Here is a 57,671-nt window from a genome sequence, read left to right on the forward strand (position 1 = left end):
TGTGCGCACCATGGACCAGCTCGACAGCTTGCTCGACCGCCTCAACGCCTATGCCGAAACCAACACGGCCATCGTCAAGAAAACCCCGGTAAAACGCCGTTTGCCGCCTCTCGCCGATTAGTGATTTTGCGTCATTAAAGCAGTGACGCAATCGCTATTCTGTCATCACTGGCCGATCTTTATGCTGGGCTCCACTCAATGGAAACCACAGGTATAAAGCTCATGTATGTGATTACGGGTATTACCGGCAAAGTCGGCGGCGCACTCGCGCGTAACCTCATCAAAGCTGGCCAGCCGGTGCGCGCGGTGATTCGCGATGCGGGCAAAGCAGCTTTTTGGGCCGATCAAGGTTGCGAAGTAGTGTTTGCGCAGATGGACGACGCACAGGCATTAACCGAAGCGTTCATGGGCGCAACCGGCGTGTTTATCCTGCCGCCTCCCGGGTTTGATCCGCAGCCGGGTTTTCCCGAAGCCCGTGCGGTGATTGCCGCAGTCAGCCAGGCGTTGCAGGCAGCTGCGCCGAACAAGGTGCTGTGCCTCTCGACCATCGGCGCCCAGGCTACTGAGGTCAACTTGCTGACCCAGCGTACCCTGATGGAACAGGCCCTGAGCGCACTGGACATTCCGGTGACCTTCCTGCGTCCCGCGTGGTTTATGGAAAATGCGGCGTACGACCTGATTACTGCGCGGGAAACCGGCGTGATCCACAGCTTTCTGCAACCTCTGGACAAGTCGGTGCCGATGATCGCCACGGCGGATATCGGCACCCTCGCCGCGCAGTTGCTGCAACAGGCGTGGGCCGGCCATCAGGTGGTTGAACTGGAAGGCCAGTGGGTCAGCCCCAACGACATCGCCCAAGGCTTGTCACAGGTGCTCGGCCGCGACGTGCACGCTGAAGGGGTGGCGCGTGACACCTGGGAAGCCTTGTTGCGCGCCCAGGGCGCTCAGAACCCTCTGCCACGTATGCGCATGGTCGATGGATTCAATGAAGGCTGGATCTGTTTTGAGCATGAGCAGGTGCTTAAGGGGGAAACATCGTTGCTGACCGTACTGCGCGAGCTGGTGGATAACACCCACTGAGTATTGCAAACAGGCTTCCCGTGGCGAGCAGGCTTGCCCTGCGTTGGGCTGCGCAGCAGCCCTAAAACAGTCACCGCGTATTTCCAGGTGTATTGCATCGTCAGATGCAGGGGCCGCTTCGCGCCCCAACGCAGGGCAAGCCTGCTCGCCACAACACGCCAATTCAACACAGGGGGATGGGGGTAGAAATATCGGGACACGCAAGTCTCCCGGGCTGGGCCAATTGCGCTGCTAGCGTCAAAGTCTCTTATTCATGCAAGGAACAACGGCGTGTCTCCTCAACCCAACTCCCATCTGTTACGTCGTGGCCGCTATTCAGAAACCGGTCGTGCTTATTTGGTCACTGCCGTGGTACATCAGCGTCTGCCCTTGTTTCGGGATTTCCAGCTAGGCCGTTTGTTGGTCGCAGAATTTAAACGAACTCACGAAGCGGGCCAGGTCAACTCACTGGCGTGGGTGGTGATGCCGGATCATTTTCATTGGTTGTTCGACCTGAACAACTCAACTCTGCGCGATGTGATGCGCCAGACCAAGTCGCGCAGCACACTCAGCATCAATCGAGCCCGAGGCAGTCGAGAAAGATTCTGGCAGCGTGGTTACCATGACCGCGCCGTTCGAGCCGATGAAGATGTTCTGAAAATGGCCCGCTATATCATTGCTAACCCGCTAAGAGCCGGGCTGGTGGAACACATTGGCGATTATCCGTTATGGGATGCGGCCTGGTTATAAAAAGCTTACTGGATGCACCGACCTGTTCTAGCAAACAGGCTCCCTGTGGCGAGCAGGCTTGTTGTGGCGAGCAGGCTTGCCCTGCGTTGGGCTGCGTAGCAGCCCCAAAACAGTCACCGCGTATTTCCAGGTGTATTGCATCGTCAGGTATAGGGGCCGCTTCGCGCCCCAGCGCAGGGCAAGCCTGCTCGCCACAAGAGCTGTGTTCGTCGTGTTAGTCGTGCAACGCTTTTGCAGCAGTCAGCAAGCCTTGGAATTTGCAGTATCGGGCCTTCAGCGTCATTTGTTGCCGGGTATCCGGGATGTAGCGCATTTTCACCCTCATCCCTGCCGCCAACAGGTCTATGCCAATCGCCATAAACCCCAGCTTCGCCGCCCCCACAGACGCGCTCAATTCACTGCCGTGCAGCGTGAAGATCTCCCGCTGGAGGATATTGGCCAGCAACTGCGCCCAATACGCACTCCGTGCCCCGCCGCCGACCAAGGCGCAGGCGGTCACGTCGGCACCGGTCGATTGCACCGCACGCAGCGCATCGAGCAAGCCGAAACCTACGCCTTCCATCACCGCATAACCGAGCATCGCCGGGGTGCAGTCATGCCCCAGGTTCATAAACCCACCGCGCAATAACGGGTCGTTGTGCGGCGTGCGTTCACCGGCCAGGTACGGCAGAAACAACGGCGTCGACAGCGGCACCGGCTGCTCGATGGGCAACTGCGCCTGCACCTGATCCAGTAATGTTTGTTCATCCGGCTGGCCGGTCAAGCGCGTCACCCAGCGCAAGCAACTGGCCCCGGCGAGCATGGCGCCCATGGTGTACCAGCGGTTGGGCAAGGCGTGGCAGAAGCTGTGCACGGCACTGGCCGGGTTGCCGGCGGCGTGGTCGGTGATGGCGACGATGGCCGCGCTGGTGCCCAAGGTAATAAAGCCGTCACCGGCATTGACCGCACCGATGCCGACCGCCGCCACCGGGTTATCGCCACCACCACCGGCAATCACCACCTCGGGCGACAGGCCCAACCCGCTTACATTCAGTACACCGCTCGCCGCACCGCCTTCCACCAGCCGGGGCATGTGGGCCAGCGTCAGGCCGGTGGCGTGGAGCATCGGCGCAAACCATTCACGCTGCGCGACGTCCAGCCACAGGGTGCCGGCGGCATCCGACATATCGCTGATGCGCTCGCCTGTCAGGCGTAACCGCAGGTAATCCTTGGGCGACAGCACACACTCAATCGCCTTGAATACCTCGGGTTCATGCTGTTGCAGCCACAGCAGTTTGGGCGCCGTCAGCCCGGCCATTGGCAGGCTGCCGGTGGTTTCGGCAAACCCGCTGCCCAGTTGCGTGGCCTGGGCCACTGCGCGCGCGTCATCCCACAGGATGGCCGGGTACAGCACGCGATCATCGTTGCCCAGCAATACCGCGCCATGCATCTGCCCGGACAGGCCGATGCACGCCACACGGGCAAACGCCGCATGCTCGCGCAGCTGCGCCAGCGCTTGCAAACAGGCTTGCCACCAGTCTTCGGGGGCCTGTTCGGACCAGCCGCTGTGGCGCCGTGAAACGCCAAGTCGCACACCGACGTGGGCCAGCACGCTGCCGTCGACGTCCATCAAAATCGCCTTGAGCTCTGAAGTGCCGAGGTCAATGCCGAGGGAAACAGGGTTGCGCATACGTCAGTTATTCCACTTCAATACAGCCACAGGAGTCACGCCGTTGCAGGCTCGGCGCTAGGCGCACGCTTTGGGTGGGTGCGCCGGGCGTGGCCATGCGTTGCAGCAGCATATGCACCGCGCGGGCGCCCAGTTCCTTGACCGGCTGGGCGATCAGGGTCAGGCGTGGCACGAAGAAGTCCGCCCAGTCAAAATCATCAAAGCCCACCAGGGCCATCTGGCCTGGCACCTCGATGCGCGCGTCACGCAGAGCGTGCATGGCGCCCAGCGTCATCAGGTTATTGCCGGCCATGATTGCCGTGGGTGGCACCGGTAACGCCAACAACTGCGCGGTTGCTTGTCGCGCAGGCGCGCTGTTGGAACCACCGTTGACCAGTAACTGTGGGTCGAACACCAGCCCCGCTGCTTGTAAAGCCGCACGGTAACCGGCCACGCGTTCATCGGTAGTGCTCAGCCCTTCGCGCCCGGCAATAAAGCCGATGCGCCGGTGCCCATGTTCAATCAAGTGTGCGACCAGCGCCTGGGTGGACTGGGTGTTCTCCACCCCAACCTGATCAAACTGCTCGCTCATCATGCGGTCCACCAGCACCGTCGGCATCTCGTTGGCCTGCAGATATTCCAACGCGCTGGAGCCGGTCGACGGCGCCAATAAAATCCCGTCGACCCGCCGGTGATGCAGCGCCGTGACCACCCGCAATTCCTGCTCCGGGTCGTCGTGCGGGTCGGCAAACAGCATCATGTAGCCGTGGCGCACGCACTCGGTTTCAATCGCTTGCACGGTTTCGCTGAAGTAATGGTTGGACAGCGCCGAGATCGCCACGCCAATGGTATTGGTGCTCGAACGCGCCAGCGAGCGCGCCAGGGTATTGGGGATATAGCCCAACGCCTGGATCGCACGCTGCACCGCCTGCACCGTGGCCGGGCTGACCTTGCGGGTGCCGTTCAACACGTGGGACACGGTCGAGGTGGACACCCCGGCCCGGCTTGCCACGTCATCCATGGTGACCACAACGCTTTCCCCTTTAACTCAATGTTTACTCGACCAGCCGCTGTACGTCGCAACGTTGTCGCGGGTGATCAGTTTTGGCGTGAGCAGGGTAACCGCTTCGGCCGGGGCTTTGTCATTGAGAATGTCATTGCCGACGTTGACGGCAGTCTGGGCCATGGCCCAAGGGTCCTGGCTGGCAGAGGCCTGGATTTGGGTGTCGGTCTTCAGCGCGTTTTCGATATCCGGCGCACCGTCCACCGAAGTAATAATGATGCCGCTGCGCTTGAGCTGTTTGGCCGCCAGGTCGCTGCCGATGGCTTGTGGGTCATTGATCGCGAACAAGCCGTCGATTTTCGGGAAACGCGTGAGGTAACCCTGCATCACATTCAAGCCACCTTCGCGTGAGCCTTTGCCGTCCTGGTCATCGGACAGCACCTTGATGTCCGGTGCACCGGCCAATGCCGCTTTGCAGCCTTTGACGCGGTCGGTCACGGCGGTCACTTGCGGGCCGTTCTGGATAATCACATTGCCCTTGCCCGCCAGCTTGTCCACCAGGAACTGGCAGGCCAACTTGCCGGCTTCGACGTTGTCAGTTTGTACCGTGGCGTTTACGCCTTTGGCGTCCACATCCACCGCCACTACCACAATGCCGGCATCCCTGGCTTTCTTGATGGCCGAGGCCATGGCCGATGGGTCGACGGCATTAAGCAGGATCAGGTCAACCTTGGATGAGATGAAGTTGTCGATCTGGGAAAACTGCTTGCTCAAGTCATAGTCGGCCGACACCGAGGTGACCTTCACAGCAGGGTTCAGCTCTTTGGCCCGCGCAGTGGCGCCGTCGGCCAGGGTCACGAAATACGGGTTGCCGAGCGAGCCCATGCTGATGCCCAGGGCTTTGAGTTCGCGGGCTTCGACGCCATGGGACAGCAGGGCAGCCAAGGCCATAACGGGAAAGATACGTTTGAAGTTCATACCGGTCTCTCTTGTGATTATTGTTGAGGTGAATCAGGTTCGTGCGCCGGACTGGCGATAGCGATCCAGCGCTACCGCGCCGATGATCACGATGCCCTTGATGATGTACTGCCAGATATCCGATACCCCCAGCAGCACCAGGCCGTTGGTGAGTACCGCGATAATCAGTGCGCCGATCAGCGTGCCGCCGATAGTGCCCACGCCGCCGGTAAAACTGGTGCCACCCAGGATCACCGCCGCAATCGCATCCAGCTCATAGGATTGCCCCAGTTGCAGGCCGTTGGCGGCGAACAGCCGCGAGGCGCTCATCACGGCGCCAAGCCCAGCCAGCGCGCCGGACATGGCATACACAAACAGCAGCACTTTCCACACCTTGATGCCCGACAGCCGCGCCGCCTCCGGGTTGCCGCCCACCGAATAGATCTGCACGCCCATCACGGTGCGGCGCAATATGAACCAGGACAGCAGCACCACAGCCACGGCGATGATCACCAGCCACGGCACGCCGAGCACGGAGTCGTTGCCAATAAACGCAAACGGCAGGTCGGGGTTGAACACGGTCTTGTCATCGGCCAATAAACGCGCCAGGCCACGCATGGCGGTCAGCGCACCCAGGGTGACGATAAACGGCGGCAGCCGCATGAAAGCGATCAGCCCGCCGTTGACCAAGCCCAGCAACAGGCCAAAACCAATGCCCGCCGCAATCCCGAACATGCCGAACTGCGGCGACATCGATGCCTGCAAGGCCACCACTGCAGACGCCGCCAGAATCGCGCCCACCGACAGGTCAATACCCGCCGTCAGGATCACAAAGGTCATGCCCGCCGCCAACACCACATTCACCGAGGCTTGCTGGGTGATGATCGACAGGTTCTGCACCGTGAGGAAGTTTTCGCTGGCCAGGGCAAAGCCCACCAGCAGCAAGACCAGCACGGGCAGCATGCCGACGGTGCGCATCAGCTCACGCACGCGTTCGGCCTTGCCGGTTGTTGCAATCATTGAATCAGCCATGGGCAGCCACCTGATCGCCACCAGTGGCGAGGTCGATAATTCGTTCCTGGGAAATGACGTGGCCCGAAGCCCCGCCGACTTCGGCCACTAACTGGCCTTCGCGCATGATCAGCACGCGGTCGCAGGTGCCGATGATTTCCGGCAGCTCGCTGGAGATCACCACAATGCCCACACCGGCCAGCGCCAGTTGATTGATGATGCGGTAGATCTCGGATTTGGAGCCGATGTCCACGCCGCGAGTCGGCTCGTCGAGGATCAGCACATGCGGCTTGACCTCCAGCAGCCGCGCCAACAGCACCTTTTGTTGATTGCCGCCGGACAGTGCGCCGACATTGACCTTGCCCGACGCCACGCGAATCGACAGTGACTTGATCGCATCATTGGCACGTTGCGCCGCGTGCCCACGGTCCAGCACGCCACCGGCATGCGCATCCGGCACACAGGCGCACACGTTGATGTTGTCGGCCACGCTCATGTCCAGGAACAGGCCTTGAGCCTTGCGGTCTTCGGTGAGGTAGACGACACCTGCGCGAATCGCATCCGCCGGGTTTCGCAGGTGGGTGACGGTCTTGCCGACCACTTCCAGGGTGCCGCAGGTGCGCGGGTCGGCGCCGAAGATCAGCCGTGCCAGTTCCGTGCGCCCTGCCCCGACCAGCCCGGCAATGCCCAGCACTTCACCGGCATGCAGGTCAAAACTGCACTGGCGCACGCGTTTTCCGTCGGCCATGTCGCGCACACGCATCACCACATTGCCGGGGTTGTACGCGGCGTGTTCCTTTTTGTAGAAGCCTGACAGATCGCGGCCGACCATCATCTTCACCAGCACTTCGGCCGACAGCGCATCGCGGGTCAGTTCGCCGATGTACTGGCCGTCGCGCAGCACCGACACCCGGTCCGACAGCTCGTAGATCTCGGCCATGCGGTGGCTGATATAGATGATCGCCAGACCCTGGCTGCGCAGTTGTTTGATCAAGGCAAACAGGCGGTCAGTTTCGCGCGATGACAGCGGCGTGGTCGGCTCGTCCATCACCAGAATGCGTGCGTGGGCATGCAGGGCGCGGGCGATTTCAACCAATTGGCGCTCGGCAATCGACAGGTTGCTGACGGGCGTGGCGGGTTTGAACTCGGCGCCCAGGCGTTGCAACACTTCGATGCAACCTTCCTGCATACCTTTGCGGTCGATGGTCCAGCCACGCCGCAGTTCGCGGCCCAGGTAGATGTTCTCGGCCACGCTGAGGTTTGGGCACAGGCTCAGTTCCTGGTAGATCACGGCGATGCCGAGGGTCTTGGCTGTGGCGGGGTCGAAGGTGGCGACGGGCTGGCCGTCGATGCGGATTTCGCCGCCGGGGTCGGCCTGGTAAGCGCCGGAAAGGATTTTCATCAAGGTTGACTTACCGGCGCCGTTCTCACCCATCAAGGCGTGGATTTCACCGGGGTAAACCTTCAGGCCGACATTCTTGAGCACGCGCAAACCATTAAAGGTTTTGCTGATGCCCTGCATCTCAAGCAAGGGTTCAAGGCTCATGGATGAGCTCCTGGATTTATTATTTTTGTAATCGAGTGTTGCCGACTCTATGCCAGATGCATTTCCGTACGCAAGCGCTTGCGCGTGCATTTTTTTGTTTGATTAAACGTTTCATCAAGCGCAAAACGAAGAAATTCGCCCTGCGCGCCCGAAAATGATTACCCGATCACGCCGACGCTCCACGCCCACATTTGACCGGGTCGAGCCAATAGCCTTCAGCCACGCTCACGCGGGATCAGGCTCTGCAGTTGCGTGGCCAGGAAGTTGGCATCGAAGGCAAAGGTGTCCGGGTCTTTCAAACCATTGGTTTTCTTCCACAGCCAATCGTTTTTATCGGCCGGCAACACCAGCGACACACTGCCGTGCCGAGCAGCGGTAAGGCCCATCACCGACACCGATATCAAACCACCGGCCCCCATCACTTCCGGGACAAACTCCACGGGCTTGCCGGTGATATGCACGGTGAGTTTTTCGGTCTTGAAGGTCGAACTCTCGGCCGGCAGGCCCGGGCCGCTGGCGACGTAGGCTTCACGCTGAACCTCGAGCAAACCAACGCGCTTGACCGGCTCCAGCCACTGTTCGACCTGCCCGAACAACTCACCGAGCTTTTGTGCCCAGCGCGCTGACTGCAGGTCAAATTGCTGTTTTTTATGCGCTTCGCTGTCGGCGTAATGACGAAGCATCTCGCCCAGTTGCTGTACATCGTCCATTGCCATTTTCCTTGGGTTAACCAGGTTGCGAGCGGTGATCATGGCAGATGCGGCGGCTGACCGTTTGATTAACGCCTGCGCAACTGCACCGGTGATTTCGCCGGCAACTGCGTATGACTAATCCGTGGCCTGTGGGTAAGGTGAGGCAACATTTCTGTTCCGGAGCATCGCATGCGCACCATCGGCCTTATCGGCGGCATGAGCTGGGAGTCCAGCGCCGAGTATTACCGCATCATCAACCAGCGCGTGCGCGACCAGCTCGGGCCGCTGCGCTCGGCGCAACTGTTGATGTACAGCGTGGACTTCGGTCCGGTGGAACAAGCCCAGCACGCCGGGCGCTGGGATGACACCGCGCTGATCCTCGAAGACGCCGCGCGCCGCCTGCAAGCGGGTGGCGCCGACTGTGTGGTGCTGTGTACCAACACCATGCATTTGGTGGCGCCGCGTATCGAGGCGGCGGTGTCGATTCCGTTCCTGCATATTGCCGATGCGGCGGGAGCGGCAGCGGTCGAAGCAGGCACCCTGACGGTCGGCCTGCTGGGCACCGCGTTCACCATGGAACAGGACTTTCTCAAGGCCCGCCTGGCCGCACAGGGCTTGACCGTACTTGTGCCCCACGCGCACGAGCGCGAGGCCGTGCACCGGATCATTTATGAGGAGTTGTGTGTCGGGGTGATCAGCGAGGCTTCGCGCCAGGTTTATCAACGCGTGATCGAGTCATTGGCGGCACAGGGTGCCCAGGCGATCATTCTTGGCTGTACGGAAATCGGCCTGCTGATCAAGCCACAACACAGCCACCTGCCGTTGCTGGACACCACCGAGCTGCATGCGCAGGCTGCGGTGGCGTTTGCACTGGCGGATTAGGCCGATTGGCGCAGGCGCGCCATGCTGACGGTGTCGACAAACTTGCCATCACGCAAAGCGTAATCGCGCAACAGGCCTTCGACTTCGAAGCCGAACTTTCGGTACAGGCCTTGCGCGGCTTGATTGTCGGCGTACACCGTGAGTTCCACGCGGTGCAGGTTCATCCAGTTATCCGCCACGTCCAGCGCGGCCGCCAACAACCTGGAACCCACACCCTTGCCCTGCCAGGCCGTGGCCACGCCCATGCCGAACGAGCCGACATGGCTGCGCCGCACCCGCAGGGTCTGCTCCAGGCCAAGCTGGCCGATGACCTCGCCGCCATGCACCGCCACCAGCTGTAGCCGCCGCTCATTATCCAACGCCAGCTTGTTGCGCCAGGCCTCCACCGATTGGTAAGGCATTTGCAGCACCTGACGGCACACGGCCGGTTCGTTATAGAGCGCAGCGACGCCTTCGAGGTGGGCTTCGGTAAAGCGCTGGATCACGATATGGGGTTCAGGTGTGTGCATTGCGTTTCATCCTATGAAAGACAAGTGGCCGGCCAGTGTAGGGGCCGAGGCTGCATGCTGGCTAGGGTGGGAGCCGGGCTTGCCCGCGATGCAGGCAACTCGGTCGGTCTGTTACGCCGAGTTACGCGGTCAAAATGTGGGAGCTGGCTTGTTAACTGCGCTGGCTGAACGCTGTGCGCCATACCCGCGCTATGTCCACCGCGCGCTCGCGCAACAGACGCGGCGCCTCGCTGCACGCCTGTTCCAGGCTCATTGGGCCTGATGGCAAGGCGAAGGCGGCGTCCACACCATGGGCGTACATTTGCTCATAGCCTTCGCCCAAGGTGCCGGCAATCACGATGACCGGTACGCCATGACGTTGAGCAATCCGTGCCACACCAAAAGGTGTTTTGCCGCGCAAGGTCTGGGCGTCGAAGCGGCCTTCGCCAGTGATGACCAGGTCCGCACCACGCACGGCCGAGTCCAGGCCGACCAGCTCGGCGACCACCTCCACGCCCGCACGAAACTGTGCGCCGAGAAAGGCCTTGGCGGCAAACCCCAAACCGCCTGCCGCGCCGCTGCCCGGTTCATCGCGCACGTCTTTGGGCAGCACTTGGGCGCAGTGATCGGCAAAGTGCCCAAGCGCCGCGTCAAGCTGTTCGACTTGCTGTGGGTTGGCGCCTTTTTGTGGGCCGAAAATGGCAGAGGCGCCCTGCGGCCCGCACAGTGGATTGTTGACGTCGGCCGCGATTTCAAAACGCACCTGGGCCAAACGTGGGTCCAGGTGTTCCAGGCTGATCCGCGCCAGGCCTGCGAGAGCCAACCCGCCCGGTGCAAGTGCCTGGCCTTGGGCGTCAAGCAGCTGCACGCCAAGCGCCTGCATCGCGCCCGCGCCGCCGTCGTTGGTGGCGCTGCCGCCAATCGCCAGGATGATGCGCTGCGCACCGGCATCCAGAGCGGCGCGGATCAGCTCGCCGGTGCCGAATGTGCTGCTGATGCAAGCATCACGCTGGCCCGTCGGTACACGTTGCAAGCCACTGGCTTCGGCCATTTCGATCATCGCGGTATGGCTGTCGGCAAGCCAGCCCCAGCGTGCCTCCACCGCCTCGCCCAGTGGCCCGTTCACCGTTTCGCGACGCAGTTCACCATGGCAGGCGGCGAGAACCGAGTCCACCGTGCCTTCACCGCCGTCGGCCATCGGGCACTGGACTACCTGTGCATCCGGCCACACCTGCGCGAGGCCGTCGGCAATCGCCTGGGCTACGCCTTCGGCACTCAGGCTGTCCTTGAATGAGTCGGGGGCGATGATGATTTTCATGGGCTTTCTCCGGTTTTTATAACGCCCATGCTGCCAGTTGCCATCGGCAATGACGCCGGTCCGATGCACAAGTGCGGGTGAGGTTTGTTGTTCATTGCGACAAAGCCTGGGGCAATAGCTGCACGCCAAGGTACAGCGCGAGCATGCCGTCAAGGGTCAGCGGGTCGACGCCGCTGAGTTCGGCAATGCGTTCCATGCGGTAACGCAGGCTGTTGCGATGAATGCCCAGGGCATCAGCACAGGCCTGGCTTTGGCCATCGTGTTCACACCAACTGCGCAAAGTAGCCAACAGTTGGCCGTTGGTGTCCTTGGCCAGGACTTTGCGCAAGGGGTTGAGCAGTTCGTCCAAGGCATCGTCGTTGCGATGACGCCAGAGCATCACCGGCAGGCGGTAGCGATTGAGGGTTAACAGCTGCGATTGCGGCAGGATATCGCGACCATAGGCCAGCAAATCCCCCACACGCCGGTAACAACGACGCAGCCCGGCGAGGCCATCGGCCTGCCCGCCGACGGCGACCCGCAAGATATTCCAGCCCAGACCCTGAAGCTTTTCCAGCAGTCTTGGGTTATCCACTTGGGCCAACGCAGGCCGGCACCACAACAACGAGAATTGTGCGGAACTCACGCACCAGCTGTCCGGGTAACGGCTGGTCAGCCAGGCACTCAATGCCTCCGCCGATTGGCCTGCGCCCAACTCGAACAGGTAGGGCGTGCGGGCCAGCTGAGGCTTGAGCCCCAACTGCTGGGCTTCATCCACCAGGCGCGGCGAGTTACCGCTGTCGGCCAGCAGCAAGGCCAGCAGGTCATCACAGCGTTGGCGCCGCCATTGCTGCTCGGCTTGCTGATGGCGATGGCTCACCAGCATTTCGGCGGTCATGCGCACCAGTTGCGCGTAGGTGCGCAGCAACGCCGGCTCGCCGGTAATGCCCAGCACGCCGATCAGGCGCTGGTCGTGCATCAACGGCAAGTTGATACCGGGCTGCACGCCTTTCAGGTGTTTGGCGGTCTGGCCGTCGATTTCCACTACGCGACCATTGGCCAGCACTAACTGCGCACCTTCATGGCGAGTGTTGATTCGCTCCGGCTCGCCACTGCCCAGAATCAGCCCCTGGCTGTCCATGACGTTGACGTTATAGGGCAGGATCGCCATGGTGCGATTGACGATATCCTGCGCCAGGTCATGATCGAGCTCGAACATGAGGCTAAGTTCCTTGAAAGGCGCGGTTGTTCATGGGGTGTTCATCCTGTTGTTCAGAGGCACAGCGCAAAGCCTGCTTGACTGTGCGCGGGCACAAAGACAGCACCCAGCAAGGTGGCCGAGACTCTTTGGGCGATCAACGTTACCCTCGCATCGCGAAAAATCATAATAAAGAGAGACTGCCATGTCACAGAGCGCCGCTGCCACACTGGCCACCGATGACGATAAAAACGCCATCTACAAGCGCATTACCCTGCGCCTGATCCCCTTCATTTTTATCTGCTACTTGTTCAACTACCTGGACCGGGTGAACGTTGGCTTTGCCAAGTTGCAGATGCTCGATGCGTTGAAATTCAGCGAGACCGTGTACGGCCTGGGGGCCGGGATCTTCTTTATCGGCTACGTGCTGTGTGGTGTACCGAGCAACCTGGCGCTGACCAGGTTCGGCCCTCGACGCTGGATTGCACTGATGATGATCGTCTGGGGCACGCTTTCCACCTGCCTGCTGTTCGTCACCACTCCCAGCCACTTCTACGGCTTGCGCCTGTTGACCGGTGCCGCAGAAGCCGGGTTCTTCCCCGGCGTGGTGCTGTACCTCTCGCAGTGGTTCCCGACCTTTCGCCGTGGGCGGATCATGGCATTGTTCATGTCGGCAATTCCGGTGTCCGGCCTGCTGGGCAGCCCATTTTCCGGCTGGATCCTCAACCACTTCGCCGCCGGCCAGGGCGGCCTTGCGGGCTGGCAGTGGATGTTCCTGCTGCAAGGCATTCCCACGGTGATCCTGGGCGCCCTCGCCTACTTCCTGCTCAGCGACAGCTTTGCCAACGCCAAGTGGCTCACGCCCCATGAACGTGCAGTGCTGGAAGCCGATCAGGCGACGGACTTGGCCAACAAACCGAAAACCACCACCGATTCGCTCGGCGAAGTGTTCAAGAACCCGGCGATCTGGGCGTTCGGCCTGATCTACTTCTGTATCCAGAACGGCGTGTACGCCATCAACTTCTGGCTGCCATCCATCATCAAGAACCTGGGCTTCAGCGATAACCTGGTGATTGGCTGGCTGAGTGCGATTCCGTACCTGCTGGCCGCCGTGTTCATGCTGTTGGTGGGCCGCTCCGCCGACTTGCGCAAGGAACGTCGCTGGCACTTGGTGGTGCCGATGTTGATGGGTGCGATTGGCTTGGTGATTGCGGTGAACTTCGCCACCACCCCGGCGCTTGCGATTCTCGGCCTGACCATCGCCACCATGGGTGCCCTTACCGGCCTGCCGATGTTCTGGCCGGTACCCACTGCCCTGCTCAGCGCGGGTGCGGCGGCTGGCGGCCTGGCGCTGATCAACTCCATGGGGCAGATGGCAGGGTTCTTGAGCCCGTATATCGTCGGCTTTGTGAAGGATGCCACCGGGTCCACGGACATGGCGCTGTACCTGCTGGCGGCGGTGATTGTGGCCGGCAGTGTGTTGGCGTTGCGCATGACCCGCACCTTGAAGGTATAACGCGGTCTCTTTGAGGGCTGGCTTGCCTGTGATGCGCGTCGGTATCTAGGTAAGTCTTGGCCTCGGCTGGGCTGCTCTATCGCAAGAGTGGCAGGCATAACCGTTATTGGGGTGATGGCGCAACTCTACGCCGCGGTTACCCCAATACCAGTTATGCACCTCGCCCAACCGCCCACCAGCGCGGCAACAACTGCCGCACACGGGCCTCGCCAAAGCGGTCATCGATCAACATCACCACGCCTTGGTCCTGCTGGCTGCGGATCACCCGTCCCGCCGCCTGTACGACCTTCTGGATACCCGGATACAAATAGGTGTAGTCATAGCCCGCGCCGAAAATCGCGCCCATGCGCGCTTTCATTTGCTCGTTGACCGGGTTCAGTTGCGGCAAGCCCAGTGTGGCGATAAAAGCGCCGATCAAGCGCGTGCCGGGCAAATCGATGCCTTCGCCAAACGCGCCGCCCAGCACGGCAAAGCCAATGCCCCGGCTGTGCTGGGTGAACTGGTCCAGAAACCCTTGGCGTTCGGCTTCGGCCATGCCGCGTGACTGCAGCCACAGCACAATCTGCGGGTGCCGCTCGGCCATCAACTGCGCCACTTGTTGCAGGTAATCAAAACTTGAGAAAAACGCCAGGTAGTTGCCCGGTTGCGTGGCAAATTGCTCGGCAATCAGCTCGACAATCGGCGCCAAGGAGGCTTGGCGATGCACAAAACGCGTGGAGATCGCATCGACGATGCGCACCTGCAGTTGCTCGGCCTGGAACGGTGATTCCACATCGACCCACGCAGTATCGGCAGGCAGTCCGAGCAAGTCGGCGTAATAGTGGCGCGGGCTCAGGGTGGCGGAGAACAGCACGCTGCTGCGGGCGGCGGTCAGCCTGGGGCGGATGAACTCGGCGGGCACCACGTTGCGCAGGCACAGGGTCGAGGCGCTGCGCTTGCCGAACTGGCGCTGGCTGATATCGAAGATGAAGTGTTCATTGAACAGCTCTGCCACCTTGGCAAACTGCAACGCCTCGAAATAGAAGGTTTGCAGGTCGCCGCTGAGGGCCAAGGGGTGGTCGTTGAAGTAATCGCCCATGGCGCTGGTGCACAGGCTTAAGGCCTGCAGCAGCTTGTCGGGTTTGCTGGCGTAGGCCTGGTACGGTGCGACTTGGTCCTTGTGCACGGCGTTCCATTCGCGGTTCAGGCGCTGCAACGGTTTTTTCAACGGCTCAGGGGCGCTGTCGCGCAGGGTCTTGAGGCTGTACTGATCAAGGCTGGCGCTGTACATCGAGCGGGCGCGCTCCACCAGGTTGTGGGCTTCGTCCACCAGCACGGCGGCGCGCCATTGGTTCAACTGGGCCAGGCCGAACAGCATGGCGCCGAAGTCGAAATAGTAGTTGTAGTCGGCGACCACCAGGTCGGCCCAGCGCGCCATTTCCTGGCTCAGGTAATACGGGCAGACGTCATGGGCCAACGCCACCTCGCGCAGGTTGCGCTGGTCCAACAGGCGCACCTTGGACGCCGCCACGCGTGCCGCCGGCAAGCGATCATAAAAGCCCTTGGCCAACGGGCAGGAATCACCGTGACAGGCTTTGTCCAGGTGCTCGCAGGCCTTGTCACGCGCCACCAGTTCGAGCACGCGCAGCGGCAAATCGGGGCTGCTGGTGTAGAGCACGTGCGCGGCGTCGAGGGCCAACTTGCGCCCGGGTGTCTTGGCGGTCAGGAAAAACACCTTGTCCAGTTGCTGCGGCGCCAGCGCCTTGAGCAGCGGGAAGATCGTGCCGACGGTCTTGCCAATGCCGGTAGGCGCCTGGGCCATCAGGCAGCGGCCGGTGCTGACGGCCTTGTAGACCGACTCGGCCAACGCACGCTGGCCGGTGCGAAACTGCGCATGGGGAAACGCCAGCGCCCGCGCGGCGTCGTTGCGCGCCTCGCGGTGCTGCATTTCCTGGCGTGCCCAGCCGAGGAACAGCGCACATTGCTGGTTAAAGAACTGCTCAAGGTCGGCCGCTTGAAAGCGCTGGTTCAGCAAGGTTTCACCTTCGCCAACAATATCGAAGTACACCAACGCCAGGTCGATTTCCTGCAGGCCGAGTTTGTGGCACATCAGCCAGCCGTACACCTTGACCTGCGCCCAATGCAATTGGCGATGGTTGGCGGGTTGCGCGTCGAGGTCGCCGCGATAGGTTTTGACTTCTTCCAGGCGATTGCTGTCCGGGTCGTAGCCGTCTGCCCTGCCCCGCACTTTGAGCTGCTGGTATTCGCCTTCCAGGGCTACTTCATTCTGGTAATGGGCACTGCGTCGTGAGGCCACCGTGCGATGGCCGATAATGCCTTCCTGGGCGCTGGGCGACGGCGTAAAGCGCAGGTCCAGGTCGCCGACCTTGGCCGTGAACTCGCACAGCGCGCGCACCGCAACGCTGTAGCTCAAGCGGTTTGCGCCCAGCGCACATAACAGACAGTCACCGGCATCTGGTATTCGCCGCAGAACTCCAGCCAGCGCAGTTGGTTGTCCTGCAGTCGGTCACCAGGGCCTTTGACTTCGATCATGCGGTAGGTCTTTTGCGCCGGCCAGAACTGGATCAGGTCCGGCATGCCGGCGCGGTTGGCGCGGATATCCAGCAGCAGGCGTTCAAACCAGTAACGCAGGTGTTCGGCCGGCAGGCACGTCAGGGCTTGCTCCAGCAGCTCTTCGCTGAGCAGGTTCCAGAACACGAACGGCGACTGGATGCCCCATTTGTCCACGTAGCGCTGGCGGATGGTGGTTTTGTAACGCTCATCCGTAAGCTGTTCGAAGCACGCGGCGAACAACACAGCCCGACTTTGATGAAAGTCTTCGCTGTGCAGGTCCACCGGCCCACGCTGGAACGGGTGGAAAAACGAACCCGGCAGCGGCGCGAAAATCGCCTCCCAGCACAACAGCCCGAACAGCGAATTGATCAGCCCGTTTTCGACGTAATGCACCGGCGCATCGGGCGCGCTCAGGTGCGCCTGCACGCAGGATTCCACCGACATCAGCGGCGCCTGCACCAGCGCCAGGTCCAGGCGCGTGACTTCACGTGGCTTGACCTTGGGCAGCGCCGGTTCACCGAGCTTGCGCCGCAGGCGTGGCAGCACGCGCAGCAGGTGCTGCTGTTCGGCAGCGCTTTGCGGTGCTTGCTGCGCCGCGCACGCCAGGGCCATGGCTTGAGCGTAATCCTCCTGGCGTTCGAGCACGCGAATCAACCGCGAGCGCGCGCCGGGATAGGTGCAATCACGGTAGATCTGCGCCGCCAATTCCAGCTCGGCACTGCGTTCGCAATAGTGGCCGATCTGGAACAGTAACTTGGCCCGACGTTTTTCCAGCCACGGGTTATCCGTGGCAAGCAGCACGATCTGCGCCAGTACCTCGTCCAACGCCTGGCCGGCTTCGAAGGCCTGCTGGCATTGGTGCAGATACAGAAAACCGTGCACATCGTCACGGCTGCGCAGGCCACGGGACTCGGCGCAGAACTCGACTTTTTCGTAGGTGTAGATGCCCAGGTCAGCCAGCACGAACTCCGACCAGTCCTGGTGCAGGTTGCCGAAGAACATCAGCCGCAGGCGGTCGCACAGGTCCATCACGGTGAGGCTGTAGAGCGTGTCGCTAAGTTCGGGGCACCACTGGGCAAAGCTGCGTGACTCAGTGAACTGCGCCGCCAGCCCTTCCAGCCAGTCGGCCTTCTTGCCTTTGGGCTGGTCAATCCACGGCGCGAAGGCGGCGAGGATTTCGCCTTTTTGCAGCAGTGCGAACAATTCATCAAAACCCAGTTGGCCCTGCTGATCCACCCAGCCCTGCTGCACCAGTGCAAGCGCCGCCGCGTGAGTGCAGCCAATTTCGAGGTAATTGAGTTTGCTCGCACGAAAATGCGCGCCCTTGCGCATCACCATGCGCACCAATAACGCCTGGGACGGCTGCGGTAACCTGTCAAATTGCTGAATAAACTGCATTTCATCCGGGTCGAGTAAATCGGCATAACGCTGCCCCAGCCACAGCAGGACTTGGCGGAAGTTATGCAGGTAATACAAGGGATCGTCGAGGGGATTGGCCATGTCGCGCACTGATCAAATACTGGTTATGCATACAGAGTGCCGCCAGCGGCGGGCTGTTGCAATCAGTAATAGATAAATGGCCCACGCAACTTTTTGTATAAAAGTGATCAGATAGGACAGTTGATGGCGTAACATTTGTGGCCCGAAGCCTTAGGCGCGGGACTTTTCAGGGTTAAAGGTAAGGGTAATGAACATGAAGAATTTGGGTCTGCCGCTGGTTGCACTCACTTTTCTGCTAATGGCCGGTTGCTCCACGCAAACCGTAGTGACATTGCAAAATGGCACGCAGTATTTGACCAAGGACACCCCCAAGACCAAGACAGCCGATGGGTTCTATGAATTCACCGACATCGCCGGCAAGCACATCCGCATCAAGGCTGATGACGTTGCGACGGTACGCAGCGAAAAGTGAAAGCAATCGCCTGAACATAAAAAGCCCCGCAATGCGGGGCTTTTTGTTTGATGATCGTTCCCACGCTCCGCGTGGAAATACAGCCCAGGACGCTCCGCGTCCCAAAGCGTGACGCAGAGCATGGGAACGATCAGTACCGGTAGTACGGGTGGTAATACGGGTGATAGTAGGGATGGTAGTAATACGAGTGGTAGTACGGCCGGTAGCAGCATGGGCCAGGATAGGCCGGGTACACCGCGCACCCGCCCAAGCCCAGTAGCACCAAGGCGCACAGCAGCAATCGAAGTCGGGACATGTTCGGTTCCTCACATGACGCGCGAAACAGCTCGCGGGTAGTGATTAAACGCGTGAGGCCTGCCGGCCCCGTCGCAGCGTTGCGCCGCTGGTCGGTGAAGATTTATTTACCGAAGGATTTTCGCCAACCCGGCGTTCAACCGATAAGCCGCCTTCATCTTCGAAGGCGGTAGAACGGAGAAAGACGGCCATGGCACTCATGTCCCGGACGGTACGCGCGCTGTTACTCATCCCCCTGAGCCTGGCGGCGCTGGCCAGCGCGCCGGCGTTTGCCGATACCATCATCATTCGTCAGCCGCCGCGGGTCATCGTGGTTGCTCCCCCGCCGCCGCCGGTTTATTACGGGCATTGGGGTTACGCCCCACGGCCTTATTACTACCCACATCATGTTTACAGCTATGGCTACGGCTACCCCCACCGGCCGTATTGGGGCGGTGGCTGGCGGGGGCAACACTGGCACTGATCAGCCGATGCTGACGCCATCCGCCCACAGGCCGCCGTGCCCGACGCCGACCAGGGTCACCGAGTCGGCGCCAAAGGTCAGCACCGTGTCTGCGCCGACCACTTTGGCATGGTCGCGCAGGTCGGTGCTGCCCTCCACATTCTGGAACACCAGCTTGTCCGTGGTTTGGTAGCCAATCACCCGATCATTGCCAAAATGGCCGCTGAACAGGAAGGTGTTATGCCCGCTGTTGTCGCGGATTGTGTCATTGCCTTTGCCACCTTCGATAAAGTCTGCGCCCTTGCCGCCCTGGATCAGGTCATTGCCGTGGCTGCCGATAATGAAGGTGTTGCCCTTGTGCGGTTCGGCATTGCGGTTAAGGTCCTGCACCCAGGTGGTAGCCCGCGCCGGGTCAGACAGGTTGGCGACAATCACTGTGGAGTCGCGGGTCATCTGGTCGTAGAAGCCGGACTCGAGGATGCGCGTCATGCCGTCGCCATAACCGGTGGGCAAATGTGAGACCCAGGTCGGCAGGTTGACGATCGAAAACGGCAGGATATTCCACAACGTCGAGGCGTAGTGGTCGTTGAAGCTGACGATATTGTCGGTGGTCGACTCGTGGGGTTTGTCGTGCACGCCCAGGGACGACAGGTTGAAGGATGAGCCGTCGAGCGCGCGGAACACCGGGTCGTTTTCGTAGCCGATATTGAGCACTTTATCGCCCGCGCTCTGGGTCGGTGAGGCATAGGCCACGTAGTTGGCGTCCTTGTAGAACCCCGACCATTTGTTGTTGCTTAAATCTGCCATGCTGTTGACCGCCAGCCCGCCCAGGCTGTGGCCGCTGACGACCACGTCCTTGCCGCTCAGGCCATGGGCGCCGGCATAGTCGGCGACATTCTTGAGCAAGCCGCCAAAGGCTTCGCCCGCATAGTTCTTTGCATAATCCTTGGGGCCGAAGGCCGCCAGCAGGTCGCTGATTACGTCGCCGATGGAGTCTGTGATCAAGCTTTCCCGTGGCCCCGACGTGCCGCGGAAGCCGATGCCGATTTCGAGCAGTTTGCCGGCGTCATCGTACTTGCCCAGCACCTCGACCTGGGCGGTGGTGTAACCGGCTTTTTCGCCAAAGAAGGTGCCGCGCGCATCGACCTTGCCGCCATAGCCCAGGTCACTGGCGCTTATAGGCGTCCAGCCGGCTTTTTGCACCGCATCAAGCGCGGCCTTTTCCGAGTCGGGGTTCCAGGGAATCCCCGGGATCACCCCTTGCGAATTAGTACTGCCCAGCAACGCCCCCACCAGCGTGGCCGGCAAGCCAAGCCCCAGGCCGTTGTGCTGGTAACCCACGGCAAAGCCGTTGTCCAGGTTGTGGTAGGAATACAGCGTGATCGCCATGGCATCGGCGAACAGTGTTTTGGAGCCCTCGGTGCCGAGGTTTTTATAGTCAAAGATACCCATGGTAGTGCCTCTCTGTTGTTGGATTTGTAGAGAAAGCGAAAACACGTGTGGCCCTCGTGGTGAGTGAGCCTATGTGGGAGCTGGCTTGCCTGCGATAACCTCACCTCGGTACAACTGACCGACCGAGGTGTCTGCATCGCGGGCAAGCCCGGCTCCCACATAAGCCCAAACCCATACAAGGTGTGAAGCCTTTTAGAACGCCCAGTCGAGGCTCAACCCCACCCCGTGGACCTTGTCCTTGCTGGCCAACAGGCCGTTGTAATCAAAATTGACCCGCGCATCCTTGCTCAGCGCCAGGCTGACCCGCGCACCGACCAACGCGGCGTCGCGCACCATCGGCGCACTTTCCACTGCGAACGCAGGGCCGCCCGAGGCGAACGCCAGGTGCTGCTCGGAATCGGTGCTGCTCAGGTTGTGCTGCCAGCCCAGGGTGCCGGACACTTCCAGTTGCTGGTGATCGTTCACGTTAAAGGTCTTCAAGGCGCGCACGCCCAGGGTGCTCAGCACCACATCGCGGGTGTCGTCATGGCCTTTGAGCGCGGCGGCGTCACCCTTTTCGGTGAACCCATCAGTGTCCAGATGCACATAGGCCAGGTTGGCGAATGGCTCCAGGGCCAGCGGTTGCAGGTTGACGCGGTAAGCCGCCTCACCAAACACCTGGGTGCTGCTCGCGTCCACTTTGACCTTCTGCTTGCCGGCCACATCACCGTATTGCAGGTCACGCTTCACATCGGCGCGATGCCAGCTGTAGGTCGCCCCACCGCTCAGGCGCAAGGCACCGATTTCATGCCCGGCATAGGCACCGAAGTGGTAGCTGTCGACCGAGGCACGGGAATGGGTGTCGTTGCCCATGTTCAAGGAGGTGTCACTGTAGCCAGCGACCAAACCGATACGCGTCGAGTCATCCAGTGCGCCATCCACACCGGCGAGCATGCCGCCCAGCGACGTGGTGTAGCCCGCGGTGTCGCTGCGGCTGTCGGTCTTGCCCCACGCGCCCAAGGCCTTGACCCACACGTTGCCACGGCTGTCGATGGTTTCGCTGCTGGCGCCCATCTCGCCATTGCGCAGGCGTTCGCCAACGGCTTCGCGCACGTAACGGCTGTCGTTGATTAACGCACTTTGCAGCGCCGGGTAGATTTCGCCGGAGAGCTGCTGGAACGCGCCTTGGGCCGAGGCCGCATTGGGCGCCAGCAACAGGCTTTCATACACCGCATTGCCGGCGCCCAATTGGTCCGCCGCCGCCGCGACCGCACGCTGGTTCGGCGTGACCGCCACACTGGCGAAGCTGTTGGTGCGTGCCACGTCCAGTTGCACGCCGTTGGCGGCATAGTTCAGCGTGCCGCCGATAAACAGGTAATTCGGCAGCACCGCGCCGAAGCTGCCGGTAATACCGCCTGCGGCTTGCAGGATGTTGTACTGGCGGCCAATCAGGCTTTGCGCCTGTGCGTTGGTTAGCAGCGTCGGGCTGTTCTCCAGGGCCAGGGTCACGGTACCGCCATTGAGCGTGGCGGTGCCGCCGGCCACAATGCGGTCGCTGCTGGTGGGCGACAGCTCAACCGCGTAGGTCGAACCCGCATCAAAGGTGACATTGCCTGCCACATTCAAGGTGCCGATGGAGTTGCCCGGCGCCACGGTGCCGCCGCTTTTGGCAGTCAGCGAGCCGATACGGCCCGAGCCACCGAGCACGCCGGCCTGGCTGACGGTAACGTCGGAAGTGACCGAGCCATTAATCGCCAGCAAGCCCTGGTTGACCAGGGTCGGCCCGCTGTAGGTGTTGGTGCCGCTCAGCACCAACGTACCGATGCCTTGCTTGGTCAGGCCGCCATGGCCGGAAATGTCATTGCTCCACACATCCAGGCCGCAATGCACGTCGGTGCACAGACGCTGGGTCGGTTTACCGGCATCCACCACCGCACCAATGCCTGGCAGGTCGGCGACAAACTGGCTGCTGCCATAGGCGCCATCGATACGGAACTCAGCAGGAATATCCTCAGCGGTCACGAACATCCCTGGCCCGTTGACTGCTTTGCCCAGGTTGATCATGCCCCAGCCATACAGCGCGTCGATGCCCGGCGCGCCAAGGTCGGTGGCGGTGGTTTTGAGCACGGTGGCGACCTGCTCGCCGCTCATGTACGGGAAGCGCTCCATCAGCACCGCCGCTGCGCCGGCCACATGGGGCGCAGCCATGGAGGTGCCGTTTTTGTTGGCCCAGTCGGTGGTCAGGTTGCTCAGGTCGGTGCCGTTGATGATCGAACTGAAGATTTTGGTACCGGGTGCCGACACACAGAAGCTCGCCGCATAACCGCAACGTGACGAGAAGGTGCTGATCACATACGGGTTGGCACTCGCGGTGTCCGGGTTTTGCTGCAAGGCGGCTACCGACAGCCAGTTCGGTGCAATTTCCGGCACAAAGTACGCAAGACCCGACATCGCGTCCGGGTTGTTGCGGTTGTAGTCGTTACCGGCGGCAAAGATGGTCAGCACGCCGCTGCGGGCCGCATCGATTGCGCCTTGGTAGGCGCCGCCGGCAAGCGTGCCGAGGATCGGCCGGATGTTGTTGAACTGCGCCTGGGCTTCATTGACCGTGAAGTTGGGGTACGCCGGATCGCGGCCGCCCTTGGCGTATTGATCGCCAATGCCGATGCCCCAGCTGTTGTTGATGATGCGTGCGCCGCTGGCCACCAGCCCATCCCAACCGGCCTTGTACACCGCGCCGTCGTTGCCGAGGATGATCCCGTCTTCCGGGCCTGGGTCGCCGTTTTCGGCGCTGAGGATCTGCGCATTGAACGCCACGCCATGCATCGGCCCGCCGTCACGGTTACCGGCGGCAATCCCGCCGACGTGGGTGCCGTGGTTACCCAGCTTGCCGTTGGAGTCCTTGGACGGCGTGCCGTCATAGCGGAACGCATCGCCGGCCTTCACCGGGATATACGGGTCGGTGTATTGGCGGATGCCCTCGGTGACAATCGTCACCACCTTGTTGGGGCTGGCGAACTCCGGGTGCTGCGCATACACCGGCTGGTCAAAGATGCCCAGCTTGACGCCTTTGCCGGTGTAGCCGGCGGCATACGCAGTGTCTGAATGGATGGCGCCCAGCCCCCAATCGGCCTTGAACTCGTTGCTGCGCCAACTGGCGGCATCGCCCAGTTTGCCGGTTTCCACATAGGGTGCGGCCTGGGCAGTCCCCAGACTTGCCAGGCAGCACAGCAGCGCGCCGTATGGCACGCAGCTCAAAGCCTTGAGCGGGTAGCCCGGGCCTGTGTGAGTGGCGGTATTTAACCCTGGTTTGCGTTTGTTCACGGTGACCTTCCTTAGTTTTCTTATTGCACTTTTTTGGAAATCCAACCTGATCGTTCCCACGCTCCGCGTGGGAATGCAGCCCAGGACGCTCTGCGTCCAAAGCGTGACGCAGAGCGTCACAAGAGGCATTCCCACGCAAAGCGTGGGAACGATCATCGCTGCGGCGTGTTTAGAACTGCCAGTTAAGGCTCAGCCCCACGCCTTGGGTTTTCGCACGCCCACCCAACTGGCCGTTGTAATCCAGGTTGACCCGCGTGGCCTTGCTCAGCGCCAGGCTGGCCTGCACACCGACCAGCGCGGCATCGCGCAGCAACGGCGAACTGCGCACGGCAAAGGACGGCCCGCCGGCGACAAACGCCAAGTGTTCTTCGGATTCAACCGCCGTCAGGCTGTGCTGCCAGCCCAGCGAACCGGACAGTTCCAGCTGCTGATGGTCATTCAGAGGCAGGGTTTTCAAGGCCCGCACACCGAGGGTGCTGAGCACCGCATCGCGCCGATCGCTACCACGTTCCAGCGCCGCCGCAGCGCCTTTTTCATGAAAGGAATCACTGTCCAGGTGCACATAGGCCAGGTTGGCGAACGGCTCCAGCGCCAGCGGTTGCAGGTGAATGCGGTAGGCAGCTTCAGTGAACAACTGCGCCGTGCGCGCATCCAGCTTGGTCTTTTGCTTGCCGCTGACTTCGCCGTACTGCAGGTCACGCTTTACGTCGCCGCGATGCCAGCTGTAGGCACCACCCACGCTGACGCGCCAGTCGCCCAGTTCACGCCCGGCATACGCGCCGAAGTGGTAACTGTCGATGGACGCCGACGAGTGCGTGCCACTGCCCATGTTCAGCGAACTGTCGCTGTAGCCGGCAACCACACCCACGCGGGTCTGTTCATCCAGCGCGCCGTCCACACCGGCGAGCAAACCGCCAATCGAGGTGGTCGAGCCTGCCGTTTCGCTGCGGCTGTCGGTCTTGCCCCAGGCGCCAAGGGCCTTGAGCCACAGGTTGCTTTCGCCGTTCACCGGCACATGGCGCAGGCGTTCACCTACAGCGTCACGCAGTTGCAGGCTGTCGTTGATCAGCATCGCGCCAATCGCCGGGTAGATCTCACCCGACAGTTGCTGCAAGCCCTGGCGGGCCGTGACCACCGAGTCCGACTGCAACAGGCTTTCATACACCGGGTTGCCGGCGCCCAACTGCTCGGCCGCCGCCGCGACACTGCGCTGGTTGCGCGTGGCGGCAACGCTGGCGAACGCCGCGTTGTTGCGCCCCACGTCCAACTGCACGCCGTTGGCGGCGTAATCGAGGGTGCCGCCGAGGAACAGGTAGTTCGGCAGCACCTGGCCAAACTGGCCCTGAATGCCACCCGCCGCCTGGAGGATGGTGTATTGGCGGCCGATCAGGCTTTGCACTTGGCTCTGGCTGAGCAGTGTGGGGCTGTTTTCCAGCGCCAGGGTCACGGTGCCGCCGCCCAGCACGGCTTTGCCGCCTGCGACGATGCGGTCGCTGCTGGTGGGCGTGAGTTCCACCGCATAGGTGGAGCCTGCGCCCAGGTTCACATCACCGGCTACCTGCAAGGTGCCTACGGAATTACCCGGTGCCACGGTGCCGCCGCTGTTGACGCTCAAGGCGCCGATGCGCCCGGAACCGCCGAGGGTGCCGCTGTTGTTGACGGTCACCGCCGAGGTCAGCGAACCGTTGACTGCCAGCAGGCCGCCATTGACGCTGGTGGCACCGCGATACGTGCTGTCGCCGCTGAGCACCAGGCTGCCGGCGCCGGATTTGATCAGGCTGCCTTCATACACGCGGTTGGCTGCGGCCTGATCACGGGCAGTGCCAACGGCGTAATCGGTCTGGTCCTGCTGGCTGGCATTCGCGCCCACGCCGTTCTGCCAGCCCTTGTCGATCAGGGTTTGCTGCCAGGCACTGTGCTCGGCGCGGTCTTCGGCCTGGCGCTGAACCAAGGCCTGGTCGGAGATGCCGTTGCTCCACACATCGCCCTGCCCGGCCGCCAAGTTGACGTTCATTGCGCCGAGCAATTGCCCCGGGCCATGCATCGCTCGGCCAAGGTCCGGCACGCCCCAGCCGACGATGGTATTCGGTGCTTGAGTGACAGAGCCGTCGAGTTGCGTGGCAGTGGTCAACAGTACCTGCAACGCCTGCTCATTGGTCATGTACGGGTAGCGCTCCATCACCAGCGCCAGCGCGCCGGTGGCATGCGGTGCCGACATCGAGGTGCCGGACTTGACCCCATAACCGCCATCGGGAATGGTGCTGTTGATCAGCGCGCCAGGCGTAGAGATGCACCAGTATTTGGCGATTCCGCACTTGTTGTATTTCTGGTTATTGGCTTTATCCAGGCCGGACACCGCCAGCCAGTGGCCTTCCAGTTCCGGCTGGAAATACGGCAAGGCCGAGCGCACGCTGGCATTCGCATACCCGCTGTTGCCGGCGCTGAACACGTTGATCACCCCGGCCTTGGCCACATCCGCCGCGGCATCCAGCCAGGTGCCCTGGTTGTAATGCTGCGCATAGGCGGCGTGCAGGTCGCCGAGGGTCTGGTAACTGACATCCTTGGGCTGGCTGCCCCAGCTGTTGTTGATGGCGCGCACGCCGGAATCCACCAGCGCGGTGTACACCGCCTTGAAATACTTGGGGTCCGGGGTCGGGCCAAACAGGAAGCTGTCGTTGGCGTTGGTGTTGCCCACGTAGATTTGCGCGTTGTAGGCCACACCGTGCATGCCCACGCCATCACGGGCTGCGCCCATGGTGCCGGTGACATGGGTGCCGTGGGAATCATTGTTGGGGTTGAGTGCGCCGGTGGTGCTGAACGGCTTGCCATCGACGTAGGTGCCGCTGGCGGTGACAGCGTGGTAGCGGTCTTTGGAAGCTTCAGGGTGGTTGGGGTCAAAACCCGAATCCAGCGCGCCGACTTTGACCCCGCTGCCGGTGATACCGGCCGCATAGGCTTCATCCGCCTTCATGCGCCCCAGGCCCCAGTCGCTCTGGAATTCGGCGGAGCGCCAACTGGCGGGGTTTCCCGCTTGGCCGTTTTCGGTATAGGCCGCCTGTGCCGCAACGGACAACAGGAGTAACGAGCCTGCGGTAAACGGTTTGAAACGTGGTGAATGGGTAATCATCTAACCCCTCCTTATTCTTCTTATGGATGCTCATTTCACCGGGCCGAAAGCCTCATCGACTTTCGCCAGGTCGGTGTCGCGCAAGTTGCCCGCGTAGTAGTGCAATTTGGTCCAGGCCATCAGGTAGTCGTAACGCGCCTGCGCCAGGTCGCGACGGGTGCTGTACAGCTGCTGCTCGGCGTTCAGTGCGTCGAGGTTGACCCGCTCGCCACCGAGGATGCTTTGCTTGGTCGACACCACCAGCGCTTCGGCCGAGGTCAGTGCCTTTTGGTACGCACGCAATTTGCTCACCCCCGACAGGCACGCACTGAACTGGCGGCGCAGTTCGATCAGGGTTTCGCGGGTCTTGCCTTCCAGCTCGTACTCGGCCTGTTCCATGCCGCGGCTGGCCTGGCGAGTGGAGGCGGAGATCCCGCCACCGGCGTACAGCGGCAGGCTGACTTCGACACCGATGGTGTTGGTGTCGTAGCGCTGGTTGTAGGTGTTGCCGCTGTCGGACTCCTGTTTGCGCGAGCTGGCATACGCGGTGATCTTGGGCAAATGCCCGGCGCGGTTGCGCTCCACTTCATAACGCGCCACTTCCACGGCCTGGCGCTGGGACGCCAGCGTGGGGTTATTGCTCAGCGCCAGTTCATGCCAGGTGTCGTAGTTGGCCGGGGTCAGGGTGAAGGCAGCAAAGCTCTGGTTCAGCGGCGCCAGGTCGTGGATGTCGACGCTTTGCACGCCGATCAACGCCCCCAGTTCGCGCAACGACGCGTCCTGCTCGTCCAGCGCCTGGATCTCTTCGGCGGTGGCCAGCTCATAGCGCGACTCGGCTTCGAGAATGTCGGTGCGCGTGCCTTCGCCCTGCTGGAACAGGTGCTGGTTCTGCTGGAACTGCTGCTCGTAGGCCTTTTTCTTGGCGCGGGCGATGTCGATCTGGTCCTGGGCAAACAGCGCCTGGGTGTAATAGCTCAGCACCCGCACCAGCAACGCCTGGCTCTTGTCGCGAAAGCTTTCATCGGCGAACAGCGCCTGGGCCACGCCCTTGCGATAGTTGGCATAGGCTTCGTAGTCGAACAACGGCTGTTGCAAGCTGAAGGTCGAGCCATAGCTGTTGTAGTTGCGGTCGTCGCGATAACTGCCGCCGCGCCCGTCCGGCAGGTGCGCCTCGGAGTTGTTGCGGCCCTTGTTGTAGTTGTACGACAGCCGCGGCAGCAGCCCGGCACGGCCAATGGTGCGGTTCTCCAGGCCCGCGTCGCGCTCCTTGATGGCGCCCAGAAACACCGGATCGTTACGCAATGCCTGCTCGTACACATCAAACGGCCCCATGGCTGCCTGGGAAACGCCGCACACCAACATCAACGAAATGAACACAACGCGCATGCTCATTCCTCAGTCAACGCAGAACCGGCGCGATCGAGCAGCGGTTTGAACAGGTAATTGAGCAGCGAGCGTTCGCCGGTACGCACAAACATCTCGGCGGGCATGCCCGGCTTGATCACCAGACCGTGGAGTTTTTCCAATGCAGCCTCGCTGACCGTGGTGCGCAGCACGTAGTAAGGCTGGCCGGTCTTTTCATCGAGCATCTGGTCGGCCGAGATCAGGCTGACTTCGCCCGGCACGCGTGGTGTGCGGCTTTGGTTGAAGGCAGTGAAGAGGATATCGACCGGCAGGTGGGTGCCCACTTTATCGACCAGATGCACCGGCAGTCGCCCTTCCACTTCCAGGCGCGTGCCCTGGGGCACGATCTCCAGCAGGGTTTCACCGGCGCGCACCACGGCGCCTTCGGTGTGCACGCTGAGGTTGACCGCAATGCCATCGGCTGGCGCATTGATCTCGCTGTGCTGCAAATCAAAGCCCGCCGAGGTCAGTTGCTGCTCCAGGGTCAGGCTGCGCAGTTGCGCGTCGGCCAGTTGGCTGCGCACCTCTTTTTGATATTCCTCACTGTGCTGCTGCAATTTGAGGCGTGATTCGAGAATGCCCTGCTCCACGCGGCCACTTTCGCCAGTGTTTTGCGCCAGGTCCTGTTGCACCTGGGACAGTTGGCGCTGGTAGTCCAGCAAGCGGTTGCGCGGGATATAGCCGTTGTCGGCCAGGGGTTGCAGGTTGGCCAGTTGGTCGCGCAGGGATTGCGCCTGGGCAGACAGGTCGGTACGGGCGCGGCGCATGCCGCTCAGTTGCGAGGTGGCACCGTCGATGTTGGCGCGAATACCGGCTTGTTCACGGGCAAAGGCTTCACGGCGGCTGCTGAACAGCTGGCGTTGGCCTTCCAGCACCAGGGCCAGGGCCGGGTCGGGGTTGGCGCTCAGCTCAGCGGGAAAGGTAATCGCCGCTTGGTTGTCACGCTCGCTCTGCCAGCGTGCCACGCTGGCCCAGGCCATGCGGTACTGGGCTTGCAGCGACTGCACGTCGGCCTGGTTCTGGGTCTGGTCGAGGCGAAACAGCGGCTGGCCCTGTTTGACCAACTCGCCCTCCTTCACCAGGATCCGGCTGACCACCCCAGGGCTGAAGGTTTGCACGGCCTTGCGCTTGCCCGAGACCACCACCGTGCCTTGCACCGGGATGCCCTGGTCCAAGGGCGCGAGGCTGGCCCAAAGGAAAAAACCACCGGCGCCGACAATCGTCAACCACCAGCCCATCTTTACGAAAAAACCGGCATCACGTTCTTTAAAGCGGGGCTCTACAGTAAGGCTGCTCATGCGCCTGGATTCCTTCCGGTCTGGTACTGACGGCTAAGGCTCACACCGGCCTTTTCCCGTGGCGCTTCCTGCTGTTGCTGGCCCGACAACGCGCGCAGCACTTCCTGGCTGGGGCCGAAGGCCTGCAATTGGCCTTCACTGAGCACCAGCAACTTGTCGGCCTGGGCCAACGCCGAGGAGCGGTGGGTGACCAGCACCACGCTGCTGCCCTGGGCTTTCATCTGCACGATGGCACTGGCCAAGGCGGCCTCGCCCACGGTGTCGAGGTTGGAGTTGGGTTCATCCAGCACGATCAAACGCGGCGCGCCATACAGCGCACGCGCCAGGGCCACCCGCTGCTTCTGGCCGCCGGAGAGGCCGCCACCGTTGTCGCCCAACACGGTGTCGTAGCCTTGCGGCAGACGCAGGATCAACTCATGCACACCGGCCTGTTGCGCGGCTTTCACCACCCGCTCCGGGTCGGCTTCACAAAAGCGCGCAATGTTGTCGGCGATGCTGCCGCTGAACAGTTCGATGTCCTGGGGCAAGTAGCCGATATGCGGGCCGAGGTCGTCGCGGTTCCAGCGATGGATATCCGCGCCGTCCAGGCGCACGGTGCCGGCCAGGGTTGGCCACACGCCAACCAGCACACGGGCCAGGGTCGATTTGCCCGAACCCGAAGCACCGAGCACGCCCAGCACTTCACCGGCGCCGAGGTTGAAACTGACCTGTTGCAAGGTCGCCACACGCCGCCCCGGCGGGCCGGCGCTGACGTGCTCGAAACTCACCTGGCCCTTGGGCGCCGGCAACGCCATTTGCTCGGCTTCGGGTGGGAATTCACGCAGCAGGTCGTCAAGGCGTTGGTAAGCCAGCTTGGCCGAACTCCACTGCTTCCACACCGCAATCAATTGGTCGATAGGGCTGAGTACACGGCCCATCAGGATGGACCCGGCGATCATCATCCCGGCGGTCATCTCGCCCTTGATCACCAGAAAGGCGCCCAGGCCCAGCACCAAGGATTGCAGGCACAGGCGCAGGGATTTGCTCAGCGAGGTAATCACCGAGCCGGTGTCGCTGGCCCGGTTCTGAAACCCGAGGAACTGCGAATGCACCGCGAACCAGCGTTTACGCAACGCGCCGAGCATGCCCATGGCCTGGATGGTCTCGGCGTTGTGCAGGTGGCTGGTAGCCAGCTGGGTTGATTGTTGGGAAAAAACACCCGCCTCGCCCAGTGGTTTTTTGGTCAGGTATTCATTCAGGCACGCCAGCGCGATCAACAACACAGCGCCCGCCGTGGCCAACACGCCCAGCCACACGTTGAACAGGAAAATCACAAACAGGTAGATGGGAAACCACGGCGCATCGAAGAACGCGAACAACGCAGGCCCGGTGATGAATTGGCGAATCACGGTCAAATCGCCCAGCGATTGCCCGGCATGCCCCTGCCCGCGTTGCAGGTTGCGTTCAAACGCGGCTTTGTACACGCGCAAGTTGAAGCGCCGCTCCAACTGGCTGCCGATGCGAATCACGACAAAACTGCGCAGTACTTCCAGCGTGCCGATGAAGACAAAGAAACCCACGACCATCAGCGTCAACATCACCAGGGTGGTTTCATTCTGGGAGGACAACACACGGTCGTACACTTGCAGCATGTAAATCGACGGCACCAGCATCAACAGGTTAATCAAGGCGGTAAAGCAGCCGATGCTGATCAAAATACCCTTGTATTCACCCAGCGCCCTAAATAAGGGCGCAACCACATTGGACTTCGCCATAGTGTCTGTTCTTCCCCGAAGCCAATGACGCGCAATAGTTGCCCGTGACCTGAAGTGGGCGGCCAACTATTAAACTCTTGTTATAAGCTTATAACTTTTTAATTAAGGTGTTCGTTGCAGCACAACTTCCGGTATTGAAGGCGTGCGCCCTTTGTATTCACCGTCTTTCTCGCGATTCAAATGAATAATCCCGCTGCCCTCTGCATTAAAAAGCCAGATACCGTCCGGGGTCGGCGACCAAGTCAGGGGCTTTTCCCTCAGCCATAGCTCGGCGCAGGCGACATCACCGGCCACGGCGTTGGGCTCATCCAACAGGTCGAGTGCACACACCTGGTCCTGTTGCTGCAATTGCCAATGGCCGGCCAATTGCGCGGTGGTGGGTAAAACCAGACTGCTCGCCATGACGTGGGCTCCTGCCGAAACGAACAACACCTGTGAAGCACAGGCGATCAAATGGGAAAAACGCGGCATCTGCTGCTCCATCCTGAGAGCGCGGCGCCGGGGCGCCGCGCGCTTTACATCAGGCTACGATGTCGCTGGAGACTGCCTGGCCGACGGTGGTGACGAGGAAGTCCGCCACGCCGTGCCCGGAGAAGTCCACCGCCAAGGTGCCCAGGTTGGTACCCGAGGCATAGCTCAGTACAGCATCGCCGGCATGCCCGGTGAATGCATTGACGAAGCTCAAGCCTGCACCTTTGGTGATGCCGGACAGGTCGATCTTGTCCGAACCGGAGGTGAAGTCAAAGATCTTGTCCGCCGCACCCGGCTTGGAGTCGGAACTGGCACCGTACACGAAGGTGTCATTGCCGGCGCCGCCCCATAGTTGGTCGGCACCGCCACCGCCGTAGATGATGTCGTTGCCGGCACCGCCTTTGATGATGTTGGCGGCGTTGTTGCCGATGATCAGGTCATTGCCCGAACCGCCGAACGCGTTCTCGATGGTAACGCCCTTGGCGATGGACACGTTGCCCACCAGGCCGCCAACATCGGAGAACGAGGCCTCATTGAGGTTGATCTTCTGGTTTTGGGTGAAACCGGAGAAGTCCAGGGTGTCGTTGCCGCCACCGTCCCATACCGAGAACACCAGCTTGTCGGCATTGGACGTGGCGCTGAGGAAGTCACGCCCGGTGTTGGAGTTGAAACCGTAGGTGGTGTCGCCGGCGCGGGTGGCGTAGTTGGCGCCGTAGAGCTTCTGGATCGCGGCAATGTCGTCGATCAGCGGGCCGGACGAATAGGCTTCGACCCCGCCTTTACTGAAGTTCTGGTTGGTGTTGCTCTCGCTCCAGTAACTCATGACGCTGTAGCCACGCGTGTCCTGTCCATAGTCCGCGTCTTTGTACGAAGGGTTGCCGGTCCCGGCGTTGTAGTCGCCAGGGTGATCCAGGCCCAGGGTGTGCCCGATTTCGTGGGTCAGGGTCTGCCGGCCATAGTTGTTCAGGTCCGGGGTCTTGTTCGGTGTGTAACTGTTGTTGGTCAGGTACCAGGAAGTACCGTCCAGCCCGCTCTCGTTGTACTTGGCATTGGTGCCAGGCAGGTAAGCGAAGGCCGCTGCGCCATCCTGGCCGCTGCTGTAGTTGCCAAAGGTCATGTGGAAGTCACCGCCCGAGGATTTCTCGGTGAAGGTGACGTTGGCCACATCCGCCCAGGATTGCATGGCCAATGCGGCCTGTGCTTTCTGCTGGGTGTTGAACTGGCTGAACCCGGAGATGCCATGTTTGTTCATGGTGGCCGAGGAAGCCGAGGTCAGGAAGGTGTAGGTGAGGTCGATCTTGCCGTTGCCATCAATGTCCCGATACGCAGCATTCTCGCGCAACAGGTGGTCGGCGGCCTGGTCCACTGTGAACGAGGGCTTTCCATTGACCGTGAGGTTACCGCCACGGTCATACAGATGGCTGAAGCTATCGATTTGCGAGTAAGCAGTGCTGGCTTGCGCGGCAGATACAATAGCTTTGTCTTTTACTTTTGACATAAACGTACTTCCTTGTTTGCAAGTGCATCAGTCTTTGTTCGATAGGAACCTCGCGGGCGAGGATCGTCCTATCACTCGCCTCTTTTGAAGGCGTATCGAAACTGACACAACTTGAAATCTTTCGTCTACAAATATTTCCGCAACAAAAATGTGACCTAGATTCAACTTAAGGAAGTCGCACACAGCGTTTGCTGGGGGTAATTGCGCTAGCGCCGCAAATCGCCGCCGACTGTTATTTAAATATTAAATAGCGGTAAAGCCGCTCTTGCTGAGCGGCCCTATCTAATAATGGATCCAATATATTGACACGGTGTCATAGTTCAATATTAAAGAGCCACCACCCGCACTATTAAAGTGCGTGCCCCCCATTACCGGGACAGACTCCAGCCGCACTTGTTTAACGCGCCGATTAATACTTCGTCGGCAAGTCCGGGTACCGTGATGCCGTCTTCCGTCGTCATGTCCTCGCCCGCCAGGATCGCGTTGATAATCGCCTCCTCCACCGCCTCTGCGGCGGCACTGAACAAGGGCGAAATATGGTCGTTGTTGACCATGCGCAATACGCTGCTGAGTGCCAGGTCCTTGCGCCCGTAATCGGCCGGTGGCAGGCCGTGATTGCCGGTGGCGAAGGCCAGGAACAGGTCGCCACTGGAATCCTCGGTGCCGCCACCGGTGCGCGCGATACCGATGGAGGCGCGTTGCGCCAGGCGCTGGCATTGATGGGGCAGCAACGGCGCGTCGGTGGCGATGATCACCACGATCGAACCCATGCCCGGCGTGCCGCGCTCGGCGAAGGGTGATGGAATGTCCATCAACTGGCGCCCGACCGGGTAGCCATCCACGCGCAGCTCCTGGCGCTTGCCATGGTTGGCCTGCACCAGCACGCCGACGGTCCAACCGCCCTGCTCCTCTGGCACACGCCGGGATGCCGTGCCGATGCCGCCCTTGAACTCATGGCAGATCATGCCGGTGCCGCCGCCGACGGCGCCCTCTTGCACCGGGCCGCCCTCGGCCGCGTCCAGCGCCTGGCGCACATGTTCAGGCTTGACGTGCTGGCCCCAGATATCGTTGAGCAGGCCGTCGTAGGTTTCCATCACCACCGGCATGCACCAGTACACCGCCGGGTCCGCCAGGCGCTCGCGCTCCAGGGCAATCAGGCTGTCACGCACAATCCCGATGCTGTGGGTGTTGGTGATAGCGATGGGTGTGGTCAGCAGCCCCGCTTCGCTGATCCACTCAAGGCCGGTGGCGTCGCCATTGCCGTTGAGCACGTGGTAGCCGGCGAAACACGGTTGCTGTCGCGCCTCCCCGGCGCGCGGCTGGATCACGCTGACGCCGGTGCGCACCTGCTTGCCGTCGATGCTGGTCTTGAGCGTGGCGTGCCCCACCCGGACACCGGGAACATCGGTGATGGCATTCAATTTGCCGGGCGTGCCCAGCCCCAACGTAATGCCCAGTTGACGTGCTCGCATACCCACTCCTTACAATTTCTGAAACGCCGGACTCGTCCGGCCAGTGATGCAATACAAAATCACCGACAAGGCCAGCAAGCCGATGATGATCATGATGTCGCGCACCGACGCCGCGGCGATCAGGGTCACCAGCAGGTAACCGGCGCCCAGTACCGCCAGCACTGCCGGCAGCGGCCATAACGGCATGCGATAAGGGTGCTCGCGATCACGCAGCAGCACCCGGCTCATCAGCGCGCTCAACGCCACCACCAGGTACACCAGGATGATCAGCAATACACTGAAGGACGTCAGGTCCGCCAGGTTCGAGCTGAAACTCAACAGCGCCGAAGGCACCGCCAGGAACAGCGTTGCCAGCCATGGGGAATCCCAGCGCGGGTGAATACGCGTGAACAGCGCGTTGATGCGCGGCGTCCACAGGGCATCGCGGCCGCTGCTGAACACCACTCGACCAATCTGGATGACGATAGCGACAATCGCGTTGAACACCGACAGGAAGATCCCGGCACTGACCAGGCGTGACAGGGTTTCATTGCCGTGGCTGGTCAGCAGATAGCCAATCGGGTCAGGGCTGCTGATCATCGCGCTCAGCGACGGCGCGCCGATCAGCAGTGCCGTGATCGGCACCAGCTCGATCACCACCACCAACCCCAGCGACCACAGCACCGCTTTGTGCACGCCTTTGCCACCGCACTTCATGTCTTCGGCCAGCAATACCGCAGGACCATACCCATTGAACGAGAACAGGCCGATGCCGACGGCGCCAATCACCAATGCCCAGGGCGCCAGGTGCAGCACGCCGTTTTCGACGATCTGCGGCTGGAACAGCACGCTGGCGGGCTGCACGGGATTACCAAAGCCGATAAACACGATCACCAGCAACGCCGCCACTTCCAACAGCAGGCAGGTGCCGGTAATCCAGGCATTGAGCTTGATATTGAGGATGCCCAGGGCGTAGCTGCACACCACGATCACCAGGGCGACGGTTTGCGAGTCGAATTTTGTGCCCAGGGCGTTATTCAGGTACGTCGCGGCCCCTGTGGCCAAGACCGGCGGGATAAACAACAGCATCACCAGCACCGTCAGAAACGTCGCATAACCGGCCATGCCGCCAAACACTCGCTTGGCATACACATATTCACCACCGGCGCTGTTATGGGCGCGACCGAGTTCGGCGTAACAGAAGGCGAACATCAGCGCGAGCAAGGCCGCCATCACAAACGCCATGAACACACCACTGCCCGCCTGCTGGATGGCAAACGGCGCAATCACGAATACGGAGCTGGCCGGCGTGACCGCCGAAACCGTGATGGCCACCACATCGAAAACACTCAGCGTTGGCTTGAGCACGCCGTCTGGCGCGGGGGAAGCACTCATATCGTTATCCTCTGTCGTTATTTTTGGTAGGAGGCAGAAACGAAAAAAGTCGGGCGGTTGCGAGATATGTTTCTCGCTGGATGACGGCAAAGTAAACGCTGTGTTTATGCGGGCCAATTCCCCTATTGGCGTACTCCCCTTGACGATACTCGGCAAAAGCCGAACCCTTGGCTGATCAATTGAGGGCTGGAGCCGTGTTTATGAGCCTGTTCAGAGAGGTCGGCATGCACGCAGGCCTGGGCCGCACCGTCGCACACCTGGGCACCGAGCACTTCTGGAAGCAGTTGGTGCTGTTGCTGCACCAATGCCTGCCGTTCGATAACGCCCTGGCGATTTTTTACCCCCTCGATGGCCCGCCCGTGGCCCTGGAAGAATACGACGCCCAGCCCAGCAGCAAACCGGCCTCGATGCTGGTGTACCTCAATGGCCTGTACCTGATCGACCCGTTTTACCAGGCTTACCGCGAAGGTTATGCCAGCGGCGTGTATCGCCTGGAGGAAGTGGCACCGGACCATTTTCGCCAGAGTGAATACTTCCTCAACTACTTCCACGACAACGTGTTGGAAGACGAGGTGCAATTCATTCTGCAGTTACCCGGTACAGGCACGCTGTCTTTGTCGCTGGGCATGCAGCGACGCTTCAACTTTGAAGAGACCGGGTTGATGACCACACTGGCGGCCTGGGTGCTGCCGTTGATGCAGCAGCACTGGCAGCAAAGCACCCAGCGTGTACCGGCGATGGACACGCAGATTCGCGATGCGCTGAGCCATTTTGGCAGCGGTGTACTGTCGGAGCGCGAGCTGGAAGTGGCGCGCCTGGTGCTGCGTGGGTTCTCATCCAAGGCCATGGCCGAGCGTTTGAAAATCTCGCCGGACACGGTCAAGGTGCATCGGCGGCACCTGTACGCAAAGCTGGATATTTCGTCGCAGCCGGAGCTGTTTTCGTTGTTTATCCAGTCGTTGGGGCATGATCTGGAAAACCCCTGAAAACCGGCATTGCACAGTCAAAATGTGGGAGCGGGCTTGCCCGCGATAGCGGTGTGTCAGTCACCCACTAGCCGACGGACAGGTCGCAATCGCAGGCAAGCCAGCTCCTACAGGGGCTCGGTGTAACCCCTAGCGTCCGGTACGAATGGTGTTCCACACCCGCGTGCGAATCCGGTCGATGTTCAGCGGCATTGCTTCCAGGGCGAACAACTTGCCCATCATTTCCGGGCTTGGGTACACCTTGGTGTCGGCCTTGATTGCAGGGTCTACAAGGCTGTCAGCCGCCGCGTTGCCGTTGGCGTAGTGCACGTAGTTGGTGATGCTGGCCATCACCTCCGGGCGCAGCAGGTAGTTCATGAACGCGTAACCGGCTTTTTCATCCGGGGCGTCGGCGGGCATGGCGACCATATCGAACCAGATCGCGGCGCCTTCCTTGGGAATGTTGTAGCCGATATTCACACCGTTCCTGGCTTCCTTGGCGCGGCTTTCGGCCTGCAGGATGTCGCCGGAGAAGCCGACAGCCACGCAGATGTCGCCATTGGCCAGGTCGGCGGTGTACTTCGAGGAATGGAAGTAGGCCACATACGGACGCACTTTCATCAACAGGCCTTCAGCCTTTTTGTAGTCCTCGGCCTTCTTGCTGTGGGGCGGCAGGCCCAGGTAATTAAGCGCCGCCGGCAGCAGTTCCGGGCCGTTGTCGAGAATCGCCACGCCACATTTTTGCAGCTTGGCCATGTTCTCGGGTTTGAAGATCAAGTCCCAGGAATCCACCGGCGCGTTGTCGCCGAGCACCGCCTTGACCTTGTCGATGTTGTAGCCGATGCCGGTGCTGCCCCACAGGTATGGGAAACCATGCTCGTTGCCCGGGTCGTTGTTTTGCAGGGCCTTGAGCAGCACCGGGTTGAGGTTTTTCCAGTTGGGCAACTGGCTCTTGTCGAGTTTTTTAAGCGCGCCGCCCTGGATCTGCCGGGCCATGAAGTGGTTGGACGGAAACACCACGTCATAGCCGGATTTGCCGGTCATCAACTTGCCGTCGAGGGTTTCGTTGCTGTCGTATACGTCGTAGGTAAAACCGATGCCGGTTTCTTTCTGGAAGTTCTTGGTGGTGTCCGGCGCGATGTAGTCCGACCAGTTGTAGATCTTCACCGTCTCGGCGGCCTGACTGATAGAGGCCACCAACATCAAGGGCAACAGGGCAATGGCTTTCATGGTTCGATTTCCTGGCGGTTTTAGGGCTGTTTTTATGGCAGGCGATCAAGGATCAAAGCGTTACAGAATCAACACGTAGGTCTTGCGCACGGTCTCGTGGATGTCCCAGATACCGGTGCTGTTGGCCGGCAACATCAATGCATCGCCGGCTTGTAGGTGAACGACTTCACCGTTGTCGGGGGTGAAGGTGCAGCGGCCCTGGATAAAGTGGCAAAACTCCTGGGATTTGATCTGCCGACGCCAGCGGCCTGGGGTGCATTCCCAAATGCCGGTTTCGACGCCATCGTTGCGCTCAACGCTTAAGGTCGAGGCTACGGCGATAGGCTCGCCCAAGGGCACGGCCACCGGTGACGAGTCCGGCAGGTGGGCGTTCAGCGTGTCTTTGAAGTGAGTGATGCTCATGGGTTTTCCCGTGTGAGTGAAACGTATCAGTGCATGAAACCTTCCATGAACCCGGCCACGCCGGTCGCCAATTTGCGCCGCCACGGCGCGCTGTTGGGGTTGGCGAGCACCTGGTCTTCATGGACAAAACTGCGAATGATCGCGTTGTAACCCAGCCAGCGGCAGGGTTCGGGCTCCCAGGCCTTGAGCGCGTCCAGGCCACGCTCGCGGATCACCCAGGGCTGGATGGTCAGCGGCGTATCGAGGCCCAGAATCATATCGGCCAGGGTGCGGCCTCCGAGGTTGGTGGCACCTACGCCCTCCCCGCCATAACCACCGGACAGCGCGATGCCGGTGGTGTGATCGCAGAGCATGTGCGGCCGGAAGTTGCGCGACATGCCGAGGTTGCCGCCCCAGGAGTGGGTAATCCTGACGTGTTTAAGCTGTGGGAAGAGTTCGCTGAACAGGTAGCGGCGCAGCTCCACTTCGCTGGTGGTCAGGTCGAAGTTGTGGCGCAGCTTGCCGGCAAACTGATAGCCGCCACGGGCGCCGAATATCAGGCGGTCATCCGCCGAACGCTGGCCGTAGGTGACCTGGCGGCTGCTTTCGCCAAAGGCCTGGCCTCGGCTCAAGCCAATTTCATCCCAGGTGCTGGCCGGCAACGGCTCAGTGGCGACAATCAGGCTTTGCACCGGTAACTGATAGCGCCCCAGCGGCGGCAACGTGGTGGCGTAGCCCTCAACCGCCGGCACTACCCACGCGGCGCGCACGCTGGCATTGGCCGTGCGCACGCTGCCTGACTGCCAATGGGTGACCGGGCTGTTCTCATAGATCGTCACGCCCATGCTCTCCACCACCCGCGCCAGGCCGCGTACCAGTTTGGCGGGGTTGATGGTTGCGACATGGGGCGCATAGATACCGCCATACGGCTTGGCGATGCGGATTTGCTCGGCCAGCTGTTGCGGGCTCAGCCAGCGGTAGTCCGCTTCGGTGAGGCCCTGGGCGTGGAGCGTGTCCAGGTAACGGCGCAGGCTGCCTTCCTGCTCCGGGTAACGCGCCGCGCAGTACAGCACGCCGCCTTTGCGGTAGTCGCAGTCGATGCCTTCACGGGACAGCACCCGGGCGACCTCGTCGGGGATGCCATGCAACAGGTCAAACGAGGCGCGCCGTTGTTGCGCTGACAGGCCGGCCAGCAGGCGGTCTTCGCCCAAGAGGTTGCCCATCAGCCAGCCGCCATTGCGGCCAGACGCACCGAAGCCTGCTGTCTGCGCTTCGATAATCGCAATCTTCAGCTCCGGGGCCTGGCGCTTGAGGTAGTAGGCGGTCCACAACCCGGTGTAGCCGGCGCCGATAATCGCCACATTGACGTCCAGGTCGTGCGCAAGGGACGGCCGCGCCACCAGCGGGTCGTCCAACTGGTCCATCCATAAACTGATGTTGCGCCATGCCGGCATGCCAAGCTCCCCAACCTCATTTCGATAGGCTGGATCCTAGAGCGCGGCGTTATGGGCTGTCTTGCGCGCGTGCACGCAGAGAAATTTGTTTGACGTAGGCCTTGGGCGATTGCCCGGTGTGCTGGCGGAACGCGCTGTAGAACGCCGACAGCGAATTAAAACCGGCGGCAAAGGCCAGGTCATCGACCTTTATCGGCGGCACAGCCTTGTCCAGCGCAGCCAGCAGGTGTTGGAGCCGGGCCTGGTTGACGTAACGGTAGAAGCTCTGCCCCAGCACCTGGTTGAGCAGGTAGGAAATCTGGTTGCGGCTGTAGCCACACTCATTGGCCACACGTTGCAGGTCCAGCTCCGGGTCGAGATAGGGTTGCTTGAGTTCGAAGTACTGCTGCAGATCGTTGGCCATATGCCCCAATTGTTGGGGCGACAGGCCCAGGCGGCTGACTGTCGGGCGCAGGGTTTGGGTCGGCTGCTCATGCACCAGGGAGGCGTACTCGTTGACGCGCCAGATCAACCCATCGCGCACGGTAATCGCCTCACTGGTGCGAAATGACACCAGGCCCTGGCCGCCGCGCAGCGTAATGCGGTACTGGATAAACGCGGTATCGCCGTCGGCGCGAATACGGTCGATGTGCTCAATCGCCTCGTCGGCGCCACGCGGCATGCTGGCTTGCAGGTACTCGCGCAACTCGGCCTGACCCACCACGCGGTTTTGGAAAAAGTCGTGGTACTGAATGTCGGGGTGGTAGTAGGACATCACGCCATCCAGGTCGCGATGGCGCCAGCACAGGTGATGGCGCAACACCAGATCGCCGGTGGCTTGGGTTTGTTCGTACTCTTCACTCAAGACGGGCTGCATGGAAGGCTCTGCGGCGGGAATGCCTGGGAGATTGCCGAATTTGCCGGCGGCATTCAATGGTCAATTGGAACTTCTGACTAATGGCCTTTTGCCTGGTTTTGAGTAAGAAATGATCCACGTCATATGATCGCTAAAGAACTGCCGAACGGCCCCTAAAAAGTCACCGCGCGCTTGCGAACGAATGCTATTTTGAAGGTCTTGATGCCACGACCAGTGAAGGCCATGGCCCCCTGCCGCGAGCTAAAGGAAGCGCTCAATGAACAAGGTGGGCAACATGAACAAAGTGACATTTCCCAACGCCTGCCAGCTGATGCGCTGGCATTTTCATCCGATGGGCTTCGAGGGGAGTATGGACGCCCCCGGCAGTATGGTTGCGCGCCTGTTCGACCGGGCCAGCGGCGAGACGTTGATCGCGATTGCCGGCATTCCTTGCGCCACGGTGATGAATGCGGCCGATGTGGAGCGCATCATCGAAGCGGTGGAGGATGAGCTGGAGTGTTTTGTGCCGCCGCTGTCGTTGCGGGCGTGAACCCGATTTAACAGGTAAATCTTAACCAATATGGGAGCGGGCTTGCCCGCGATGGCGGAGTGTCAGTTTGCAAAGTTGCCAACTGATCTACTGCTATCGCGGGCAAGCCCGCCCACACATTGGGTACTGTGTTTAGCTGCTAGCTGCGTCGGTCATCAAAAAACGCCTTGCGCCCATCAACCCGCTCCGAAGCCCTTGGCACGTTCACGCCCTGGCCTTCCGGCTTCTCCACATACCAATAGCAATGGCTCACCGCCCGGGTAATCCCGACATACGCCAGGCGCAGCACTTCGTCTTTCTGCGCGCTGTCGTAGGGCTCGCTGTCGCCGTCCTTGCCCAGGCCCGCCATGCGGTAAACCTGGTTTTTGTAAGGCGAGCTGGTGACGTGCTGGCAATCCCCGAGCAGGAATACCGCGTCTGCTTGCAGGCCCTTGGCACTGTGATAAGTCAGCTGTTTGAGTCGGCGATCCTGTGGCTGCAAGCTAGAATCCACATTAACTACAGATTGAATATGCTCCTGTATCAATAACTTATCGCTACTTTTTCGATAAAGCATTAGCACTGTATTACCGCGCTGATAGTGCTCCAGCAACTGCCGCCCCAGTGCGGCGTCGTCCCGTTCCAGCACCACGACGGGCACCAAAGCCTTGGGCTCGCCACTGGCCTTGGCCTTCTTGCCGGGGATCGCCGGGGCTGCGCGCACCACATGTTCGGCGGCGTCGATGATGTGCTGGTGGCTGCGGTAGTTCTCGCTGAGCATCACGCGGGTGGTGCTGGGTGACGGGAATTCCTGGTTGAACGCCATGAAGTACTTGGGTGAACTGCCGCGCCAGCCGTAGATCGACTGCCAGTCATCACCCACGCACAGCAACGACGAGCGTTGCGCCCCGCGCCCTACGTGCATCGCCGGGCCACGGCTGCGAATCTCGCGCAGGCTGGCGCGGATCCACGAGACGATCTGCGGCGACACGTCCTGGAACTCATCGATCATCAGGTGCGACATCGGCCGTAGCAGTGGATCGCTGAGCAGCTTGAGGTTCTCCGGGGTGTTCTCACCGAACAGCGAAAACATGCGGTTATAGGTCATGATCGGCGGCGATTGATCGAGCAAATGATCTTCCAGCGCCTTCCAGAAAATGCTCAAGGCTTCAAAGTAGCCCCGATCCGGGTCGTCCTTGGCGAAGCTCATTTGGCCCACAGCCGTTGGCACATCCAACCCGAGATTCTCGACAAACCCGGCCGCCATCACGAAACTGTCCAACAGCGGCGCCGAGGCCAGCTCGCCCTTGACCTTGTAATCAAAGCCAGGCCCAGCGCTGGCATCGCCCGCCAGGCTGCTTAAAAGGCGCTTTGATGATTCATAGTTATCTAGCCATATCAGTGGCTTGCGACAGAAAGCTTGAAACAAGGTGCGCTTTACCGCCCATTCGGCCCGCACGGAAAGCTTTGCATTCGGCCGGCTGATCTGAGCGTTTTCCCGCGGATCAAAACCCAGTACTACCCAGGCATCCAGTTCCGCGATGTAGCCGTGGCAGTGAAATTGCGCACCATTGATTTCGAAGGTCTGGCGACTGGGCTCTATGCCCTTGATCGGCCAGGCGCCGGCGCGAAACCACAGGTCCTCGATCACGTCACAGAGTTCTTCATCGCGCTTGGCTGCCAACTCGGTGACAGCGATGCGTTTCTGCACGTCGGGGTGGTCGCGCTCCAGTTCCTTGAGTTGCAGGCCATGACGGGCCAGTGGTGCGATCAGCTCGCGAAAGCGCGCATGGCGGCCATGCAGCCGGTGATAACAAGTGTTCATCTGTTGGCGCTGGGCGTCGCTGATACGCAGGTCGAAGGGGTTGCTGTCGGCATCGTCGAAACCGCTGCTGAGGTTTTCAAACGCTTGCAGCCGCTCGAAGCCCGGCAGGCTGCGCACCATCGGCAGAATGCGCGAATGAAAGGTACGCACCACGGCCTGGGCTTCTTTGAAACCAAGGGGCTGGCCCCACAGGCCGAGAATTTCCATGAGCTTGTTGATGAAGTCTTTGCGCGATTCGCGGGTGAAGGTCACCACGGTCATCGAACTCAGCTCAAAGCCCAGATAGTGGTTAAGCAAGAGGATGCGCAGCACCAGCGAGGTGGACTTACCCGCCCCGGCACCGGCAATCACTGAGGTCGATGGGGTGTCACTGAAGATCATCTTCCATTGCGCGGCACTGGGCTGGGCGTGGGCCGGTAGCAGACGTGCTACGTCAGCCTTCATGCGCTTCTTCACGTCGGCCGTGAGTGGCAAGCGCCAATCGTCGAACAAGCTGTCATCCACCCCCGGTGCGCGGTGCTCGTCGGGGCGAAAGTCGCGGATCAGCAACACCTGCCGACCTTCCTCGAGGCCGTCGGCCTTGCCTTCGCGATAGCCATATTCCACGCCGGCTTCGTGCCCGCTGCGAAAGCCGTCCGCCTGGCCGTGCAGCCAGGAAAACCGATGCTGGGCACGCAAACGCGTCAGGCCATGGCCAAACAAACGGGCGGCGAGCCGTTTCAGCAGGGGCATTTCTGCCAGGGGACGCAGTTCGGGGGGCAGATCGGGGGTTTGTTGCGGCACGCGGACTCCAGCGATGAGGTTGGTTCTGGCGAAGGTGCCATGGTCGCCGGAATCGGCGCGCAGTTCCAGCCAATTGCTTTGTTGTCATGCAGTTAGGCGATGAAGTAAAAGTCAAAACGCCAGCAATCAATCGAATAAACAGATTGGAATCCGGCATTTTTTACGCTTTTTATCGATCATGTACTGCTGGATGATAGCCACCATCCACAGGAGACCCATCATGCTTGAACTTCGACCATTCACTACCCTGGGCGGCGCCCATCATGGCTGGCTCGACGCCCATCATCACTTTTCCTTCGCCGAGTACCACGACCCCAAGCGCATGCACTGGGGCAACCTGCGGGTGTGGAACGACGACATCATTGCGCCCGGCACGGGCTTCCCGCAGCACCCGCATCGCGACATGGAAATCATCACCTATGTGCGTGAAGGTGCCATCAGCCATGCCGACAACCTTGGCAATAAAGGCCGCACCGAAGCGGGCGACGTACAGGTCATGAGTGCCGGCACGGGGATTGCCCACAGCGAATACAACCTGGAAGCCATGCCCGCCAAGATTTTCCAGATCTGGATCATCCCGAATGAAGCCGGGCTGCCGCCATCATGGGGTGCCAAGCCGTTTCCCAAGGGCAATCGCGAGGGTTTTGTGACCCTGGCCAGCGGCAAGGCCGGTGACACTGAAAGCTTGCGCATTCGGGCGGACGCACGCCTGGTGGCGGCTAACCTGAAGGCTGGGGAAAGCGCCGAGTATCGGCTGGACAGCGGGCGCCGGGCGTATCTGGTGCCGGCGACGGGAATCATTGAAGTCAATGGCCTGCGTGCGCAAGCGCGAGACGGTGTGGCGGTGGAAGATGAGCAGGTGTTGCGGGTAACAGCAGTTGAAGACAGCGAAATCGTGTTAGTAGACCTGGCCTGACCTTCAGCCCGAACCCAATCAACTGTGGGAGCTGGCTTGCCTGCGATGCGCACAACTCGGTACATCAGGTACACAGAGTTGATGCAATCGCAGGCAAGCCAGCTCCCACATTGCGTCAGTTAGAACTGATGGCGCCGTCTACCAGCACCTGCGCCTCTTCCACCAACTGCTTGAGGTGGTCTTCACCCACAAAGCTTTCAGCGTAGATCTTGTAGATGTCCTCGGTGCCCGATGGCCGTGCGGCGAACCAGCCGTTTTTGGTCATCACTTTCAAGCCGCCGATTGCCTGGTTATTACCCGGCGCGTGGCTGAGGATCTGCTCGATGCTCTCCCCGGCCAGTTGCGTGGAGGTGACCTGCGCAGGCGACAGCTTGCCCAGCAACGCTTTCTGCGCCGGGGTCGCCTTGGCGTCGACACGAATCGCGAACGGCTCGCCCAGCGCGTCAGTCAGGCCACGGTAGATCTGGCTGGGGTCCTGGCCTTTGCGCGAGGTCATTTCGGCGGCCAGCAAGGCCGGGATCAGGCCATCTTTGTCGGTGCTCCACACCGTGCCGTCCTTGCGCAGGAACGACGCGCCGGCGCTTTCTTCGCCGCCAAAGCCCAGTGAGCCTTCGAACAGGCCATCGGCAAACCACTTGAAGCCCACTGGCACCTCAAACAGGCGACGGCCGATACGCGCCGCAACCCGATCAATCAAGCCACTGCTGACCACGGTCTTGCCCACCGCAGCATCGGCGCGCCACTGCGCACGGTTCTGGAACAGGTAATCAATCGACACGGCGAGGTAGTTGTTCGGTGCCAGCAGGCCACCCGAGGGCGTAACGATGCCGTGGCGGTCGTGGTCCGGATCACAGGCGAAGGCGACGTCGAAACGGTCCTTGAGGCCGATCAAGCCTTGCATCGCATAGCTGGAGGACGGGTCCATGCGGATCTGGCCGTCCCAGTCGACGCTCATGAAGCGGAAAGTCGAGTCGACCTCGGTGTTCACCACGTCCAGGTTCAAACGGTAGTGCTCGGCAATCGCCGACCAGTAGCGCACCCCTGCTCCGCCCAACGGATCCACGCCCAGGCGCAGGTCGGCGCTGCGGATGGCGTCCATATCGATCACATTGACCAGGTCGGCCACATAGCTGTTGAGGTAGTCATGGCGATGGGTGGTGTCGGCCTTGAGTGCCTGGGCGTGGGTAATGCGTTTAACCCCGGCCAGTTTGTTGGCCAGCAGCTCGTTGGCCTTGGCTTCGATCCACTTGGTAACGTGGGTATCGGCCGGGCCGCCATTGGGCGGGTTGTACTTGTAACCGCCACTTTGTGGCGGGTTGTGCGACGGCGTAATCACGATGCCGTCTGCCAGGCCGCTGGTACGGCCACGGTTGTAGCAAATGATGGCGTGGGAGATGGCCGGGGTCGGCGTGTATTCATCGCCTTCAGCCAGCATCACGTGCACGCCGTTGGCGGCCAGCACTTCCAGGGCACTCGCGCCCGCTGGAATCGACAGTGCGTGGGTGTCCAGGCCGACGAACAAGGGACCATTGATGCCCTGGGCTTCACGGTACAGGCAAATAGCCTGGCTGATAGCAAGTACGTGCCATTCGTTGAAACTCAGCTCGAACGAGCTGCCACGGTGACCGGAAGTACCAAAGGCCACGCGCTGGGTGGAGATCGCTGCATCAGGCTGGCCGGTGTAATAGGCCGTGACCAGTCGCGGGATATCCACCAGCAACTGAGCTGGCGCCGGCTTGCCCGCAAAAGGACTGATTGTCATGCATAAACCTCGAGAAAGAAGGATTCGGAAAAAATGACAGTTTACTGAGAGTTGGACTACTGCGCGACGGTATTGATCCTACAAGACACAGAGAAATTTCATGCATCTAGCTGATCTGTGCATCACGTAGCGCCTCGCCCACCAAGGCCAGGGCAATGTCCAGGTTGGGCTGCCCATGGAAGGTGCTGCTCAACCGCAGATGCTGGTGATGCAGGCCGCACAGGCTGAACAACTCACCGGGCGCCACGACTACCTGACGGGCCAGCAAGGCGTGGAAAGCCTTGCGCATGTCCACCGCCCGGGAGGCGCCCAACCAAAAGGTGGCCCCGCCCGCCGGCATTCGGTAAGTCACTTGATCAGCCAGGTGCCGACCCACAAGTTCGCCCATTTCGCGCGCCTGCTCACGCAGCAGAAGGCGTAAGTGGTGCAAGTGCTGGTCGATCTTGCCGCTGTGGTACAGGCGCGCAATCGCGCGCTGGCGAATTGAGGATAGCCGGAACGAGCGCAGCAGGAACTGGCGCTGCAACTCACCGCTTAAGTGCCGCGACAATGCGTAGCCAAACGGCGCCTCTGGCCCGAGTATTTTCTCGAAAGAGGCAAACACCACCAACCGCTCAGGGTTGACCAGATCGCGCAGGGCAACCGGTGCCGGCTTGAATCCCAGTTCGCCGCAGGTATCGTTTTCCAATAGCCAGCAATCGTACCGATCGAGCAGTTGCGCCACCTCGAGGCGGTCTTGGGGCTGCAAGGCAAAGGCTGACGGCAAGCTGATCGACGACGACAGCACGACCAATTGCACTGATTCGTGACGCAGCATCCCTTCAAGCAATGCCAGTTCCAGGCGGCCATCCTCGCCCCAGGGCAGTTCAAGGACACGTACCCCGGCATCCTGCAGCAGGCGCAGGATCGACCACTCGCAGGGTGACTCGACCACCACCGAGGCACCGCGCAAGCCCAATACCTCGATAAGGATGTCGAGCACACCGCGCAAGTCCGCGCCGATGTACACGTCATCAGCATGCCAGCAGCGGGTGGGTGATGAGGTGTAGCGAGCCGCCAGTGCGGCTCTTAGTTCCCACACCCCGCAGGGCTGTGACCAAGGCTGCAGATGCCCAGGATACTGGCGCACCAACTCGCGCTCCAGGCGCAGCAAGGTGCCGTCCAATGATGCCAGCAAGGCCGGTTCATCGCCGCTGAGCACTGTCATGCCCGGGCGCCGGGACGCCACATAGAGACGCTCGAGCAGATCCCCGCTGGGACACGCCACGGGTCCACCGGCGAGCGGCCAGGCGTAGTACCCCGACTTGGCCACCGAATACACCCTGCCCTCCTTTTCCAGCAACGAATACGCATATTGAATGGTGGAGATCGACACGTTGAGTCGCTGGGATAACTGGCGCAATGACGGCAGCTTTACGCGCGTATCCGTGCTCACCTCGTTAATCAGGCTGATCATGTAGCGGTAGACCGCCTGATAAGCAAAGTCAGCCTGCCGTGCGCCCCGCAGCGTCATCGCCCAGACAGCTGAAAGGCCATGCCATCACGGGCTTGAGACCTTTGCACAGGCGCGCTGCGGGCACCGCCGAGGGCCAGGTTCATCGGCCGCTTGCGGTACAGATGCTGGAGCAAAGGCAACGGCAACCCACTGGCATCGGCGACCCATTGCTGCAGCATCTCGGCTGCCGGTTTACCCTGCAAAACCTTGTGCAACTCGGGCAACGCCACCAGCATGCCAGGGTGGCACTGACGCAAATAGCCTTCCAGCCGTTCGCCATGATGAATGAAAGGCGAAAACAGCAGGCAGACCAACTGGTTCTCGTCCAGACCGAAAAATTGTTGGGCAAGGCTGCTCGACAACGCACGCTCCCCGCGATTGGCGACCTGGTTCACCAGCTCTTCGGGCACCTGCCGACGCCGCAGGTAATTGCGCGCCTGCCCGAGGAACTCCTCCACGCCCTCCTCGTAATGCAACTCGCGCAGGCATTCGGCCTGCAGGCCGCGCAGGTGCGCCATCAACGGTGGGTTGGCAAAGCTTGGGTGGCTAAAGTGAAAGCCCAACGGATCTGGCGTGTAAGCCATGAAGTCGATGAGCAACGGCGCAGTCGCGCGGTCGATGCCTTCGAGCAAGTCGGCAATGCCGATATAGGCCAGGTGGCGATACCCGCCTGGGCTGACGTCAGCTTTGGGCACATAGTGCTCGCCGTACAGGTCACGGTAGAAATCGCCGCTCCACTCATCCATGCGCGTGAACAACCCGCCAAGCGACGTCGGTATCCCCTTGGCGGCCTTGACGCTTTTGGCCTGGGCGGCTTTTTTCAGCCACGCCAGCAGTTGGCTCTGTTTGCGCGCGGAATCGCCGCTGACCAGCGCGTGCACGCCACCGTTCCAGGCGGTGACACGCTGATAAAAGTCCCCCAGTGCCAGGTAGGCATCGTTACACAGCGTGGCGCGAACATCGCCGGAGGTCAGGTGCCCCACCATCAACATGTTGCGCTGGTGAGCTTCACAGCCACGGCTGGAGGCCGGACGCTGATGGTTGAAGGGCAACACCTGTTCGTTTTCGACCATCAACAACTCGACCCGCTCGTCATCATGGAAAAACAGCCGGCTATAACCGCGATGAATCGCGTCGAGGGTTTCTTGCGTCATACCCGCGTGGCGTAACGTTGCCACCCGTAACTGGAAGGTCCTGGGCGCACGTGCGGCAATACTCAACTGTGCGGCACGCAGTAGCGCCAAGGTGTAGCTGCTGACTTCGCCACCGCCATGGGCCACCAGCACTTTGTAATCGCCTACTTGTTCCATGCCGCCGGCGGCCACGACAATACGCTGAATCAATAATTGAAGTGCGGTGCGCTCCGCGCGTGTGAAATACCCAACCAAGCGTTGTTGAACTTGCTGGTAAACATAATTCATGGCCTGCTCGTGAATAGCGCTCATAGTTCTACTACCTGAGTTGAAATATCAGTTCAAAACAACTACCGAGCGTAGTTGTCCGATCTATTGCATGTGTAAGAACGTTGCCTGCGGCGCAGTGTGTGCGACAGATAAACACTAGCACCCGGTAACAAATCGATAAGGACCGCGTAGGGGGCTCCTTGCACGGCAGCGCTGGCGTCGAACAGCCGTACCGCAAGCATCCCAGCGATTTTCAGCAGCGCTCCTAGGAATATTCAGACAAGCTCCTACAACTCTTTAACCTCGAATTTAAAGATCCATCTGACAAATAAAACTTGTCAATTTTCAATCTCCGGTCATGCATCGATCGGAACCAGTCCTTGGCGTGCCGATCACCTCGCGTCCTGATAGCAATGGCGTCACGCGTAGTTGCAGGAAGTACCTGCTGATGAATCAGACAATCATTCATTACTCAGTCCTTGAGTTGAAAGTGAAGTACCAATTATCAGGGCTGAAATAATGATTAACAGATACAGAAGCTGGCCGAAAACCAGTTCAGATAGTTGCCGGGCCAAATACGCAGGGCGCAGACACAACAACGCCGCGCTGAATTTCAGGGCGGCGGCGGGAAAAAGGGCATCGTTTGCGGGACCGGACGGCCGTTGCGCGTTTCAGACAACGCGCGGATTCAACCCTTTCAAATGGCGCATTTGCCCCATGCGCCGAGGGTTTGTAAAACTCATTTACGAATCTTCCTACACCTCAAACAGCCTCAACCTGCAACGCAACGCGCTCGCGGCACGGGCATTCGTCCATGTAACGGTGTGCTTCTACAAACTGGTTGAACGCAAACACGGTGGTTTTCAGCGGCACCAGCACGCGATCGGCCGTCAGTTGGTTGATGTCACGCAAGGCGCGTTGCAAGGCAACGTGGTCCTGAATGATGCCCAACTCCGGCTTACCGGTGAAGTTACCGATACAGTGCACAAAGAACTGGATGTTCTTCTGGAACGCTGCACAGGCCGGGAATGGCGTCTGATTGCCGCCTTGCAAACCGTAGAGCACCAGGCTGCCACGGGGCGCCAGCACATCACCGAGCAATGACATCTGCGGGCCGCCCAAGCCATCGAACACCACATCCACGCCGCGGTTATCGGTGAACTTGTTGATTTGCATCAGCAGGTCCTGCTCTTCGGTGACAATGACCTTCTCGGCCCCCAGCGACAGCAGGTATTCACGCTCGGCGCTGTCCTTGGTGGCGGCGATCACCCGAACACCCAGCGCCTTGCCCAGTTGTACGAACGAAGGGCCGGCACAGTGGCTGGCGTCAGTCACCAGGGCAAACTGGCCGGGTTTGACCCGCGCCAGGTCCATATAGGCAAAGTAGGCGATCAACAGCGGCGTGTAATGCACGCTGGCTTCAATCGGGCTCAGCACATCCGGATAACGGGTCAGCGCCGAACGCGGCAGCACGATTTGCTCGCCATACACGGGGTAATCATTGGGGCTCTCGGCCGGAAAACTGGCCACCTTATCGCCCACCGCCAAGTCATCCACGCCCTCACCGAGGGCCACCACCACCCCGGCCATCTCATGGCCAAGGCCGGACGGCAGACGTGCATGGGAAGACGCCAGGTTCTGGCGCCACAGAATGTCATACCAGCTGATGCCAATCGCTTCGACACGCACCTGCACTTCGCCCGGTGCGGGCTGCGCGGCTGCATGCTCTTCGCATTTGAGCACCTCGGCCGGACCAAACTTGTGAAAACGGATCGTGCGGGACATCGCAAACCTCGTCAAAGTAACCTCTAATGCCATGAACTCTATCTGGGCTTTCCAGGTAAGGCCACCGGTCGCCATTAATAGTCGACATGTCTGTCATTGATTCCGCAACTGAGGCAGTTGCCTCAAGTATCGTAGGAAAACTCAATTATCCGGTGCAGAGTACCAGCCTTTCCCCGTAAGATTCATGCCGGTCATTGTTTACATGTGGCCGCTCACGTCAAGTTTGCTGACTCTTCCAGGACACAAGATGAACCGTAACGACCTGCGTCGTGTCGACCTTAACCTCTTGATCGTATTCGAAACCTTGATGCATGAGCGCAGTGTGACCCGCGCTGCCGAGAAATTGTTCCTTGGCCAGCCGGCCATCAGCGCGGCGTTGTCGCGTCTGCGTGGGCTGTTCGATGACCCGCTGTTTGTACGTACCGGGCGCAGCATGGAGCCGACGGCACGTGCCGTGGAAATCTTCGCCCTGCTCTCCCCGGCCCTGGACTCGATCTCCACCGCGGTGAGCCGCGCCGCCGAGTTCGACCCGGCCACCAGCACCGCCGTGTTCCGTATCGGCCTGTCCGACGACGTTGAATTCGCCCTGCTGCCACAACTGCTCAAACGCCTGCGCGCCGAGGCGCCTGGCATCGTGCTGGTGGTGCGCCGCGTCAACTACATCCTGATGCCGGGCCTGCTGGCCTCCGGGGAAATTTCCATCGGCGTCAGCTACACCGCCGACCTGCCGGCCAACGCCAAGCGCAAAGTGCTGCGCCGCAGCCTGCCAAAACTGCTGCGCGCCGACAGCGTGCCCGGCTCCCTGAGCCTGGACGACTTCTGCGCCCGCCCTCACGCCCTCGTGTCCTTCGCAGGCGACCTGAGCGGGTTTATTGATGAAGAGCTGGAAAAACTCGATCGCAAACGCCACGTGGTATTGGCCGTGCCGCAATTCAACGGGCTGGGCACACTGCTGGCCGGCACCGACATCCTCGCCACCGTGCCGGATTACGCCGCCGAAGCACTGACCTCGGCGGGCGGTTTGCGCGCCGAGGACCCACCGTTGCCGGTGCGCACGTTTGAGCTGCACATGGCGTGGCGTGGGTCGCAGGATAATGATCCGGGGGAGCGGTGGTTGAGGTCGCGGATTCAGATGTTCTTTGGCGACCCTGACAGTCTCTAGGCATCTTCTGGAGGGCTCGAATGCAACTGCCAGAGCAACGCCGACGGTTTGGCCGTCACAACGCTGCGGCAGCGGGCATTGCAATACGGGTGCGCCGCTCATTCAGGGCAAACACCGTCATCGCCAGCGCCGCAATCGCGCCGGGGATCGCAAAGACCATGAAATTCAGTTGCAGAGGCAGTTCGATCGCCATCAGCGCACCGCCCAACAGCGGGCCGACTATCGCGCCATTGCGACCGATGCCGGACGCCCAGCCCAGGCCTGTGGCGCGAAACGACAAGCCGTAAAGCTGCGCAGCCCCCGCGTACAGCAGGATCTGCGTACCAATGGTGGTGCCACCCGCGACGAAGATCAGCAGGTACAGGACCGGCATCGGGCTGTTGATGCCCAGCAGGCTGATCGAGACCATGGCGGCGGCGAAGAAGCAGATCACGACTTTCATCAGGTTCAGGCGGTCGCCCAAACGGCCGCCGAGCAGCGCCCCGGCCATGCCGCCCAGGTTCAGCGCGATCAGGAACGACAGGCTCGACCCCAGGCTGTAACCGGCGCCGGCCATCAGCTTGGGCAGCCACGAACTCAATGCATAGACCATCAGCAGGCAGCAGAAAAACGCGATCCAGATCATCGCCGTACGTACCGCCAGGCCATGGCGGAACAGCTCTACCACCGAGGCGCCTTTACTTTTGCTGTCGACGATCACCAGCGCATCGTCGACCTCGATCCTGGTGCCTGGCGACAACCGATTAAGCAGCGCGCAAGCCTTGTCTTGTTGGCCCTGGCGGATCAGGTAGCCGATGGACTCAGGCAGCCAGTACACAATCAGTGGCAACAGCAGCAGCGGAATCACCGCCACAAAAAACATCGACTGCCAACCAAAGGCCGGCAGCATGAAAATCCCCACGCTGGCGGCGAGCATGCCGCCCAGGGAATAGCCGCTGAACATGAAGGCCATCAAGGTGCTGCGCAATTTCTTCGGCGCGTATTCGTTGATCAGCGCCGCCGCGTTGGGCATCAACCCGCCGCAGCCGAGCCCGGCGATAAAACGGCAGATACCGAACTCGGTTGGGCTGCTGGCAAAGCCATTGATCACGGTGGCCAGACTGAACAGGGTGAAACAGAACACGATGCCTTTCTTGCGCCCGAAACGGTCCGCCAGGGTGCCGAAAATCAACGCGCCGAACATCATGCCGAACAGCGCATAGCTGCCCAGGGCGCCAGCCTGCAACGGCGTCAGCCCCCACTCGCGCATGATTGACGGCAGGACCACGCCGTAGATAAACAAGTCATAGCCGTCAAAGATCAATAGCAAGGCACACAGGCTCACGATCAACCAGTGGAAGCGGTTGAACGGGGCATTATCGATAATCGAATGGACATCATGGCTACGCATGGCAGTGCTCTCTTTATTGTTGTTGTGAGTCAGTGTCAGCTGATGGAAAAAGCCTTAGCCGAGGTCGCCGCCGCCCACCGGCAAGGTCACGCCGGTGATGTAGGAGGCCTCGTCGCAGGCCAGGAACAGAATCGCGCCAGCTTGTTCGTCGATGCTGCCGTAGCGTTTCATCGGGCTGCTGTCGAGGGTCTGGTCGACGATCTGCTGGTACCACACACGCTCTTGCTCGCTTTGCGGCTGGCTGTTGCGCGGGATCCGCCGTGGCGGTGCCTCGGTGCCGCCGGGCGCGGTGGCGTTGACCCGGATCCCGCTGCCGGCAGTCTCCAGGGCCAGGCAGGCCGTCAAGGCATTCACGCCTCCCTTGGCCGCGCCATACGGCACGCGATTGACCCCGCGCGTCGCCACGGAAGACACGTTGACGATGGCGCCCGCGCCCTGCTCCAGCATGTAGGGCAGCACGCAATGGCAGCACCACAACGTAGGGAACAGCGAGCGGCGCACTTCGGCCTCGATTTCAGCCTCGGCGTAATGCTCGAAAGGCTTGGCCCAGATAGTCCCGCCGACGTTGTTGACCAGCACGTCGATGCGCCCGAAACGCGCCGTGGCGGCGGCCATCACCCGCGCGCACTCGCTGTAGTGTTCCAGGTCGGCGGTCAGCAGCAGCGCTCGCTCATGCTGCAATTCATGCACCAGCTCGGAGCGATCCACCGCGACCAGCCAGGCGCCCTCCTCCAGCAAGCACTCGGCGACACGCCGGCCGATCCCTTGGGCAGCGCCGGTGACCAGCGCGACCTTGTTGTTAAACCGTTGAGTCATGCGGCAGTCCTCAGGCGGCATCGCACGTGGCGACGGCGTTAGCGGTGAATTTCTCGTAATGGAAGCTGGCCGGGGTCACGCCCTGCTGCTTGAAGTGCTCGCGCACCGCATCGACCATCGGCGGCGGGCCGCACAGGTACACGTCGACATCGCCGCCATTGAGGGCTTCGTCGGCCATGTGCTGGGTCACATAGCCCTGGCGCGGGTGAGTGGTGTGCGGATCAGCCACGCAGGTCACCAGGTTGAAGTCGGGCAACCGCGCGGTAAAAGCCTGCAACGCCTCGACCATCACCAGGTCCTGATCGCGCGTTACGCCGTAGATCAACCGGATTGGGCGGGTTTCCTGGCGCTGCGCGAGCACTTCAAGCATCGAGAGGAACGGCGCCAGGCCGGTACCACCGGCCAGTAACAGCAGCGGCCGCGCCACCTCACGCAGGTAGAAACTCCCCAGCGGGCCGGTAATCGCCACGCGGTCGCCGAGCTGGGCGTGCTCCAGCCAGCTGCTCATCAACCCGTCGGGCACGTGCTTGATCAGGAAGCTGGCGTGCGTGTCGCCCGGGCGACTGCTGAAGGAGTAAGCGCGTGTCTGCCCACTGTCGGGCACGCTGATATTCACGTACTGGCCGGGCAGGAATACTGGCGCCTGGTCCAGCTCGAAACTCACCTGCAGCGCGGCATCGGCATGTCGGGTGATGCCGGCCAGCGTCGCGGCAAACTGCGTGGTGCCGGTCTTGCAGGCGCTGGACGGCACCGGCACGGCGATCACGCAGTCGGACTGCGGCACCATCTGGCAGGTCAGAACCAGGCGCGCCTGCGCTTCGTCGGCGCTCAGCGCGTCGTCGATATAGTCGTCGCCCAAGTCGTAGGCGCCGGTTTCACAGCGGCATTTGCAGGTGCCGCACACACCGTCCGAGCAGTCCATGGGCAGGTTGATGCGTTGGCGGAAGGCGGCATCGAGCACCTTTTCCCCCACCTTGCAGTCGATGAAGCGGGTCACCCCATCTTCGAAGTTCAGGGCAATGGCATACGTCATGGCGGTGTCCTCAGATGTGGTAGATGTCGATGACCTGGTGGATGTAGTCGTTTTTAAGCACCACCTTCTTGCGCGTGATCAGCGGCTGCTCGGCACCGATGTCGAGGCGATAGAAGGAGGTACCGAAATAACTGTCGGTGGTTTTGTAGCGGTGGCTGAGGGTGTGCCAGTTGAAACGCAGGTCCACCTTCGAGCCATCGTCGGCCAGCACTTCGAGGTTGCACAGCATGTGCACGGTGCGTGGCTCGGGGGTGCTGGCGCTGGAGCGCTCGGTCTTGATGCGGAAGATGCGGTCTTCCAGGCCGTCACGGCTGGGGTAGTAGATCAGCGAGATTTCGCGCTGCGGGTCTTCGGTGAGGGTGTCGTGATCGTCCCAGGCGGGCATCCAGAACTCGGCCTTGGGCGAATAGCAGGCCAGCCAGTCATCCCATTGGCGGTCGTCGAGCAGGCGCGCTTCACGGTAGAGAAAATCCAGCAGGTGCTCACGGGCAAGGCTCATGGCTGCACCTCGCGGTCGCTGGCAATCAGCCCTTGCTGTTCGCGCTCGATCGCACGCTGCAGGCTTTGGGCCCAGTGCGCATGCTGGCGCACAAACAAGCCCTCGTCCTCGGTCTTGACCCCGCTGAGCTGCGGTTGCATACCCATGGCCAAGGCATTCTCATCAGCCCCTTCCACCCACTGTTTGGCGCCACGGCTGAGGTCATTCCACAGGGTGCTCGCGCCCTGGTAACCGGTCTGGCAGGCGCGGAACTCCTCGAGGTCATCCGGGGTGCCCATGCCGCTGACGTTGAAGAAGTCTTCGTACTGGCGAATCCGCGTGGCGCGCTCCTGGGCGCTTTCGCCGATGGGCGCCATGCAATAGATGGTCACTTCGGTTTTATCCACGGCGAGGGGGCGCACCACGCGGATCTGGGTCGAGAACTGGTCCATCAGGTACACATTGGGGTAGAGGCAGAGGTTGCGGGTCTGGTCGACGATAAAGTCGGCGCGCGCCTGGCCCAGGCGTTCGGCCAAGGCCTCGCGGTGAGCGTGCACCGGACGCACTTCGGGGTTGAGCAGGCGCGTCCACAGCAGGATATGCCCGTGGTCGAAGGCGTAGACGCCGCCCAGGCTTTTCGACCAGCCATTGGCGTCGACGGTGCGCGTGCCTTCGGCCTCGTAGTTGCGCCGGCCCATGGTCGCCGAGTAGTTCCAGTGCACCGAGCTGACGTGGTAACCGTCGGCGCCGTTTTCGATTTGCAGCTTCCAGTTGCCGTCATAGACATAGGATGAGCTGCCGCGCAGCACCTCCAGGCCCAAAGGCGCCTGGTCGACCATCTGGTCGATGATCACGCGGGTTTCGCCCAGGTAATCGCGCAGTTCCGGCACCGCATCGCTGAGGCTGCCGAACAGGAAACCGCGGTAGTTTTCAAAGCGCGCCAGGCGCTTTAGGTCATGGGAGCCGTCGCAGTCGAAGCTGTCCGGGTAGGCGCCGGTCTTGGCGTCCTTGACCTTGAGCAGCTTGCCGGCGTTGCTGAACGTCCAGCCATG

At 61.2% G+C, this 57,671-nt stretch carries 47 protein-coding genes (2 of these 47 running past the window's edge); 11 read left to right on the forward strand and 36 right to left on the reverse strand.

Annotated elements, in window-relative coordinates:
* The 3 genes from AB4P96_RS17180 to AB4P96_RS17190 all read left to right on the forward strand — a co-directional run.
* A protein-coding gene (locus tag AB4P96_RS17180; RefSeq protein WP_177033015.1) for an Lrp/AsnC family transcriptional regulator crosses the window boundary here: on the forward strand, window positions 1-121 show its final stretch. The gene continues 320 nt to the left of window position 1, outside the view; 121 of the gene's 441 nt are visible here — the last part of the coding sequence; its start codon lies off the left edge, out of view; the stop codon is at window positions 119-121.
* A gap of 101 nt (window positions 122-222) precedes the next feature.
* Complete coding sequence (locus AB4P96_RS17185) at window positions 223-1,080, forward strand: NmrA family NAD(P)-binding protein (protein ID WP_395599847.1); 858 nt, start codon at window positions 223-225, stop codon at window positions 1,078-1,080.
* Window positions 1,081-1,350: 270 nt separating this feature from the next.
* Window positions 1,351-1,809: a transposase gene (locus tag AB4P96_RS17190; RefSeq protein ID WP_170037187.1), complete on the forward strand. Its 459-nt coding sequence runs from the start codon at window positions 1,351-1,353 to the stop codon at window positions 1,807-1,809.
* Window positions 1,810-2,023: 214 nt separating this feature from the next.
* Here the strand turns inward: AB4P96_RS17190 and xylB are convergent, their stop codons facing one another.
* The 6 genes from xylB to AB4P96_RS17220 all read right to left on the reverse strand — a co-directional run bounded on the left by xylB (window position 2,024) and on the right by AB4P96_RS17220 (window position 8,684).
* Window positions 2,024-3,478, reverse strand: a complete 1,455-nt coding sequence (xylB, locus tag AB4P96_RS17195) for a xylulokinase (protein ID WP_395599848.1) — start codon at window positions 3,476-3,478, stop codon at window positions 2,024-2,026.
* 7 nt (window positions 3,479-3,485) lie between these two features.
* Window positions 3,486-4,487 carry a LacI family DNA-binding transcriptional regulator gene (locus AB4P96_RS17200; RefSeq protein ID WP_186616901.1) on the reverse strand — a complete coding sequence of 334 codons (1,002 nt, stop codon included), beginning with the start codon at window positions 4,485-4,487 and terminating at the stop codon, window positions 3,486-3,488.
* Window positions 4,488-4,505: 18 nt separating this feature from the next.
* A complete protein-coding gene (locus AB4P96_RS17205) occupies window positions 4,506-5,438 on the reverse strand; it encodes an ABC transporter substrate-binding protein (protein ID WP_138449492.1) in 933 nt (310 codons plus the stop codon).
* Window positions 5,439-5,471: 33 nt separating this feature from the next.
* Window positions 5,472-6,449, reverse strand: a complete 978-nt coding sequence (locus AB4P96_RS17210) for a sugar ABC transporter permease (protein WP_017135608.1) — start codon at window positions 6,447-6,449, stop codon at window positions 5,472-5,474.
* Entirely contained in the window at window positions 6,442-7,974 is a 1,533-nt protein-coding gene (locus tag AB4P96_RS17215) for a sugar ABC transporter ATP-binding protein (protein WP_395599849.1), read from the reverse strand. Before AB4P96_RS17215 ends, AB4P96_RS17210 begins: the two co-directional genes overlap by 8 nt.
* Before the next feature lie 215 nt (window positions 7,975-8,189).
* A complete protein-coding gene (locus AB4P96_RS17220) occupies window positions 8,190-8,684 on the reverse strand; it encodes a hypothetical protein (RefSeq protein ID WP_138449495.1) in 495 nt (164 codons plus the stop codon).
* 171 nt (window positions 8,685-8,855) lie between these two features.
* On the opposite strand from AB4P96_RS17220, the gene AB4P96_RS17225 reads away from it, so the two are divergent.
* Window positions 8,856-9,548, forward strand: coding sequence for an aspartate/glutamate racemase family protein (locus AB4P96_RS17225; protein WP_395599850.1), 693 nt, complete (start codon window positions 8,856-8,858; stop codon window positions 9,546-9,548).
* Here the strand turns inward: AB4P96_RS17225 and AB4P96_RS17230 are convergent.
* The 3 genes from AB4P96_RS17230 to AB4P96_RS17240 form a co-directional block, all read right to left on the reverse strand.
* Complete coding sequence (locus AB4P96_RS17230) at window positions 9,545-10,057, reverse strand: GNAT family N-acetyltransferase (RefSeq protein ID WP_017135604.1); 513 nt, start codon at window positions 10,055-10,057, stop codon at window positions 9,545-9,547. The two genes, AB4P96_RS17225 and AB4P96_RS17230, sit on opposite strands and share 4 nt — an antisense overlap.
* A 151-nt stretch (window positions 10,058-10,208) precedes the next feature.
* On the reverse strand, window positions 10,209-11,354 hold the full coding sequence (locus AB4P96_RS17235) for a glycerate kinase (protein WP_169985983.1): 1,146 nt from the start codon (window positions 11,352-11,354) through the stop codon (window positions 10,209-10,211).
* A gap of 91 nt (window positions 11,355-11,445) precedes the next feature.
* Window positions 11,446-12,552, reverse strand: coding sequence for a sugar diacid recognition domain-containing protein (locus tag AB4P96_RS17240; protein WP_169985981.1), 1,107 nt, complete (start codon window positions 12,550-12,552; stop codon window positions 11,446-11,448).
* 184 nt (window positions 12,553-12,736) lie between these two features.
* On the opposite strand from AB4P96_RS17240, the gene AB4P96_RS17245 reads away from it, so the two are divergent.
* Window positions 12,737-14,047, forward strand: a complete 1,311-nt coding sequence (locus tag AB4P96_RS17245) for an MFS transporter (RefSeq protein ID WP_395599851.1) — start codon at window positions 12,737-12,739, stop codon at window positions 14,045-14,047.
* A 151-nt stretch (window positions 14,048-14,198) separates the two neighbouring features.
* Here AB4P96_RS17245 and AB4P96_RS17250 read toward each other — a convergent pair whose 3' ends face one another.
* Window positions 14,199-16,460, reverse strand: a complete 2,262-nt coding sequence (locus AB4P96_RS17250; protein WP_395599852.1) for an ATP-dependent DNA helicase — start codon at window positions 16,458-16,460, stop codon at window positions 14,199-14,201.
* A complete protein-coding gene (locus AB4P96_RS17255; RefSeq protein ID WP_395599853.1) occupies window positions 16,457-18,100 on the reverse strand; it encodes a VRR-NUC domain-containing protein in 1,644 nt (547 codons plus the stop codon). The genes AB4P96_RS17250 and AB4P96_RS17255 overlap by 4 nt, the downstream gene beginning before the upstream one ends.
* 187 nt (window positions 18,101-18,287) lie before the next feature.
* Here AB4P96_RS17255 and AB4P96_RS17260 point away from each other — a divergent pair, with 187 nt between their 5' ends.
* Complete coding sequence (locus AB4P96_RS17260) at window positions 18,288-18,512, forward strand: YgdI/YgdR family lipoprotein (RefSeq protein WP_017135598.1); 225 nt, start codon at window positions 18,288-18,290, stop codon at window positions 18,510-18,512.
* A gap of 130 nt (window positions 18,513-18,642) precedes the next feature.
* On the opposite strand, the gene AB4P96_RS17265 is transcribed toward AB4P96_RS17260, so the two are convergent.
* The gene (locus AB4P96_RS17265; protein ID WP_164487936.1) at window positions 18,643-18,807 is read right to left on the reverse strand and encodes a hypothetical protein; all 165 of its coding nucleotides are present in this window, start codon (window positions 18,805-18,807) and stop codon (window positions 18,643-18,645) included.
* 189 nt (window positions 18,808-18,996) lie between these two features.
* Between AB4P96_RS17265 and AB4P96_RS17270 the strand changes: the two genes are divergently transcribed.
* Window positions 18,997-19,269: a hypothetical protein gene (locus tag AB4P96_RS17270; RefSeq protein ID WP_017135597.1), complete on the forward strand. Its 273-nt coding sequence runs from the start codon at window positions 18,997-18,999 to the stop codon at window positions 19,267-19,269.
* Here AB4P96_RS17270 and AB4P96_RS17275 read toward each other — a convergent pair whose 3' ends face one another.
* The 10 genes from AB4P96_RS17275 to AB4P96_RS17320 form a co-directional block, all read right to left on the reverse strand.
* On the reverse strand, window positions 19,270-20,700 hold the full coding sequence (locus AB4P96_RS17275; RefSeq protein WP_017135596.1) for a polyurethanase A: 1,431 nt from the start codon (window positions 20,698-20,700) through the stop codon (window positions 19,270-19,272). It lies immediately after the preceding gene.
* 192 nt (window positions 20,701-20,892) lie between these two features.
* Window positions 20,893-24,000, reverse strand: a complete 3,108-nt coding sequence (locus AB4P96_RS17280) for an autotransporter domain-containing protein (RefSeq protein ID WP_170037154.1) — start codon at window positions 23,998-24,000, stop codon at window positions 20,893-20,895.
* 169 nt (window positions 24,001-24,169) lie between these two features.
* Window positions 24,170-27,127 (reverse strand): autotransporter domain-containing protein, encoded by a 2,958-nt coding sequence (locus AB4P96_RS17285; protein ID WP_395599854.1) that lies wholly within the window; start codon window positions 27,125-27,127, stop codon window positions 24,170-24,172.
* Window positions 27,128-27,157: 30 nt separating this feature from the next.
* The gene (locus tag AB4P96_RS17290) at window positions 27,158-28,492 is read right to left on the reverse strand and encodes a TolC family outer membrane protein (protein ID WP_017135593.1); all 1,335 of its coding nucleotides are present in this window, start codon (window positions 28,490-28,492) and stop codon (window positions 27,158-27,160) included.
* A 2-nt stretch (window positions 28,493-28,494) separates the two neighbouring features.
* Window positions 28,495-29,808 (reverse strand): HlyD family type I secretion periplasmic adaptor subunit, encoded by a 1,314-nt coding sequence (locus AB4P96_RS17295; protein ID WP_017135592.1) that lies wholly within the window; start codon window positions 29,806-29,808, stop codon window positions 28,495-28,497.
* Entirely contained in the window at window positions 29,805-31,562 is a 1,758-nt protein-coding gene (locus tag AB4P96_RS17300) for a type I secretion system permease/ATPase (protein ID WP_017135591.1), read from the reverse strand. The genes AB4P96_RS17295 and AB4P96_RS17300 overlap by 4 nt, the downstream gene beginning before the upstream one ends.
* Window positions 31,563-31,664: 102 nt before the next feature.
* Entirely contained in the window at window positions 31,665-32,033 is a 369-nt protein-coding gene (locus AB4P96_RS17305; protein WP_026013573.1) for a protease inhibitor Inh/omp19 family protein, read from the reverse strand.
* Between the two features lie 49 nt (window positions 32,034-32,082).
* On the reverse strand, window positions 32,083-33,531 hold the full coding sequence (locus tag AB4P96_RS17310) for a serralysin family metalloprotease (protein ID WP_099549789.1): 1,449 nt from the start codon (window positions 33,529-33,531) through the stop codon (window positions 32,083-32,085).
* 368 nt (window positions 33,532-33,899) lie between these two features.
* Window positions 33,900-35,003, reverse strand: a complete 1,104-nt coding sequence (locus AB4P96_RS17315) for a P1 family peptidase (protein ID WP_099549790.1) — start codon at window positions 35,001-35,003, stop codon at window positions 33,900-33,902.
* A gap of 9 nt (window positions 35,004-35,012) precedes the next feature.
* A complete protein-coding gene (locus AB4P96_RS17320) occupies window positions 35,013-36,377 on the reverse strand; it encodes an APC family permease (RefSeq protein ID WP_017135587.1) in 1,365 nt (454 codons plus the stop codon).
* A gap of 200 nt (window positions 36,378-36,577) precedes the next feature.
* Between AB4P96_RS17320 and AB4P96_RS17325 the strand changes: the two genes are divergently transcribed.
* Complete coding sequence (locus AB4P96_RS17325) at window positions 36,578-37,363, forward strand: helix-turn-helix transcriptional regulator (RefSeq protein ID WP_017135586.1); 786 nt, start codon at window positions 36,578-36,580, stop codon at window positions 37,361-37,363.
* 129 nt (window positions 37,364-37,492) lie between these two features.
* Here the strand turns inward: AB4P96_RS17325 and AB4P96_RS17330 are convergent, their stop codons facing one another.
* The 4 genes from AB4P96_RS17330 to AB4P96_RS17345 are packed head-to-tail and all read right to left on the reverse strand — an operon-like array spanning window position 37,493 to window position 41,263.
* Window positions 37,493-38,572 carry a polyamine ABC transporter substrate-binding protein gene (locus tag AB4P96_RS17330; protein ID WP_395599855.1) on the reverse strand — a complete coding sequence of 360 codons (1,080 nt, stop codon included), beginning with the start codon at window positions 38,570-38,572 and terminating at the stop codon, window positions 37,493-37,495.
* Between the two features lie 60 nt (window positions 38,573-38,632).
* Window positions 38,633-38,974 (reverse strand): cupin domain-containing protein, encoded by a 342-nt coding sequence (locus AB4P96_RS17335; protein WP_395599856.1) that lies wholly within the window; start codon window positions 38,972-38,974, stop codon window positions 38,633-38,635.
* Between the two features lie 26 nt (window positions 38,975-39,000).
* Complete coding sequence (locus tag AB4P96_RS17340) at window positions 39,001-40,407, reverse strand: FAD-binding oxidoreductase (RefSeq protein ID WP_099549794.1); 1,407 nt, start codon at window positions 40,405-40,407, stop codon at window positions 39,001-39,003.
* Between the two features lie 49 nt (window positions 40,408-40,456).
* Window positions 40,457-41,263 (reverse strand): AraC family transcriptional regulator, encoded by an 807-nt coding sequence (locus AB4P96_RS17345; protein ID WP_099549795.1) that lies wholly within the window; start codon window positions 41,261-41,263, stop codon window positions 40,457-40,459.
* Window positions 41,264-41,519: 256 nt separating this feature from the next.
* Here AB4P96_RS17345 and AB4P96_RS17350 point away from each other — a divergent pair, with 256 nt between their 5' ends.
* Window positions 41,520-41,792, forward strand: coding sequence for a DUF1652 domain-containing protein (locus AB4P96_RS17350; RefSeq protein ID WP_026013572.1), 273 nt, complete (start codon window positions 41,520-41,522; stop codon window positions 41,790-41,792).
* 139 nt (window positions 41,793-41,931) lie between these two features.
* Here the strand turns inward: AB4P96_RS17350 and AB4P96_RS17355 are convergent, their stop codons facing one another.
* Window positions 41,932-44,379: a UvrD-helicase domain-containing protein gene (locus AB4P96_RS17355; RefSeq protein WP_395599857.1), complete on the reverse strand. Its 2,448-nt coding sequence runs from the start codon at window positions 44,377-44,379 to the stop codon at window positions 41,932-41,934.
* Window positions 44,380-44,599: 220 nt separating this feature from the next.
* Between AB4P96_RS17355 and AB4P96_RS17360 the strand changes: the two genes are divergently transcribed.
* A complete protein-coding gene (locus tag AB4P96_RS17360; RefSeq protein WP_099549797.1) occupies window positions 44,600-45,295 on the forward strand; it encodes a pirin family protein in 696 nt (231 codons plus the stop codon).
* A 115-nt stretch (window positions 45,296-45,410) separates the two neighbouring features.
* Here AB4P96_RS17360 and pgm read toward each other — a convergent pair whose 3' ends face one another.
* The 4 genes from pgm to AB4P96_RS17380 form a co-directional block, all read right to left on the reverse strand.
* A complete protein-coding gene (gene pgm / locus AB4P96_RS17365; protein ID WP_395599858.1) occupies window positions 45,411-47,057 on the reverse strand; it encodes a phosphoglucomutase (alpha-D-glucose-1,6-bisphosphate-dependent) in 1,647 nt (548 codons plus the stop codon).
* A 106-nt stretch (window positions 47,058-47,163) separates the two neighbouring features.
* Entirely contained in the window at window positions 47,164-48,570 is a 1,407-nt protein-coding gene (locus AB4P96_RS17370) for a PLP-dependent aminotransferase family protein (RefSeq protein ID WP_099549799.1), read from the reverse strand.
* Window positions 48,567-49,997, reverse strand: coding sequence for a hypothetical protein (locus tag AB4P96_RS17375; RefSeq protein WP_099549800.1), 1,431 nt, complete (start codon window positions 49,995-49,997; stop codon window positions 48,567-48,569). The genes AB4P96_RS17370 and AB4P96_RS17375 overlap by 4 nt, the downstream gene beginning before the upstream one ends.
* A 720-nt stretch (window positions 49,998-50,717) precedes the next feature.
* The gene (locus AB4P96_RS17380; RefSeq protein WP_017135574.1) at window positions 50,718-51,740 is read right to left on the reverse strand and encodes a zinc-dependent alcohol dehydrogenase family protein; all 1,023 of its coding nucleotides are present in this window, start codon (window positions 51,738-51,740) and stop codon (window positions 50,718-50,720) included.
* A 247-nt stretch (window positions 51,741-51,987) separates the two neighbouring features.
* Here AB4P96_RS17380 and AB4P96_RS17385 point away from each other — a divergent pair, with 247 nt between their 5' ends.
* Entirely contained in the window at window positions 51,988-52,902 is a 915-nt protein-coding gene (locus tag AB4P96_RS17385) for a LysR family transcriptional regulator (protein WP_244972951.1), read from the forward strand.
* Window positions 52,903-52,957: 55 nt separating this feature from the next.
* Here the strand turns inward: AB4P96_RS17385 and AB4P96_RS17390 are convergent, their stop codons facing one another.
* The 5 genes in view from AB4P96_RS17390 to AB4P96_RS17410 are tightly spaced (at most 54 nt apart) and all read right to left on the reverse strand, a layout consistent with a single transcriptional unit that may run on beyond the window.
* Window positions 52,958-54,292, reverse strand: coding sequence for an MFS transporter (locus AB4P96_RS17390; protein ID WP_395599859.1), 1,335 nt, complete (start codon window positions 54,290-54,292; stop codon window positions 52,958-52,960).
* Between the two features lie 54 nt (window positions 54,293-54,346).
* On the reverse strand, window positions 54,347-55,108 hold the full coding sequence (locus AB4P96_RS17395; protein ID WP_395599860.1) for a 1,6-dihydroxycyclohexa-2,4-diene-1-carboxylate dehydrogenase: 762 nt from the start codon (window positions 55,106-55,108) through the stop codon (window positions 54,347-54,349).
* A gap of 10 nt (window positions 55,109-55,118) precedes the next feature.
* On the reverse strand, window positions 55,119-56,141 hold the full coding sequence (gene benC, locus AB4P96_RS17400; protein ID WP_395599861.1) for a benzoate 1,2-dioxygenase electron transfer component BenC: 1,023 nt from the start codon (window positions 56,139-56,141) through the stop codon (window positions 55,119-55,121).
* Between the two features lie 10 nt (window positions 56,142-56,151).
* Window positions 56,152-56,640, reverse strand: a complete 489-nt coding sequence (gene benB, locus AB4P96_RS17405) for a benzoate 1,2-dioxygenase small subunit (RefSeq protein WP_395599862.1) — start codon at window positions 56,638-56,640, stop codon at window positions 56,152-56,154.
* A protein-coding gene (locus AB4P96_RS17410) for a Rieske 2Fe-2S domain-containing protein (RefSeq protein WP_236460695.1) crosses the window boundary here: on the reverse strand, window positions 56,637-57,671 show its 3' portion. 342 nt of this gene lie beyond the right edge of the window; only the last 1,035 of its 1,377 coding nucleotides appear in the window; its start codon lies off the right edge, out of view; it ends in the stop codon at window positions 56,637-56,639. The genes benB and AB4P96_RS17410 overlap by 4 nt, the downstream gene beginning before the upstream one ends.

This window comes from Pseudomonas sp. B19125 (assembly GCF_044218855.1).
GTDB classification, from domain to species: Bacteria; Pseudomonadota; Gammaproteobacteria; order Pseudomonadales; family Pseudomonadaceae; genus Aquipseudomonas; species Aquipseudomonas edaphica.

Bases quoted from the DNA above. Each gene is read 5' to 3' on its own strand.
- benC (WP_395599861.1), bottom strand. From the start codon at position 56,141: ATGACGTATGCCATTGCCCTGAACTTCGAAGATGGGGTGACCCGCTTC.
- AB4P96_RS17260 (WP_017135598.1), top strand. From the start codon at position 18,288: ATGAACATGAAGAATTTGGGTCTGCCGCTGGTTGCACTCACTTTTCTG.
- AB4P96_RS17340 (WP_099549794.1), bottom strand. From the start codon at position 40,407: ATGCCGGCATGGCGCAACATCAGTTTATGGATGGACCAGTTGGACGAC.
- AB4P96_RS17290 (WP_017135593.1), bottom strand. From the start codon at position 28,492: ATGCGCGTTGTGTTCATTTCGTTGATGTTGGTGTGCGGCGTTTCCCAG.
- AB4P96_RS17215 (WP_395599849.1), bottom strand. From the start codon at position 7,974: ATGAGCCTTGAACCCTTGCTTGAGATGCAGGGCATCAGCAAAACCTTT.
- AB4P96_RS17385 (WP_244972951.1), top strand. From the start codon at position 51,988: ATGAACCGTAACGACCTGCGTCGTGTCGACCTTAACCTCTTGATCGTA.
- AB4P96_RS17210 (WP_017135608.1), bottom strand. From the start codon at position 6,449: ATGGCTGATTCAATGATTGCAACAACCGGCAAGGCCGAACGCGTGCGT.
- AB4P96_RS17350 (WP_026013572.1), top strand. From the start codon at position 41,520: ATGAACAAGGTGGGCAACATGAACAAAGTGACATTTCCCAACGCCTGC.
- AB4P96_RS17360 (WP_099549797.1), top strand. From the start codon at position 44,600: ATGCTTGAACTTCGACCATTCACTACCCTGGGCGGCGCCCATCATGGC.
- benB (WP_395599862.1), bottom strand. From the start codon at position 56,640: ATGAGCCTTGCCCGTGAGCACCTGCTGGATTTTCTCTACCGTGAAGCG.
- AB4P96_RS17295 (WP_017135592.1), bottom strand. From the start codon at position 29,808: ATGAGCAGCCTTACTGTAGAGCCCCGCTTTAAAGAACGTGATGCCGGT.
- AB4P96_RS17335 (WP_395599856.1), bottom strand. From the start codon at position 38,974: ATGAGCATCACTCACTTCAAAGACACGCTGAACGCCCACCTGCCGGAC.
- AB4P96_RS17330 (WP_395599855.1), bottom strand. From the start codon at position 38,572: ATGAAAGCCATTGCCCTGTTGCCCTTGATGTTGGTGGCCTCTATCAGT.
- pgm (WP_395599858.1), bottom strand. From the start codon at position 47,057: ATGACAATCAGTCCTTTTGCGGGCAAGCCGGCGCCAGCTCAGTTGCTG.
- AB4P96_RS17345 (WP_099549795.1), bottom strand. From the start codon at position 41,263: ATGCAGCCCGTCTTGAGTGAAGAGTACGAACAAACCCAAGCCACCGGC.
- AB4P96_RS17220 (WP_138449495.1), bottom strand. From the start codon at position 8,684: ATGGACGATGTACAGCAACTGGGCGAGATGCTTCGTCATTACGCCGAC.
- AB4P96_RS17230 (WP_017135604.1), bottom strand. From the start codon at position 10,057: ATGCACACACCTGAACCCCATATCGTGATCCAGCGCTTTACCGAAGCC.
- AB4P96_RS17325 (WP_017135586.1), top strand. From the start codon at position 36,578: ATGAGCCTGTTCAGAGAGGTCGGCATGCACGCAGGCCTGGGCCGCACC.
- AB4P96_RS17270 (WP_017135597.1), top strand. From the start codon at position 18,997: ATGGCACTCATGTCCCGGACGGTACGCGCGCTGTTACTCATCCCCCTG.
- AB4P96_RS17225 (WP_395599850.1), top strand. From the start codon at position 8,856: ATGCGCACCATCGGCCTTATCGGCGGCATGAGCTGGGAGTCCAGCGCC.
- AB4P96_RS17245 (WP_395599851.1), top strand. From the start codon at position 12,737: ATGTCACAGAGCGCCGCTGCCACACTGGCCACCGATGACGATAAAAAC.
- AB4P96_RS17305 (WP_026013573.1), bottom strand. From the start codon at position 32,033: ATGCCGCGTTTTTCCCATTTGATCGCCTGTGCTTCACAGGTGTTGTTC.
- AB4P96_RS17390 (WP_395599859.1), bottom strand. From the start codon at position 54,292: ATGCGTAGCCATGATGTCCATTCGATTATCGATAATGCCCCGTTCAAC.
- xylB (WP_395599848.1), bottom strand. From the start codon at position 3,478: ATGCGCAACCCTGTTTCCCTCGGCATTGACCTCGGCACTTCAGAGCTC.
- AB4P96_RS17375 (WP_099549800.1), bottom strand. From the start codon at position 49,997: ATGAGCGCTATTCACGAGCAGGCCATGAATTATGTTTACCAGCAAGTT.
- AB4P96_RS17205 (WP_138449492.1), bottom strand. From the start codon at position 5,438: ATGAACTTCAAACGTATCTTTCCCGTTATGGCCTTGGCTGCCCTGCTG.
- AB4P96_RS17240 (WP_169985981.1), bottom strand. From the start codon at position 12,552: ATGTTCGAGCTCGATCATGACCTGGCGCAGGATATCGTCAATCGCACC.
- AB4P96_RS17285 (WP_395599854.1), bottom strand. From the start codon at position 27,127: ATGATTACCCATTCACCACGTTTCAAACCGTTTACCGCAGGCTCGTTA.
- AB4P96_RS17395 (WP_395599860.1), bottom strand. From the start codon at position 55,108: ATGACTCAACGGTTTAACAACAAGGTCGCGCTGGTCACCGGCGCTGCC.
- AB4P96_RS17185 (WP_395599847.1), top strand. From the start codon at position 223: ATGTATGTGATTACGGGTATTACCGGCAAAGTCGGCGGCGCACTCGCG.
- AB4P96_RS17275 (WP_017135596.1), bottom strand. From the start codon at position 20,700: ATGGGTATCTTTGACTATAAAAACCTCGGCACCGAGGGCTCCAAAACA.
- AB4P96_RS17315 (WP_099549790.1), bottom strand. From the start codon at position 35,003: ATGCGAGCACGTCAACTGGGCATTACGTTGGGGCTGGGCACGCCCGGC.
- AB4P96_RS17235 (WP_169985983.1), bottom strand. From the start codon at position 11,354: ATGAAAATCATCATCGCCCCCGACTCATTCAAGGACAGCCTGAGTGCC.
- AB4P96_RS17380 (WP_017135574.1), bottom strand. From the start codon at position 51,740: ATGTCCCGCACGATCCGTTTTCACAAGTTTGGTCCGGCCGAGGTGCTC.
- AB4P96_RS17265 (WP_164487936.1), bottom strand. From the start codon at position 18,807: ATGTCCCGACTTCGATTGCTGCTGTGCGCCTTGGTGCTACTGGGCTTG.
- AB4P96_RS17370 (WP_099549799.1), bottom strand. From the start codon at position 48,570: ATGACGCTGCGGGGCGCACGGCAGGCTGACTTTGCTTATCAGGCGGTC.
- AB4P96_RS17310 (WP_099549789.1), bottom strand. From the start codon at position 33,531: ATGTCAAAAGTAAAAGACAAAGCTATTGTATCTGCCGCGCAAGCCAGC.
- AB4P96_RS17320 (WP_017135587.1), bottom strand. From the start codon at position 36,377: ATGAGTGCTTCCCCCGCGCCAGACGGCGTGCTCAAGCCAACGCTGAGT.
- AB4P96_RS17255 (WP_395599853.1), bottom strand. From the start codon at position 18,100: ATGGCCAATCCCCTCGACGATCCCTTGTATTACCTGCATAACTTCCGC.
- AB4P96_RS17300 (WP_017135591.1), bottom strand. From the start codon at position 31,562: ATGGCGAAGTCCAATGTGGTTGCGCCCTTATTTAGGGCGCTGGGTGAA.